Genomic DNA, 57,671 nt, shown 5'->3' on the forward strand with positions numbered 1-57,671 from the left:
GAACGCGACGGGCGGCGAAAACGAGTCATCCCGTCGGATGCTCGTGCCGTCGAACGCTACCAGGACCTCGTCCGCCAGCACTCCCACATCGACTTCCCCGAACTGCTGACCGGCAAGGCACTCGAAGTGCTGTACTACCTTGACCAGTCGCAAACCGTCTCCGAGATCGCCGACCGGAGCGACAACTACCGCAACACGATTAACCGCGTCCTCAAGCGGTTTCGCGACCGTGGGCTCGTCGGGACCGTCGACAGCCACTACGAGTTCAACGCCGATTTCGACCGCCTCCACGAGTTCGCCCGTGAACTCGCACATCATCTACATCGCCAGCGCCTCGAAGCCGTTGCCCCGAAGGGTACGATTCTCTGGGAGGACTACGACGAATTCCTCGCCCAGACCGAGACGGAGATCGACGCAGAGGCGTTCCACGAAACCGGCCTCACTCGGTTCGCAGCCTTCGACCTCCAGTTCCTGCTCACCGGCCACCGCTACTACGTCTCCTCCGAGGAACTTGACGAAGTCTCGCCGACGGAGCTCTGCTGTCACACGCTGCTGATCGACGACGGCAGCCGCCACCGCTCGTACTGTCTCCTCCTGCTCAGCCACGTCGACGTCGACGAGGCGGACCTCCGAGAGCAAGCGGCGAAGTATGGCCTCGAAGACGAAATCGACGCCTTGCTCCACTACCTCGAGACGCACGGCGAGGTCGACGACGACCGGCTCCCGGAGTGGGACGAGTTCCAGGAGCTGGCGGCTGATTACGAGGTGGATCTACCATAATAAGACCAACATTCGGGCGCAAGTACATTGAGAACGAGTTCCAGCGAATCGCGGATGGCCTCTCAGCCCCGCTCACGGTCTACCTGATCGGTGGTGGCGCGATGTCGCTTCGCGACCTCAAGAGGGCGACGAAAGATATCGACCTGGTCGTCCCGAATGGCGACGCGTACGGCCAGCTGTGGGCCGTCCTGATGGATCTCGGGTATGCGGAGGTTCAGTCGTTGGATCCAGATTACCAAGCGCTGGGGCGACGAGCTGCGTCGAGAACGACGATGGGTGTCGGCTCGACATTTTCAATCAGCAGGTCGTGAACAAGCTCGTCCTCACCGATGGGATGCAAGAGCACGGAGAGCCGTTCCTCAACCTGGACCGACTGACGGTCCGGCTGGTCAGCAATGAGGATATCTTTCTGTTCAAACTGATCGCCGGCCGCGACGACGATATCGAGGACATGAATATGCTCGTACAGGCCGGTCTCGATTACGATGTCGCCCGGGATGAACTCGAAGCCCAGATCGAACGCCTGGGGGACGATCAGTTCGCCACGTTCGCGAATGAGGCCTTGGTCGAACTCGAGGAACGGTACGAGGTGACCATGCCGATCGAGGGCCGCGTCCAAGAGCTCACGAATAGGTACTACCGGGGTTCGTACCTGTTGCCGGACGCGGACTGTACCTCGTAGCGGCCACCTTTCGAGAGGAGTGAGACGTCCATCGCTTCGAGTCGCCAGCGAAAATGAATTCAAGATTCAACAGATCAGTAAGAATAGCCAATATGGAAGATAGCAGACATCGCTATCGTCATAGGAAATACGCAGCGAACCCTGCTCGAGTATGTCTTTCGGAAGACTATCTGTGATGATGAACCGGCAGGGTGCTTTGTAGTTGTAGTCTTGTAGCTCCTCGCTACCGGGTTTCGTGTGTTGGCCGACCGCAGGATCGAATTCGATCGCAGTTTGTTCGGCAGCGTCCGTATTGGGATGGTAAGAGAGTACGAACGGCAGAACGTTTCCCTCGCACTGTAGGACGTAATCCACGAGTCCAGAGTTCGTCTCGCAGTATTCGACGTCGTAGGCGCCGACGGTGAACGCGAGACGCTTTGCGTGGTCGAACGCGACCGTTCTGGCCAATTTGTACTCGAATTCGTGATTGAGTGTGCCTTCGTGACTGTACTCCTCGAATCCATAGTGTTCTTGACGCTGTGATAACAGAACAACGTGCCGGGGATTGCGGAGATACAGACGAGTTCGTCGATATCGACGAAGCGAGTAATCGTGGGACTCGGACACTGCAATTCCCTCATCCAATGCCTCGAGATAACTGTCGACAGTCCGACGATCGACACCGATTCGATCACTGATATCCGTGTATCGAAGTTCCTCGCCGGCTTGACTCGCTGCGATCGAACTGAGTTTGTGCAGATTTTCGGGCTTTTGAATGGATTCGTGCTTCGCTAACTCCTTGTACAGATACAGCAAGAAGTATGATTTAGTGAGTTCATTTCGTACTGACGCGTCACTGGCACGGTGTACCGTCCCGCCGATTTGCAAGTACTCACGAGACGCATCGTGGAGGTCATCTCGCTGACTCGGTGAGAGGTGTTCAAAATAGAGCTCATTGAGGGACGCGATCGCGTCATCGATATTAGCACCACCGTCTCTCAAATTGAGCGACCGTCGAACCGCTTTGATCGGTGCTGGTCCGGGTAATCCGTCTGACTGATATGCTTCAAGTTGCTCCCTGAATTCGGAGCCGAGGTCCACTTGGAGGCCACCCTCGGCGGCGCGATGTTGAACCGTATCGACGAATTTCATTGGGAGCACTGGTGTGGGGCCTTTGAATGCGTCTATTTCGTCGGCATCTGATCGAGTCTTGAGATCGACTTGCGAAGCGACGATTCCAGTGAGAAACAGATATGTTCGCTGGTCGACTAGATCGAGAAGCTCATTGTGTTCGTCTTCCTCGAGATTGAGCGCACCGATGTCGTCCAGAAATATGTACTTTTGACCTCGCCGCGGAGCAACGTGTGAGTCGAAGTAGTCTACGACTTGCTTCAACCGCGTAATCGCATCTTCTGGCCGCTCTAAGTGATAGAGCGACGCTTCGAGTGGTACATATAGTATCTGGCGTGGCGATACTGATCCTGCGATTTCGTGATCGCGTCCTCCTCCCGGAAAATCGGTTGTATCCAGCAGTGCCGCGATGAGCTGCTGGAAGAGAGTCGTCTTTCCCATTCCGGTCTGTCCGTAGATCTGGTAGACGAGATTTTCCGTGCCGTTTTGTCGCGCTTCGTTGACCGTTTTGAGAAGTTGGTGAAAGTCGGAACGCGGTGTGAGTGAGGCAGCTTCTAAGACTGTCGCCGGTCGCTCCTCCCTCCACCACTCATTGTGGCGCTTAGCGTCGGCGATAAACTTCTCTTCACTACCTGCGTCGGTCATTGTCTCTCCTTTTTAGCGGTCAGCATAAATATTCGTGCATCTCAATTGCGCTATTTCGATTTTCTCGTAGATAGACTGTACTACTACCGATTACAAGACTTGTCGCACAAGAGCCGCTTGAACGACTTCGTCCTTCGTTTCGTGAGGGCAGTTCTCGTTCTCGGTTGTCGCAACGATGAGTTCGTCCATCTCCTCGAGGGTACTGACCGGTAGCTCGCGATCATCGACATCGAGACCGATCGCATCGCAGAGTGTCTGAACGACGAAGGACTCCGCGTCCGAGGCGTCATCGTTCGCCGCAGTAGTTGCGATGAGCTTCTCGAGTGCCGGATCGGCATCGATCGTGAGTTTTCGTTCTATGATTCCTTCCCATTCGGACCACGGCTGGTTGCCCCGTAGCACTTCCGTGAGGTACGTTTTGACTGCCGACTCGACGAACGCTGCGGTCGATTCGCCCTCGGTACTGGCCCGGCGTTCGGCGAGTGTTCGAATTGCGGGATCGATCCGAACTGTTTCGTCGGTCACCGTCCCTGTTGTCTCTTCAGCTATAGTTTTGCTCATTGTCGAATCCGAATCTTCCGTATTCTTGTCCTCGGTCTCGCTCTCAGTTTGCTCTGTGTACGAGACTGCAGTCGATTCATCAGTAGTTTCCGTCTCGGTAGCCGATTCGCCCTCTCCGAGGCTATCAGCATCTTTTCCGCTGGCTTCCTTCGATTCAGCTTTCGATGTCCGCTCGGCAGTAGTATCATCCGAGGAGGTATTGCTCTCCGTTGACGCCGACTCGCACAGCACGTTGACGACCGTCGGATTTACGATCTCGTCAGGCACCTTCGACGGATTCGGCGTCACATACTTGGTGTCGTTCGATGGCTGATCGACAGTTCGATACAATCCGCCATCGGTCGCATGAGTCGGAGCGACGTGTGCGTTCTGCGTGGTAGTTGTCTCCGTTTCGGGCTCTACGGATTGAGTCGCCACTGCCTCCTCGGGCTGAGATCGACCGATATGGAGTTCTTCGCGGAGCCGAGCGACGTCTACGCCTTCTTGTTCGAGGGTGGCCATCCCTCGGCGCTCGAGTACCGGAACGCTCGCTGCCGCTTGCAGGACCCCGTCTCCGACGTCGATCGTGCTCCGTTGCTCGTCGCAATTACGCACACGTCGCTTCGCGGCATCACCGATCCAGTCCGGTGCACAGAAGTTTCCGTCCTGATACAACTGCTCCGTTCCGGAACTGCCGGTTGCCCACGTATATGCGTCCCACTTGTCTTTATACCGCTTCAGGGATCGGCCACGCTGGTGCGTGATGACGACGTGGGTTGGAGCGATCGTTTCGACGACCTCGTCGAGAACCGCTTCGGTCGGATGGTTCGAAAACGTGAACGACGAAACGGTGCCAGCGAAGTCGCCGGCGTCTTTCGCAGTCGTGGTTCCGCCCTGAACCTGTATCAGCGTCGCATTCCCGTCGTCACGTATCGCCTCGAAGAGCCGTTCGCTGCTTCCCTCGGTCGGAACCTCCGGCCCGGCGATAGTTACGGTCCCTTCCTCGAGGCAGTCGTGAGGAATCGCGAACTCTGGGATGGTCTCCACGTTCGGATAGTCATATTCCAATGCATCGTAGAGTTTCGCGACTTGTCCGACGAGAGTAACTGGAACTGAATAGCCGAGTTCGTGTTCGATCGAACCGAGAAGCGTTGCGAGGTGAACGCCAGTCAGTCCACTTGCCGTACAGAGCGTCTTCGAGCCAGCGTTGGCACGAGCGGCGAGCGTCTCGACGATATCAGTGATCGTCTCGTCGACGCCATCGTTCGTCGCGGCCGTGAGGAATAGTGCATCGACCTCGAGGAACTGTTCCGGATCGAATCCGATGTATCCGCCAGCGTCGCGTCGTGTGAAGTCCCCGGTAGCGAGCGCACGGAAACTCTCCTGTCCGTCGCGGGCTCGAATCAGGAATCCGCACGCCCCTGGCGTATGCCCCGCTGGCACGGGGGCTACACTGATGTCATCACCGACGACATCGGCCCAGTCGTCGATCGCTTCGACTCGTTCGAGTATCGAGTCAGGATCTGACATCGAATGGTGCCGTACACCTTCTGCTAAGACGTCCTCGAGGATCGCCGCTGTTCCGGGGGACGTGAAAATCGGTGCCCCGTCACGATGGGCCTCGTCCAACGATTGGTAGTGATCGAGGTGCGCGTGGGTGAGGAGTATCGCTGCCAAGTATTCGTCGTCACCGAGTAGTGTCGATGTGTCGACGCCGTCCCCCGCATCGACGAGAATGCAGGGAGTCTGCCGTTCGTACTCTCGTTGAACCCGAAGAAGAAACGACTCGTTGCCCGCCCTCGGATTCGCATGTTCGTAAGAAACCTCCATATTATGGATAACAGGACCTAGTCATATAGCTGTTTCTATTAGGGACATTTGAAACACGCTAAATACACAATAACATCTCGAATAGGATACAGAGTCCACTCTGTAAGCTATAATGGCTAGTTTCTCGCCAGCGAAGACGGTGACTTTTACATAAACCTCATTTCGGTCCGAACAGTGGACGATCTGTCCCCATGCGTCGTGTTCGGGTGTTCGTTCGATCGTATCGATATGAAGTAGAATCGAAAGCCCGTATTTTCCCTCCTGATCGGCTGTGAGAAGAGTACTAGCAGTCGAAAGTGTTGAATGCATAATCGATGTCTACATCAGAACACTATGTGGGTTTCTGAATGCAATATATTCTAAATAGCGTTTCCTAAAATACGCTAGTAGAAAATTATTTAGTACTACGGCCATCTCGTTCGAATCGATGCCGACGCAGTCCGATATCGAGGACGGGGAACGAATTGATATACAGGTCAAGGTCCTGTCCGAACTGGACCGACCCTCTGAAAAGATGGCAAAACGGCTTCGCGTTCGCGACACCGACGGAAACGAATTTCCGCTTACCATCTGGAAGAACAACGCCCTGTGCGACTTCGCATGGGAACGCGGTCGGTGGTATGAACTCGAAAACGCACGTGGCAACGAATTCCGTGGCGAAAAGAGTCTGAACGGTTCGTCACGACTGCACGCCGACCCGGTTGACAATCCGATAGACTCTGATCGATCGCAGCAGTCTACGACAGCTGAATCAACTGACAAGCAATTCGATAGCCTAGAAGACGGACTCCCGTATCTCTCACTGTTTCCGATCGACCGTGAATTCGAGACCGTAGACGTCTACGAGTATCGGATTGAGGCCGACGGACCGTTCGACGATGATCCGATGGACGCAACGTATACACTCGCCGCGTATCTTCGATCGTGTAGTGACGCTGCCGTCACGCACGCTGGTATCTTCTCGGTTATCGCGACCAATCGGTTGACGAACGCGCTCCCCGATCCGTTTGAATTAACTGATGAGTCTCGAGTGACGCTTCGGGCGGACGACGAGACGGATAACGAATGCCTCGTTCGACTGCTCCAGCAAGTGTTCAAAACCGCAGTCGACGATGAAACGTACGAGACGGGTCGCGTCGATCGCATCCGGACACAGGACCCGGTCATCACGGGGCAAGATGGGCTCTTCGAGGCGTGTCTCGCGTACACGGCGCGTCTCGAAATTCTCCCGTCTGGCAAGGCGTTCGTCGGGATCGACATCAGTTATCATGCACGGAGCCAGGTTACCGTCGACAAGTACGTTGATCGGATCAATGCTTCCGTCGACGAACTCATCGATACGCCTGTCGAACATGATCCGGAAAGGTACGAAAAATCGGGTAGCGGCCGACTCAAAGGATTTGCAGACGTAACGTTTACCGATCCCGTCGACGACTTCGGAAATCAGTCGCTCGCCGACTGGTACGAGCAAAAGGGCCGCATCTCCGACGATATGCTCGAGCGACTTCGGTCGGAGGACCCACAGCTTGTCGAAATACAGTACAATCCCAATTCCGACGAGACGAACCTTCACGTCCCGCAATTACTCCGGGTCGCTCCGCGCAAGGAGATCGTCAAGAAGCTCGCGCCGACGTTCCACCGCAAATGGGACCGCGCCGCCAAGATGCTTCCCGACGACCGGTTCCGAAAGGCAACGCGATTCGTCGCTCGGCTGGATTCGCTTTCCGAGGTCGACGCGCAGATCGAACCCAATCCCGTCGGACCGAACATCTCGTTCATGTCTACGGAGGTCGACCGTTCAGACAACCTGCGATTCGGCGACGATCAAACGACGACCTTGCCGAACAACGGACTGAAGCGATACGGGATCTATCGCCGTCCATCGTCGCTCCACCTCCACTATCTCGTCCCCGAACGGTACACTGACGAGTTCGCGTCGTTCAGAGAGCAACTCGAACGACAGCTCGCCACCATCGGCTGCTCACCGGACGACATCTCCTACGACGAGTACGGACTGGGGAACGCGATCAACTACAATACGACGGCCGCAGCGGTCGACGATGTCGATATCGTCCTCGCTGTCGTTCCCGCGCCGGACAACGACTTCATCCGGAACGGGACCATCGACGATCCGTATCCCGAGTTCAAGAAATCGCTCGGCAAGCAAACCATCCCGTCACAGATGGTCCGGGAGGACAACCTCGACGACAGGTGGATTCTCCGAAACACTGCGCTCGGAGTGATCGCAGGTGCCGGCGGAGTTCCGTGGCGCGTCGACGAGATGCCGGGCGATGTCGACTGCTTCGTCGGCCTCGATGCGACACGCGACCCGGAGACTGGACAGTTCCTCGGGGCGAGTGCGAACGTCGTCCTCTCCGATGGGACCGTCTTCGTCTCGAAAACGCAATCGCTCCAGTCCGGCGAGACGTTCGACGAGAACGCTATCGTCGACGTTCTCAAAGACGTCCATCGCGAGTTCGTACGTGAAGAGGGCAAATCCCCCAATAACATCGTGATTCATCGCGATGGCCGCCTCTTCGAGGACGTCGATACCATCCTCGAACCGTTCGACGAAACGGACATCGATATCGATATTCTCGACGTTCGAAAGAGCGGTGCTCCGCGAGCTGCCGTCTATCAAGACGACCAGTTCCAGGTCGATCACAAAGGCCGTCTCTTTGTCGCCCAGAGCGGTGACTACGGATTCCTCACGACGACCGGACGTCCGGAGTTCGATGAGGATGACGGACTCGGGACACCACGGTCCCTTCGAATCGTTCGACGAGCAGGCGAGACGCCGATGCGGACGTTACTGGAGCAGGTGTACTGGCTAAGCGAGAGTCACGTCGGGAGCGCACAGCGGAGTACGCGCTTACCGATCACGACGTACTACGCCGATCGCTGTGCCGAACACGCTCGAGAGGGATATCTCGTCAATGGAGAGCTCATTCGCGGTGTCCCATACCTCTGAGACAGCGATGCTGTGAGCCCGAACCAACTCGAATCACCACTTTCAGACGCCCATTCCACGACAGATGCAATTCGACATTCCGATTGACACCGCCGAAACGGACGATAGCTACGTCGAGATTTTCAAAAGCTGGCGCTCGTTCTCCGACCTCTTCGAGGATGCACGACGGATGCGTGTCGTCACGTACTGCGACTCCCCGGAGTTCATTCTCGATCTCTTCGAGGATCTCGATGAACTGGAATCGCTTGAGGTGATCGTCGGTGACGTCGATGACTATCGCGAGCGACTCATCGACAAGCCGGACCTCGCTGACAGACTCGAGCGCCTTCGCCGGGAAGGGAAGCTCGTCATCTACCTCTGCGAGAATAAGGAAGTCCACTCCAAACTCTATCTGATCGAGTATGCAGACACCGCTAATGGGTCTGATGACGATATCGAGAGCGAGGGGAAAAGCGATCAAATGACGTTCGATTACGATGAGCAATCTGGAGAAGAAGACGAAGCCGAAAGATCGCCGGCGAAAGTCATCGTCGGTTCTCCGAACCTCTCACGCAATGCGTGGTCGAATCAGACCAACGTCGGCGTCGTGTACGAGACGACCACTGCCAGTGACCTTTTCGGGGAATTCGAAGATTTGTACCGAGACCACCGCGACTCGTATAATAACAGTGGTCCGTTCCTCGAGGATCTAACGGAACAGATCGAACACTCGGAGGACGATCGAGAGGAAGTGATTAAACTCTTCACCGAGGGTGCGGTCGGAACACAAGACGAACTCGGTGAAGTCCACGGTCGTCTCGCCGATCACATCGATGCCGAGGTCGATACGGTCGATCTCGTTCTCGGAGACGGACATGACGAGGAATCATCGAGCGATGAATCCGAGACAACAGAGAGCGACCCTGTATCGGAAACTGACGACGCTGAGCCGGGACTGGAAGATGCGCCGCAGGATCGTATCACGCTCTCGCTGCGAGGATACGACGAGTCGACTGTCGATACGTTATCGCAGATGTCGGACTTCGATGCGACCGTCTCGAACGATACGTTGACGGCGACGCCTGATGCGTTTCAGCGGTATGCCCAGCAGGTGTTCGACGTCCCGACGATGCATCTCGACCAAGAGGAAGACCAACTCAAATTCCACTACGATGGGACTGTCTATCGCCTTACCCGACCTCCAGGTGAGCCCCAACAGGTTAACGATGCTCTCGCTGAGATAGAGGCGTACTTTGAGACCGTCGACGATTACGGGAATTCCAATAATCCCACAGCGGTGAAAGCACACATGTACGAGGCGCTTCTGTGGTTCTTCTGGGCACCGTTTGCGAATCGACAAGCGGAGTTCTATCAGCGACACGGTATTAATCTCGATAAAGCCCTACCGTACCTCTACGTATTCGGCGAGTCGAACGGTGGCAAGGGGACGTTCTGTCGATTCGCCCTTTCGCTGATTAGCGGAAACCGAGTCGAAGCGCCGGTTGACGCCGACGAGATCGGCAAACGGAAGGTCCGTAATCTACGGTCGGTCCATACGTCGTTCCCGGTTGTAGTCGACGACATCACCAAGCAGAAGGTGAATTCGCTGGACACGCTGCGTAACTACTGGAGCGGCTGGACCGGTGAGACGTCGTATCCAATGTTCGCGTTCATTTCGAACGACAAACGCCCCGGTGAGTGGTTCCGGAACCGGGCCAAGATTCTGCGATTCGACGTCAACTTTATGACCTCACATCAAGGTGAGGCGGAGGTCAATCGGTTGATCGATACGGAGAATCCTCTCTATCAGTGGTTCGGATACGAGTATCTGAATCGAGATCTCGAACTCGGCGAAGATTCCGATGCACTCCGCGAAGTGCGAGAGGCGATGTTGGATCTATACGAATATGCAGATCGTTCGGTCCCCAATTACTTCCCGAAAGACCCGGCTGAGAACGCTTACGATACGGGTCGCGAGCGATGGCGGAACCTCATCGATCGCGAGGATGTGACGATCACCAGAGACGGAGATACGCTCCAAGTCACGTTCCCCGAATCGATGAACTTCGAACTCCACGAGTACAAGCGAGATCCGCCGATGACCGTTCGTATCGAAAAGCGGGGGCTAGATCTCATCATCAAAACGCCGGACGAATTCTTCGAGTGGTTAGGTGAGTCTACTGAAACAGGTCCACGTGGGAGTTTCCTCTCACGGGCCCGGTCAATTCTGAAACGATAATAAAAACCATCTACCATGTGGACCTCGATTTGATCTATATCGAACCATCAGTTATTCGTTAGCCGGTTGAACCAAGTACTTTCAATATAATTGTCCGTATATGACAGGTGGCATCTCTCCCGGGGACAGGTGGCCGTACCATTACCGAGGATACGGACTAAGTGCAAATCAGGACGGAGAGGTGTGGTGGCAAGTTTACAATGGAACTGATCGATTGAAACTTGAACCTACTCCGACTCGTCTCGTCGAGAATTTCCTCGGAATCAAGTATAAAGGCGGCGCCATGAGGGTTACAGAGGGTGGTGCCGTCATTTCGCGACTCGAGACCGATACCGACGGTGATTCGAACGACTACGAAACCATCTATGTCTGTGATATCGAGTTCGATGGAAAACTTGTCCCGCCTGAGAAACCGGAACACGCGGTACCGATCAATCCTCGTGGATTGAGTCCGGGAGATCTCTGGCCCAGTATCTACGACGGCGCCAAATATTCGTTCAGCGGCACTCGGTTCTGGTGGCAGAACGGAGCGACGAAACTCCGGCACTCGTTCGTCAACGCACTTCCTGACAGAATTATTGACGAATTGCGACAGCTGCGGCCCGATGGCGGGTCCTTTCAGATCACTCCGGCGGGTGATGTCCTCACACAAATCCCGACTGAGGAATCACCGCCTGACGTCCAAGAACAGTTCCGTGACCTCCCCCGCCCGGTCAAGCGGATCCTCAAGCTCCGACGCGATCGCGGCAATGTCGATATGTTACCGGTCTATGTCGGACAGCTATCGGAAGACGATCGTCCGATAGAAATCGAAGAAGCGACCCGACTCACGGATCCATTGAGCGAGAAGGAGGAATCATCCCTCGAGGCGTGGGCTGCCATGGGTTCGTACGACGAAAGCGACCTTTCGGTGGAGGACCACCGACTTGATGAGCCGGAGGGGGACCGCTAATGGGTACACAAGTGACTCAAGCGGCCCTCGAACAGCAGCCCACAGATGTTCCCGTAGAGGGAGGTCGACAAGTAACTGTCTTGCCTGGTGACCCATGGCCTTCTGCATATCGCGGCTCGGAATACAGCATCGTCACTTCGAGAAAACACGGCGCTGTCGCGAAATGGAGCCACATGGGTGATATCCAGGCAATAACGGATGTTCCGGACGGACTCCAGGAAGCTCTCCGTGATCTCGGGAAAGAGGCCGGTCTAGGGAGTTTTCGGCTGACAGCTGCAGGCGAAATCCTCACGAAAATACCTGATTCTGATTATCGGAAGAGAGGAAAGGCGCCTGTCTCCCGTGGGTATATTCCAGTCTACGTTGGACAGATCGAAGGAATGTTCGACTTTCAGGCGTTCTCGAACGATCCCGCCCCACCTAAGGCTGTGGGAGACGTAAGTGTCTGGTCCGGCCTATCATTCAAACACGGTGAAACATGGGCAGTGACTTCCGATGATACCCTCTGCTGGAGCTGGCAGGACTACTACTTCGAGTCAGCGTTCGATCACTCAGAGATCGTAGAAATATACAAACGATTCCGCCCTCCTGGTGGGCTGATCTACATTAATGAACATGGTCATATCTGGGGGAATATAAACCGTGAGAACGTTCCGGCGAGCGAACAAGAACGAATTGGTAAAGCCTTCAGTGAGTGGCAGCAAACGGCTTCGAATGCGGAGAGACGGCTCGTCACTCGTCGTTTGAAACGAATGGAAAGTAAGTCTGCGCCTGACGGGCTTCTTCCAATGTATTTCGGTCATCTCAGCCAGTACGACGAGGGTCTTATTCCGAAACCTGTCGTCAACGATGAGCACTACTTTACCGATACAGCGAAGGATCTGGATTAGAACTGATTCACATCGAACCGCGACAACTGGACTGACTAATGGGACGACGCTTTCCGACTCCGATATTCGGTATCGAACGAGGACCTGAATGGATACCGACGCTCGTCAACGTCGCTAGACGCCATGACGGTGAACTTACACGCGATCAATTCGAAGACATCTGTCGCGAAGAGTGCCGGAAGCCTAACGGAAGCCGCTATTCTTCGAGTTACATGCAGCGGGCCCTCTCTACGTTTATTCGGCTCGGGATCGTTCGCGAGGTCGACGGGAAGATAAGTATCTGGAAATTCGCGGACGAATTCGCAAACGGCGAGATCGAGTATGCGGAGTTCCTCTGGCGCGGGATCAAACAGAGCTGGGTTCTCGCTGGGAACTTCCCAGAGGGAATCGAGGGACTCCGTCGAGTACACTACGTCGTGATACATGCGGAGGAACCCCTTTCGAGTACAGAAATCAGAGACCAGCTGACTGCTCAATTCGATTACGAATACAACGATGCAGGTATTCGCGGATATCCGGAACTACTCGTTCAACTCGGTGCGCTCCGTCAAACCGATGACGGATACGTGACTGGCCCCAGATCTAGTACATTCGAAAATCGCTGGCGGCGTGCGGACGTCTTCTTCAGACTCGAGCGCTGGTTCCATCATCGCGGCCCGTCCGTTGACGTCCCACGCGATACGATCAAGAAAGCGCTGGTGAAGTACTACATGTACCGTGAATCTGGTGGCTGGGGCCGCCACCGACAGCTCTACAACCGGTTTCTTGAGGATTACGTCCGCGAGACTTCTCGAAAGAGCGACGTGGCGAATCCACAGATACATCTCTCCGAGAGCTATCAAAAGGACGAGGACATTCGCGGCGAGTTGCGGGAACGTATCAAGGAGAAATTCCCGGGTATCGGGGGACAGGAGCTCGGCGGATTGTACGAAGACACGCTCAGGGACATTCTTGCTGCCGAAACCGAAGCCGAAGCACGCGAAATCCGTGCAGCAGCGAGTCCGGGGATCTCGAGGCGTGATCTTCAGAGTCGCGTCGATACGGTCCGTGATCACTACACCCCGCCACCTGATTTCTCGCTGTTCGACTGGCAACGAGAAGCGATCGACGACTGGTTCAGTGACGGAGATTCCGCGCCCGAACGTGGCATTGCCCAAGTGGTCACGGGTGCCGGAAAGACCGTAATGGCACTCGGTGCTATCAACGAGTGGCTTCAGAAGCACCCGGACGGCGTCGTTACCGTCGTCGTTCCGACAAAGGTACTAATGCACCAGTGGCTTCGGGAGTTTGTCGATAAGTTGAACGCTCCGCTCTCGGATATCGGCTGGGCCGGTGATGGACATAAAGACTCGCATGAGGACTGCCGGATCCTCGTCAGCATCGTTAACTCGGCGGTCAAAGACGACTACCTTGAGACGTCGCTTCGCGACGCGAATACTGATGACCACCTCCTCGTTGCTGATGAGTGTCACCGCTATACGGGTGACGTCCACTCTCGCGTCCTCGAGTATCCGAACTCGGCGACGCTGGGACTCTCCGCAACGCCCCTCTCGACGATTAATCCTGAATCAGACGATCTCACGGAAGACGATGAGCGTCTGCTCGACGCGTTGGGGTCACTATTCTATCGCTTGAGCTATGAAGAGGGTATCGACCGCGGACTCATATCCGAGTTCACTATCAATTACGTTGGCTTCGAGCTGACACCGGCGGAACGACACACCTACGATCAGTTCTCGAAGAAGGTCTCCTCAGCCGTTCAGGACATCGAAGCTCGGCACAGTCACCGTCTGGCAGAACTACAGGGCAGCTATCCGCAAAAACTCCAGACGATTATGGAGTCCTCTAACTCGGCCACGCCTGCCATCTCTGACTTTTTCGAATACACGACGCGTCGTCGTGAGTTGATCGCTGAAGCCGTCTCTCGACAGGCGATTACACACCGGCTCCTCGAATCGGCTATCGAGGCAGATAAGAAGTCGATCGTTTTCCAAGAACGGATCGAGCAACTCGAGCAGATGATCGCCCCATACGATCAACGTGATGAAAAAACCCAGACCGGAAAATATGGCTCGAAGGAGCAAGGGCGCGCGAACCTCTATCACCAGTATGAAACCGAACTTGAGGAAGTGAACCGCGATCTCGAGAACCTCTTTTTCAGCGGGAGCTATGCACCTGTGATGTACCACTCCGGCCATCGAAACGACGAGTGGAACGATTGGGCCATCGAGTGGTTCCGTGATGACGGATTTGCTAACGTTATGTTGAGTGTTCAGGCATTAAAAGAGGGCGTCGACGTCCCGTCAGCTGATGTCGGAATCATCCGCGTCTCATCGGGCAACGTTCGGGAGCGGATCCAGACACTTGGACGCATCTTGCGGACTGGGAACGAGCCCGACGAACCATCGACGCTTTACGTCCTATATGCGCGAGATACCGTCGATGAGCGGATTTTCGAGGAGGTTGATTGGAAAGCCGAAATTGGAGGTACACATCAGTACTACAGATGGGAAACCGGTGAGGAAGTGATCAAAGGGGATCTAGTTGGACCCGATCCGGAGTTCGAACCCGACGTTTCGTCGTACCAACCACCTGAAATACCCGACATTTCCGAACTCGAGCGAGGTGATCCATACGAGGGCCCGCGCCGTGGTCGAACTATCAGTGTCAACGCCGAGGGCCGTCCATTTCAGGATTCTGCTGACGGTCGTAAATTCATCACGACCCCTGAAGTCGAAGCAGTCGCCGAATACGTCTATCGACTTCGAGGAGGCGGTCGAATCATCGTCAACGAAGCTGATCACATGATTACCGTTACTGAAGAGGGACCAGTTTTCCTCGGTGTTCTCGAAGCGGATTCATTCGAATATGAGGAGGATGACGATGATGTTCCAGAAAGCTTCGAGGAATTCATTAGTTAATTCATGGGTCAGTTCAATTCAACGGAGATCAGAATGCGTCTCCGCCCCTCGGCGGGCGCTGAAAAACTTAACCAACGAATTTGAAGATATTCCTCTATCTGTTGGTTAACAAAGCTGCCAGACTCTGTCCTCGAGGACGTCGATGAGTTCTTCTGCCGTTCGACTGATCCGTCCGAGGCGCTCGCGAACAATCTCGGGATCTTCTGACTCCCACACAGCGAGGTAGAACGCCGACCCGCTGGTGTCCAACCCACAGTAGCGCCCGACAACGTACGCGACGGCTTCGGCCTCGACTTCGCGTTTCGACCGCTCGGTGTCGTCGTCGATGTCGAAGTGGAGCAGGGCGTGCGCGTACTCATGGATCAGCGTTCGCGCAAGGTCGGCCTCGTTCTCCCGATCACGCACCTCGACGAGCGGCTGAGCGTCGACGAGGCTCAGCTGCTCGCAGATGCCCTTTGCCTCGCCGTGGGTCCACTCCTCGGCTGGAACGATCCGCACCGTCACACCGAGCTCGTCAGCGGCGACAGTCAACTGTTCGACGAGGTCGCCGGCGTCCCCGGTCGCTTCCGTATCGAGATCAGGAAGCGGTTCGCCTTCGGTCTGAGAGACGTCGAACACCGGCGCGGGCTTGAACCCGACGAGGCCCTCCGACCACTTTTCAGGCGGTGTCTCGTCGTACTCACAGTCACTGTCCTCGTGGTAGCTCGGCGAGTTCTCGCACTCCGGACACTGCTTGGTGATGATCGGCGCCCAGATCCAGATGGCCGACTCGCCCTCCGTGACGTGCCTGTCGAACTCCTCCTGCCACGTCCGGTAGCCCGCAACCCGGCTCGCCTCGGGACATTGCCGCTTGATGAGGAGCGTGTTCCGATACGAGTAGTCGTGGAAGCGACTCTGGACGTCGAGCCACTCTTGGAACTCTTCGCTGGCCTGTGCGTCGTCGACGCCGGCGACGAGGTCGTCGATCCACTGTTCGATGGTACTGTTCATCTCGTCTGATCGCGTGTCGGTCTGGTCGAAGGAGACCGACGAGTCACTAGTCGTAGCCATTGTGTTCACCGAATCAAGTTCACGGCGACTGCGTCTGTTCAGACCGCGCCGCACCCTTCAGGGGCGTTCAAAAACCGCTCTGTCGGTCAGCGGAGCTCGTGGCGTTCGTCCGCAAAGCCAACCGAGACGAGGTACTCGAGGAACTCATCGAACCGCTCGACGTCGCTAGGCGTGTCGGTCGCAAGGTGACGCGCCCACTCGATGGCCCACTGGAAGGCGGGATCCGTGCCGCCCTTGCCGTGAATGTACCACCACCGGGCCGCTTTGAGAACCACTAAGGGGTTCGACGGCGGCTGCTCATCAGCGAGCCCACGGGTGATAGATTCGATTTCGTCGGGGACGTCGGCGGAATCGACCTCTGCTGATTGCGTGTTGTCGATATCGACCGGGATCTCGTCGATCGAGACGTTGTCGGGACGCTGTTGTTGACTCACTGATAGTCACCTCTGAGGTCTCTCGAAGGAGCCCTCACCCTCTCCGGGGTACGAAAAACAGAGCACAGCTTATTAACCAACAATACTGAAGCTCACGCGGGAAATGTTGGTTAAGAACAGAGCTCAATCTTCGTCCTCACGCAGCTCTTCAGCCTTCCACTTGAGCCGGCGCAGAATCTTCGTTCGGTTCTGGTGGGCGTTCTCGTAGGCAACACACTCTTTGAGGGTTTCCATATCCGGGATCGTCGCGATACCGGCCTTGACCAATCGGTAATTCGGTGCTTCAAGACGCTTCTCAGGTGGGAATTCGTCGTCACTCCCGTCGCTAATCGTGGACTGTTCCATCTCGGTAGCCCTCCAGCCCTCTAGGGCGAGAAAGACAGAACAGGCGACTACATCACCGACGCGGCGTCAGGCCATCGCCTCTTGGAACCGCTCACGCAGGGCGTCCTCGCGTTCTTCGAATTGCTCGACTTTCTCCTGCAGGTCGTCACTGACGCGCTCGATGCTCGCCAGCGCTCGTTCGCCGGCCAACGAGGCTTGGGACCCGTCGTCACCGTCCGCCTCTAACTGCTGCTCGTACGCTTGCTCGACGCGCTCGATCGTGCCTTCCGGGTTGAACAGGATGTCGTTGGCGATGCGGACGTACTGATCGAGGGACGCCCCTTCTTTCCCCTGGAAGAAGTGAGTGAGGGCGTACGTCGCGCCGGAGTGGAGCGTCCACATATCGATCTCGAAGGGAGATGCCGCGTTGGCTTCTGCATCGCCGGCGGCACGCTCGGCCAGGTAGTCCGGGAACCCCAGTAGGGTGTAGAACTCCGTGATGGTGAACGGCAGGTCCGAGAGGTCGAGGTCGATGTCCTGGGCGTCCCGGATGAACTCGAAGAGATCGTCGGCGACGAGTTCGACCTGTGCGAGAAGTTCCTCCCACCAGGTGCGGAAGTTCCGGACGTCGCCGACGTGTTTGATGACCTCCTTGTCGGTGAGCGAGCGCATCGTGTTCGAGCAGTAGCCGTCCTGAGCGAACCCCTCCACGTAGACGGCGTGCTCGCCGAAGAAGTCGTAGCCCGACGTGACGCCCATCGTGATCGGGTCCGACCGGTCAGGGAGGCGTACCTCGAGGCCGTCGAACATGATGTCCATGTGGACCTCGCCGCCGCCCCGGTAGCGCCGAATCTCGCCGAACATCACCTCACCCAGCGGCGTCCCGTCGATGGTCTCCTCGCGGAGGACCTCCTCCAGCGGCCCGTAGACGTCGACTGGGTTGATGATCGCGTACGAGTCAGTCGGGATGTGAAATAGCGACTCTGCCTCGGTGTCCCCATCCGCTTCTGCTTGCAATCGCGACGGCTCGACGATGGCGTTGAATCGCTCTGTTTCAACCCACTCATCGCTGTACGGGTTGCGATATGCGACTGCTGTATCGACCGCCTGTGGGAGGTTTCGAATCGCCTCACTGAAGCTGATTGGTTCGGGACCCCCGTGTTGCTCGGCGTACCACTCGGGTAGTTCAGTCTCGGTTCGCCCATCGAGGCCTGCGAAGACCGTAGCTTCCTCTGGGTCTTTCATAGCATCCTCCGAAGGCGGGAAGCGTTCTGATCTCCACCCATCGAGGCACAAAAAACGACGCTACGACTGTCGACACTTGTAAGCTTGGATTCGATCTGGAAGCCCGACTTTCCCACAGAGCGGACACTCGACGAGTGGTGACGGCGGAAGATTCCGATACGTAGCAAGGGCTCCTCGGAGGTGGGTTTTTGTCTCCGCCGACTCGGCGCTTGCGAGGCACTAGTGAGGTGCCACAGGAGCCGTTCTCTGTTCGTGAGACCGTCTGTATTGGGCGTCGGGATAGACTCGTCTGTCTCTCGCATTTGAATCACGAGGGGTTACCCCTCATCCCCTCGTAGGGGGAGAGCAACACCCTCCGGCCTGCCTCGCTCTGGTGGCCGTGTGGCGTCGACAATCGTATCCAATCGCTGCGGGGCGACGTCTTCCCTGATGAGATGATGCTTCGAACAGACCGTCACGAGATTCGAGACTCGATTCGCCTGTTCGTGGTCAAACTGCCCGTCGGGGCCGACGAAGAATTTCCGTGGGAGCAGATGGTGGTCGCGACGATGGACCACGGTTACGTGGCCACCCAACTCATTGGAGGTCGCAAAGGACTCGCCACAGTAGTCACAGATATGGTCGGTCAACACTCCGTCATCTCCCTCCGCGGTTCCCCGTAACGGGTTATAAACTCTCGACCTCATCCTCAACTCCTGCTTCCGGTAGGGGTCACAACGGGGCGATTCGTCTCGCCAGGGGTACTCTACTTCGGTCATGGCTCGGTGACGGGGAGTGAATCTCCCCGCACCCCTCTCGGGGGCAATAAACACTAACGACCCGAAATCGACACCATATACGTATTCTCGTTCGTGTTCGGAAATTAGATGTTAGTTCGGTCTCTGGCCGGTTCGGAAGAGCAGTGGGTGGCAGGTTTTCCATCCAGTATCGATAGTAGGATGGCCGCTAAGTACGGTCCACTAACTCGAACGAGTCACTATCGTGTCGCCCGGCGTCCGAGGACGAAGACCAATAACGCCAGTAAGAGCGCTCCCGTGAATGCCTCGACCATCACGAGGAGTTCACCCCAGCCAATCGCTTCGAACTCGTTGCCACCGAGCGCGAGAAAGTTCTTGATACTGTAACTGAGGAGATCCCGTCCGGTCACGATAGCTTCCAATCCAGATGTGGGAATAGCCACTCCTTGGCCGTCGATCCGCTGTAAACCAACGAACGGTAACAGAATCGCGAATCCGAAAATGAGCACCATCGAGGTCAGGACCACCTGTGCCGCTCCCTCCGCGTAGAGCATCGTCCACCGCTGCAGCGAAAGCTTCGCCCAGCGCGTGAACTGGTTCTCTGTGAGGGCGAGCTTTCGTTGCGCATGACGCTCTCGGATGTAGTATCGTCGACTAAGGCTGGGGAGAGAGTTCTCTCTGAAGAGTCGTTGATACGTTCGGTAAACACGGATCGCATCGTCGAGTTCCGCGGTCTCGTCTTCGAGTTGGTGAGAGGGACGAACTCGATTCGTAAATCGCACCAGTCCTGGATACACATCCCCGAGGAGGTGACGGATCGCACCAGTCTTCGATTGTCCGTCGGTATGCTCGAAAAGCCGCTGGTCGCGAGTTGTGAGGTTCGGTTCCAGTGCTTTGTCCGACTCCCCTTCGTAATAGCACATGCGGCCGAAATCCGATTCTTCGCCAAGTCGAATATCCCGCAACCAAGCGCCGTGGAGACGAGCACGTCGAAAGTCAGTCCGGCGCAAATCACACGCATCGAGAGCAGCGTCCTCCAAATCAGCACCGACAAAACTGGCATCTGTCCCTGTTACGTCGGAGAGAGTGGCTTCGTGGAACGTCGAATCGTCGAACTGGCCAGACGAGATATCGGCTCCAGTGAGATCTGCCTCTGTAAAATCAGCCCCACAAGCGGTTTCTGGGGCTAGTCTCGTTTCTCGCAACAGTGCACCCGTCAACGCCGTATCAGACAATTCGACGTCGGTTAAATCGGCACCTGAAAGGTCTGCATCCTTGAGTGTCGCCTGGTTGAACGTCGCCCCCGAAAGATCGGCGCCTGACAACGTTGCTCCGGAGAGATCTGCCTGATCGAACGTCGCCCCGGAGAGATCTGCATCCGACCAATCAGTCGCGCTCAAATCTGCCTCAGTCACGTCGATTCCCGACGCGTCGACGCCATCGAACGAGGCACTCGTTACCTCGGCTTGCCGCAAATTGGCCTCGGTAAGACGTGCGCCGTCGAACTCTGCTTCCGGCGCGTACATTCGTTCCGCAGTTACATTCCGGAGGTCACACTCCGTGAAATCGGTCTGTCTGCAGAACGTGCTTCGGAGGTCAGAGTGAACGAGTGTCGCTCCCCGAAGGGTCGCCGATTGCAACCGTGCATTCTCTAATGCTGCAGACTGGAGGATCGCTCCCGAGAGATCTGCCTCACGAAAACTGGTGTTGTCCAATTCACACTGCGACAACCGGGCGCCTCGGAGAGTGGATTCCTGAAGATCAGCTCCCGCTAAGGCGACCACGGTTAGATCGGCGTCTGCTAAATCAGCCCCCCACAATCTCGCCTCGCGAAATGAGGCTCCCTCAAGGTGGGCGTTCGTCAGAGTCACTTGGCGGAGGTCACTGTTGGCAAGATCGGCGTTTCGGAGGTTTGCTCCCGTGAGATTGACCATCGGCGCCAGTGCGTTCGACAAATCGGCATCCGTCAGATCCGCCTGCGTTAGAGAAGCCCCGGAGAGGTCACTCGCCGCAAACTGCGCCTCCCTCAGAATCGCCTCAGTGAAGTCAGTGTCAGCTAAGTTTGCCTCACCGAACGTAGTCCCTCGAAGGTCAGTGTTGCTAAAGTCTGTTTGTCGGAGATCAGCGTTGATGAATACACTTGAGGTGATCGCAGCTCCGTTTGGAAACGACACATCCTGAACGAAAGCTCCGCCGAGGTGATTTGTTCCTGGAGAGACGTGGTTTAGAAGTTCGTCTGCCTCTTTTTCTGCCAGAGTAGTATGCCAGATACAGCGATTTCGATCGCCTGTTACTGGTCGCCAACAGCAACTGCCCACAGTTCGACTGTACTCACCGACATCGTCAGCTTCGATAGTATACCCACATCGGTCGGTGAGTCCAGACACACCCTCCCTCTTTCCCCGGTAAATGAAAGATTTTTCGGCTGTCAGGCAGAGGACGGGGACAATGGATCCGTGGCAGAAGCTACCGTTGGAGGAGATGCGTTCGGCAGCCGAATTCGAACTATACGCCCCTCACCATCACCGTCCTGCATACAGTTGGTTCCGGACGTTCGGGAACCGCGGCGGAACACTCCTGCGGTTTCTTCTCTTAGCGACACTCTCAGATGAAGATACGACGGCCAGCGATCTCCTTGAGTATCGCGACGGTGAGTGGCACGGTGATTACGTCGAAGCGTCTCCGCTCACGGAGTCAGACTCGCTCGTCATGGATCCGACGATGGGGGCTGGGCCGACAGTAATCGAAGGGGCACGTCTGGGTGTCGATACCGTCGGATTCGACTACAATCCAGTTCTGTGGTGGGTGGTTCGCCAGACAGTCCACGGACCAGCAGATTTCGACGAGACGTTCAATTCCTTCCTCGAAGCGGCAGCGGACGAGGTAGGTCCGTATTTCGACGCGCCTGCTGAGGAAACTGTTCTTGCCTATCTCATGGCACTCACAGTTGATTGTCCGGACTGTGGCGACACACTAGAGCTCCACACCCAATTTGAATTGTCGAACAACGACCAGGGGGAGTCGGTCTATCTCTGCCCCAATATAGACTGTGACGATCGGATTTTGCGGACGTCGGCAGATCGATCTGAACAGGTAACTTGTGAGTGTTGTCAGAAATCGTTCGTCCCAGAAGACGGAAACTGTCAGCGTGGGACGTTTGAGTGTAACTGTGGAGTTCAAACCGACCTGCGGGAGTATTTCGACAGTCAGGATCGAACACCATCGTATCAACGATACGCTGTGTTCTACGAGGACGGTGATGGAAATCGCCGGTATCGAGAGCTGAACGACACAGATACCACAGCTCTGGCAGAGGCGCAGTCTGAGTATCGCGAATCACTCGGAACGCTCCCACTCCCGACCTCGAAAATCCAGGAAGGGAAGACGACGGGCCGCTTACTGGACTACGGGTACGAACAGTATCAGCAACTTTTCACCGAGCGCCAACGCATCGCCCTCGGACGACTACTCAAACTCGCAGACGAACAAGAGCCTCGAGAAGTGGCAGAAACGATCGTAACGCTCGTCGTGGCGACGCTGCACTACAACAATATTCACGCCAGGTGGGACACGAGAAGGGATTCTGTCCAGACCATATTCCGAACGTTCAGGCACAGCATCCCCGTCGAAACGGTCGAAGCAAACCCACTCGTCGACGAGTGGAAGGGATCCTTGAGGAGGGCGTACGACCGGTATGTGGCCGCCAAAACATACCTCGAGTCTCCCTCCGAAACACTACGGACACCTACGGGCGATAGAGACGAAATCCAACTTCCAGAGGAAGCCCTCCGCACCGAGCGGATCAAGCAGTTGGCTGTGTCGAGTGTTGATCAACTCGATATCGAGACCAAAAGCGTGGATTGTGCAGTCATCGACCCGCCATACTACGACGCGGTGCAACACGGTGAACTCCACGATTTCCACTACGTCTGGCTTCGCGAGGTCCTGAGTGATCGCTATTCCGAGTTTTCGTCGACCCACGTCCCGAAGCTCCGAGAGATTGCGATCAACGAACACCGTGGGAAAGATCAGGCGTACTATCGCCAAGCACTTCGAAATGGCCTCGACGAAATTTATCGCACCCTGAGGGCTGATGGTGATCTCGTTTGTCTGTTCCACATCGGTCAGGAAAGTGCATGGCGAGATATTGCCACAATTCTCGTGCAAACTGGGTTCCAGATCCGAGGCACAATTCCGCTAATGGATGTCGAAAATCCCGGTGATGTGACGAAAATCGACTACGACGTCGCGATATTCGCCCGGAAGATGTCGTCGGCAGAGACGATCTCGTTCCAGACGCTTCGCCAGAACCTATTGTACAGTATTCAGGAGATGGCAGCCGAAGAACGGGAGTATCATCCAGACATCTCTCAACTCGAATTACGAACGATTCTCCGGGCGCGCGGGCTCGCTGAATACTCTGCGCATCATCCAAACGTGACTAACGACGACGGTGCTGCGGATGTCGACGCTGCCATCGATATGGTGAACGAGGTGATTCGGAAGACCCTCTAAATCGCAGTGGTTCCCTCACCGGAAGGATGTCAACCTTAGCGTGAAGGAAGCGCCCGAGCAAGGGTAAGTTGGTGAGCTGAGGATCCTCGACCGCATAGTTGAGAAGGCTCGTCAGCAGGAAGTATTTTCCCGTGAGGACACGCCGACGAAGCGGCGTGTCCTCGCGGCGTTTTTGTACCATGCTGTCCTCTCATACCGGCGAATCGAACCGTTCGTTGATCGCTCGTACGAGGCGATCAGGCAGTGGTTTTATCGGTTGAAGGACCTCTTCGAGCCCGGCTGCCGGGATCGACGAGAAGTCGCCGTCGATGAGACGAAAATCGAGATCGACGGCGACGAGCACTACGTCTGGCCGGCAGTCGATTGTGAGACGCTGAAAGAGCTTGCCGTCGAAGTCTCTCCCGGCCGATCGAGCCTCGATGCGCTTCTGTTTTTGAAGGATGTCCTCGAACGGTGCCGCGGTCGCCCGCTGGTGCGGACCGACCGCGGCCCGTGGTACGACTGGCCGCTCGAACTCTTAGACTGCGAATACGAGCGTGAAACGTGGGGAAATCGGTCGCTCATCGAAGCGTGGTTCGGGATCTTCACATACCGAACCAGACGCTTCTACCACCGATTTCCCTATCAGAGTACCGCCAGCTCAGCCAGATCGTGGCTTACAGCCTTCGCCGCTCTCCACAATGCGACGCTCTAACCTTGACACCCTTATCTTACTTTCGGCAACGTATTTGGCAGTTGCAACGTACTGTCCACATAATTGAGGATGGCTGTACTGGACGATCTCTCGGGGTTCGAGTTCGAGGACGTGATGGAGGACGTGTTCCGCAATCTCGGCTACGAGAACGTCCGCCAGGCCGACCGCACGGCTGACGAGGGTCGCGACGTCATCATGGAGGAGGTCGTCGACGGCACGCGGCGCGCGATTATCGTCGAATGCAAGCACACGGGGACGGTCGGACGGCCGGTCGTCCAGAAGCTCCACTCGGCGATCGCGACGTTCGACTTCGACGGCCCCAAACGCGGGATGGTCGTCACGACCGGCCGGTTCACGAACCCTGCTCAGGAGTACGCCGACCGCCTCCAGCAAAACGACGACCCACACCCAATCGAGCTGCTCGACGGCGAAGACCTCCGGGATATCGCCGACGAGATCGGCCTCGACCTCTACAACGGGCGCATCGAGATTCTCTGTGACGAGACCCTACGCCCGTACGACCCGGCCGCCGACGTCGACATGGCCGTCGCGGAGGCGTTCCGCGACATCGAGAACATCGAGGCTGCCGACCTCCCAGATCCGCACTCATCGGTGACGTTCCGCCCGGTGGTCGCGGTCACCGCGGACACGAACGCCGTCTTTGAGACGTCGGTGGGCGTCATCCACCGGATCAACGACCGGACCCGATTCGTTGCCCACGCCGAACGCGGGCAGCCGCAGGTCGTCGACGAAGACGTCGCGACGCTGGTCACCGAGAACCTTCACGCGACGGTCGACCTCGATGCCGAGCAGTTTGGAGAGGTGTTCGACGCCGTCGAGGAGCGGCGGTTCGGGCAGACCCAAACGGAGTACAAGGAGTGGGCCGTCGAGCGACTCCAGCAGCACCACACAACGACGGTGACCTACACCGGCGACAACAACGTCACGTACAACAAAACCTGCGAGCCGAACCGCTCGGACATCTCCGTCCAATCGATCGAACCAGTGTACCTCCCCGAGGTTCGACAGACGACCGAGCTCCAGGAGTACACCTACCCCTACGAGTACTACGCGGCAGGGCCGTCACGAGTAACCGCCGAGGACGGCATCTATCAGTGCGTCCACTGTGACACGAGCGGCGGCGACGAGACGTACACCTACTGTCCGAACTGCGGGGCAATCGCCTGCTCCAGCCACATCAAAACGGAGCGGCTGGAAGGCGAGCCGGTCTGTACGGGGTGTGCGGTGACGGAACGGTTCGCGCTGAAGACGAAGTACTTCTACGACGAGGAGAATCTCGAGGCGTTCCGCGAGGAGTACGCCGACATGCCGCTTCACGAGAAGGCGATGGAGAACAAGGTCCTCACGACTGGTGGAGTAGTTACTGCAGTTGTACTACTGCTTGGCATCCTCGCACTCGGAGGCGTAATCTGAGGGCCGAGGTGTCGAATTGGTCACCGCTCGGCCCAGGTTCGACGGTAATCAATAAAGTCTCGAGGATGTTGATGATCTCTCGCCCACTCTTTTGCTTCGCCAGGTGAATCACACCGCTCAGCGGTTTCGCAGAGGGTACATTTCGCTGTTACCCGAATCACCATTACAGGATTTTCTGTTTCCGGCGGCTCATCCACGTAATCCATACTGGACCAATCGGACTTATCGATTAAAACGGGTATTGTTCTCTGTTGTCCTGGCAATGGTCTGCTCTGAGCGCAAACACCTCGTTCTGATACGACCCTTTGTTCCCCCTGTCAATTTTATCGAGCAACGACTATTCTAGAGGTATGCCTTCCAATCAGGTCGGAGATGAGTGGACTGTCGAGTGGATGACGCCCAAGCCGAACAGCGATGGATTCCTTGATAACTTGGTGCTGAGCCCGGAACAAGCAGCTGAATACGGGGACGACCTCGTAATGGCTCTACGTGTGGACGGTGAAATACTTCGAGAGCGCGGGTTAGACCCTAAAGAACCGTTTGGGTGGAAAATCGAAAACGGTGAGCTACTGATGAAACAAATTTCTCGCCAAGCGTTTGAATGGGTTGCGGAAAGCGACCGAGAGGATTCACTCTATGCCCAGCAGGTACTGGATTCTCGAGCTCAACGGCGGATTCGTGGCTCTCAGTAACAATCGGTCACTCTTCTGTTTCGACGTAATCTGTATTGAGCTTCGCTAATATTCAGAAATCGAAACTCGGAGATGCCAAAGTTGAGGCTGGTAGTTTCAATGCATACGGTTCTCAAATTGCTTTGTGATCGAGAACGACTTCGCCAACAGAGCGATTGTCGCTCCCGTCGGAGACTAATAGTGCGGTTTCACCGACTCGGTTGATTCGAGTCTGTTATTCCTCGTGAGATGACGGACTAGCGCATCAGTAACCTCTTCACGCTCATGATGTACCCAATGTGATGCGTCAGGAAACATCTCTAACTGACCGTCTTCACAGTAGTCAAGGCTTTTTTCGGCCATCGAGGGACGAAGTGCGATGTCATCTTCTCCCCAACAAATCAGCATCGGCTGGGTAACGGTGTCGCGTGATGAGCGTTCCGACCGACGGAATCCACGATACCAGTTAATCCTCGGCTCAATACCTGAATGCTGCCAAGCCGCCTTGTAGCGGTTAATCGTTTCTTCGTCGAATGTTCCTTTGTTCGAAGTTATTTCAAGCGAGTCAACCATATTGGCCATATCGTTCCGACGCAGCATCCACTCGGGGAGCTTCGGTACCTGATAGAACCAGACGTACCAGCTCCGGACGATTTGTTCGAGGCTAGACCGTAAGGTCTCTCGATACACCGTTGGATGTGGTACGTTTAGAATTGAAAGATGGTCAACGACAGATGGATGGCGGAGTGCCACGTTCCAAGCGATGAACCCGCCGAAATCGTGTCCGACTACGTGGGCCGAGTCGCGTCCCTCGCTGTGAATCAATTCGCGCACGTCAGCGACTAATTTCGATTGTCGATAGGCATCAACCTCATCAGGTGCGTCGCTCAGATTACAGCCTCGCTGATCCGGAACAACCACACGAAAGCCGGCCTCAACGAGCGGATGGATCTGATCACGCCAGCCGTACCAGAAATCGGGATGTCCGTGCAGAAGGACAACTAGAGGTGCGTCGGAATCACCGGCAGTGACGACGTGTAACTGCACGCCGTTGATGTTACGATAGGTCGATTCGACATCGTGCCCACTGAGCAACGATGCATCAGTCTTTTTAACCGTCTCTGTAGTTATGGGTCTGGGTTTCGTCGTAGACATCGTGTTCCCGTGAAGGGAAATACGCGACAAAGCTGAATACGAGGACTGCCGCATCGGTGTGGCTGCTTATATACCTCGAAGCTTCTGTCTACTGTACGGTAGGGATCTCACCGACGCTACGATTAGTGAGAGAAGACCAAAATTAGTGAACGAGTTCGCTGAACACGCGTTCTTCAGCTTTCCGAAGGTGCTCACCGACTGTTCCGGGAGAAATCCCAACAATCTCGCTGATGTCTTCGAGCGACGCTTGGCGGGGTTCACGATAATATCCTAGATCAACGGCTGCCTCAAGCACTTCTTCCTGCCTCGGTGTAATCATCCTATTGAGTGATGATTTGTCAGACTCATAATCACCCATCCCAAGGACTTCAAACGTGAGTTGATCCATCTCCTCGGCGTATTCGTATAATTTACTGAACGTTTCGTCAGTTCCAAGGTAGGTGACTTTAAGATGATTCTCGGACGTGAAATGAATCGGAGTCTCGATCACCAGCAGCGATTCCTGTTGCAGTTTAAGGGATCGGTGAACCGCTTCTGTCGGTTCGAATTGGCTCACAGCCATCCACCGATCTTCGCCCGCAGTAAGATAACTGAGGACATACGATGAATCCTCCATAATCTGTTTGTACCGTTCCTTACTGCCGCTTGCCTCGGCAAACAGGAGGACAGTATCATCATCAAGAAGCTCAAGATGATGGATAGCCCGCCGCCTGATCGACTGGTCATCCGTCAGCTCCTCTCCGAGTGGATGGAATGCCGCCCCTCCATCTGGTTTGACTAACGCGGTGAGGTATCGCATAGCGTCAACCAAAACTGCGCGCAGTAAAATACCTCGGTGATCGAGGTTTAAATCACACCACTAGTGAGGCAGCGTGGCTACGGAACTATACTGAGAACTGACAGCCGAAGGACGATGCAACAGCAACAGTCCTCGACCGCCAACCGACTCGTGGACGAGGCGATCACAGCCCTCCCCGAGGATGTCATCGTCAACCGTGACTCACACCAGAACGCCCCCGCGCTCGTGATTCGAGCCGATCACGTCCAGAAGGCACTCTCGACGCTTCGCTCGGAAGTCGGGTTTGACCACTGCTCGTGTGTAACCGCCCAGGAGTACGACGACCGCTTCGAGACAGTGTATCACCTTACCAGCTACGATGACCGGGCGCGTGAGTTATCGGTCATCGTTCCGACGACGAAGGACAACCCAGTCAGCGAGTCCGCTGCGCCGGTCTACCGGACAGCGGAGTGGCACGAACGGGAGGCCTACGACCTCGTGGGTATCGAGTACGAAGACCATCCTAACCTCCGGCGCATTCTGCTCCCGGAGACGTGGCAGGGGCACCCACTCCAGAACGACTACGATCAGACCCAGCCGCAGATCGTGACGCTGCGCGAGCACGCCAACCCTATTCAAGATGATACTCAGCAGGGAGACACGATGTTCCTCAACATCGGGCCCCACCATCCGTCCACCCACGGCGTGCTTCACCTTGAGGTAGTTCTCGACGGCGAACAGGTGGCCAATGTCGAGCCGGATATCGGGTATATCCATCGGTGTGAGGAACAGATGTGCCAGAAGGGTACCTACCGCCACCAGATTATGCCGTACCCCGACCGATGGGATTGGGGTGGGGCGGGCCTGCTCAACGAGTGGGCCTACGCCCGCGTCATCGAGGACCTAGCCGATATCGAAGTTCCCGAGTACGCGCAGGTCATCCGGACGATGAGCGCCGAGCTGTCACGCATCCTCTCGCACTTGCTATTCACTGCGATGTATGCACTAGACGTCAGTGGCGAGTTCAACGCTACCTTTATGTACGGTTTCCGAGACCGGGAAATCGTTCAGGACCTCTTAGAAGACCTCACCGGCCAACGGATGATGTTCAACTACTTCCGGGTCGGCGGCGTCGTCTGGGACATCCCCGAACCCCGCGAGGAGTTCTTTGATAACGTGCGCTCTTTCATCGACGATCTTCCACAGAAGCTCGACGAGTATCACGACCTGCTGACGAGCAATGAAGTCCTCCAGGTCCGCTGTGTCGACACCGGTAAGTTACTGCCGGAGGTTGCAAAGCAGTACGGTTGCACGGGCCCAGTCGCTCGCGGCTCCGGCATCGACTACGATCTCAGACGAGACGACTCTTACGGCTACTACGACCGGCTGGAGTGGGACGTCGTCACTGAGGACGGGTGTGACAACTTCGCTCGCGTACTCGTTCGACTGCGGGAGATCGAAGAATCGGCATCCATCGTCGAACAGTGCGTCGACCTCCTCGAAGACTGGCCAAGAGAAGAACGCACGTGTCAGGCTAACGTTCCGCGGACACTGAAGCCGTCCGGCGAGTGCTACAGAGCCGTTGAGGGAGCCAAGGGGGAACTCGGTATCTACATCCGCGCCGACGGCACCGAAACTCCCGCACGGTTCAAGATCCGCGGGCCGTCGTTCTCGAACCTGTCGGCGCTTCCAGCGATGGCGAACGGCGAGTTCGTTGCTGACCTCGTTGCAACTTTAGGGAGTCTCGACACCATCATGGGGGAGGTGGACCGGTGACGATGACTGCCTCGATACTGTTGGGGACCGACGCCCTCCAACAGGTGACCTGCATTGCCTGCGGCGAGACAGTCGCCCGCGAGGACGCCCGTGAGTACGACAAATACGGCGACCGCTGGAGCCGCGAAGGAAAGGAGTTCGAGTACCTCTGTAAGCCCTGTCATCAGGATTGCTGTCACCAGAACCGCGACGGGCTGGAGGAAACGCTCATGGCGGCCAACGCCGGCCGAACCGACCGCAAAACGTTCCTCAGACAGTACTGCGAACTGACAGCCGACAACACTAATTCCAGTTGAGAAATCGAAATAGATGACTTCCAATCACCAACCTCATGGAAACGATACCGATCCCGCATCGAACCGACCGATGTCGGTCTCGGAGATAGAGGAATCGTACGCCGAGTACGCTGACCGAATGCATCGGTTTGAATGGCTCGACCGTCTCTTCATCGGCCGCTACCGGCAAGCACAATTCGGCGATGTTGACGGAAAAGTATTAGATGTCGCATGCGGTATCGGTACGAACTTCCGGTATCTGCCCGAGACAGTCGAGCTCGTCGGGATCGACATCAGCCCGGAGATGCTGGCAAACGCTGAGAAGCGCCTCACCAAGTTAGGCATGGAAGGAACCCTTCGAGAGATGAACGCACAGGGTCTGGAATTCCCCGACAACAGTTTCGATACAGTAATCTCCGCGCTGTCTACGTGCACGTTCCCCGACCCGATTGCTGCACTACGGGAAATGAACCGAATCTGCAAGCCGGACGGGACGATCCACCTCGTCGAACACGGCCGGAGTGACGTGGGGCCGATTGCTCGATTTCAAGATTGGCGTGCCGATGCTCACTATGCGCAGAGCGGCTGCCGCTGGACGCAAGAACCACGCGAGGTTGTCGAATCGGCAGGACTCTCAGTCAAGGAAACGACAACGGGATTGTTCGGTGTGATCACTACCTTCGAGATAACTCCTGACCGAGGTGTCGAACAATGATCGAGTTCTCCTCTGGCGCGTTGCCATGGCTCGCCGCCGGAATCCTCCTACTGATCCTCGGCGTCCTGATCAAGTTCCGCGGGTGGCTGTTTCTCCTCGCAGGCTACGACGAATCTTCTTCCGTCCCAGACAACGTGGTACAGGACATAGCGGGGAACACCGTTCTCCGCGTCAGTATCGCCGCTCTCGTGGTCGGCGCCCTCATGTCCGTGATGAACCCCCCGTCGTATCTCGACGTCCTAGTTGAGATCGTGATTGTACTGGACGTACTCCGAATGATCTACCGATTGAACACGTGGTCACCACAGGCAGCCTAACACGATGGTGACGACTTCCCGACGGTCGGATGGATATGCTGTTCGCCCACCGTGGTGTCATCCCCCCGAATTGCTTTCCCGGTCTGACTCCTGCTCATCGAATAATGACTGATCTCCTGATCCACGACGCAATCGTCGTCACGGTAAACTCAGAGAATCAGATTCTCCAAAACGGCTCTATTCGGGTGACCGACGGAGCCATTTCAGCCGTCGAAACAACTGAGCTTGGAGACCGAGACTCGACTGCGGAGCACGTGATCGATGCTAGCGGCAAGGTCGTGATTCCCGGACTGATCGATAGTCACCGCCACACCGATTTCACGCTCGTTCAAGGCTTGTTCAGCGAACTCGACGGCACTGAACTACTCAAAGAAGCTTTCGCGTTGTACCACACCGCTGAACCGACCTTGGGCGACTCGTTCTTCGAGGCCGCGTGGCAACTCGCCTGCCTGCGTCAACTCACGCACGGCATCACGACCGTCAACGCGATGGATTTCACGCCAGAACTCGGAGCAGAAGCCATCGGTGAGAGCGGATTACGTGGTATGATTGGGCCGGAACTCGCAGATTTTCTTGACCCCGCGTCCGCTGATGAGCAGCTCGTAGAGGCCCGGCGATTCATCGAAACGTATCACGATACCTACGACGGGCGAGTCACCGCGAGTATCGCACCGGGTGGTGAAGCGGGTTGTTCGCGGGAACTCTGGGAGGGTGTAGCTGAACTTCGGGCCGACTATCCCGACTTGCGGCTCCATACTCACCTGTACGACTCCGCTGAAGCAGATACGATGGCGGCGGGTAGTGGTGCTGACGACCCGCTGGACTTGCTTGACCGGTTCGATCTCCTCGATGACCGAACGCTGCTAACCCATTTGCTTCACGCGGATCGGGACAATGCACGACGGATCGCTGATGCCGGCGCGCACGTGCTTCACTGTCCAACCGTGTACAGTTACTTCCAAGCTGGGAGACAAACCTGGTTCCCGCTCCCGGCGCTCCAAGAGTTCGACACGAACGTCGTCATCGGCCTGGACGATCCGTTCTGGTTCGACTCCTGGGATCTCATTCAGGAAGCCAAACACGCCCGGTTACTAGCGAACTTCGAGTATGGAGCACAGCAATGGTCCTCGTACGACCTCCTCAAAATGCTCACCATCAAGGCCGCACGCGCACTCGGCCTTGACGACCAGATCGGGAGTCTCGAACCGGGAAAGCGTGCCGACCTCGTCGTCATCGACGTCGATACCCCGCGCCACCAACCGTACAGCAATCTCCCCTCCGTACTGATGAACACCGTTACCGCAGGCGACGTGGAGACAGTCGTCGTCAACGGTGAGATTCTGATGGAGGAACGGTCAGTCGAATCAATGGATGTCGAGAAGGTTCGCGCAGCCGCAACGCGGGAGCGAGAACGCCTCCAGACGCGGACCGGCTGGGAGACTTCCCTCGCCGGCAGTACGCCGCCAGACAACTCGATACTTCGACGCATCTCTGCACGACCCCTGCTGCGAGCGGTAACACAGTACGGCCGCGGCTTTCTCAACCAACACATTCGGTGATCAGAACTGTGACCAACTGCTCACCACGACCAGCTGACTTGGATTCTAAATGAAGAGCATCGGATCAACCGTCAGGGAGTGTTTTGGCGTCTCCCACTATAGCACAGTATCGAGCTATGTGGCTCTGTAGAATCCCCGTTAGTTAGTCAGCATCTGTAGTAGAATAGCCGTTAGATAGACCTGCAAACTAAGTAGTGGTATCTGTCATCGGGCCTGCGAAGAATTATCCAATCCGGGACGCTCTGCTTCTATTGTGTTGGAGGAGATCGTAACATGGGTGACCATAGCGGTCTTGCTCATCGGTGTTGCTATCGGGATAAACACCCTGTTTCCTCCTATTCGTGGTCAGATCGCGATGGGCGTAGCAGCGGGGTTACTGCTGTTCGTGATTTACGGAGTTCAAAGCCTTCGGGATTGAAACCCTTTCCTATGCCTAACACGCAGCGGTTTGTACATTTCCTCTACTCATCGAAGAACTGTACTCATCAGGGCGAGGCAACTAGTGTTGAGTAGTGACGGCGACGCGCGGATCACAGCAGACTGTCTTCCGGTACATCGCACAACACCTCCGCCATAATTGGCCGACGTACGATTCGACACCACTCCACGACCGCAGCTCTCTAAGTGCAGTTGAGGAAGATATTCAGACGGTAGCGAGCGTCTGGTTCAAGCACAATGCACACGACTCGGTCACCGACTTCGTCTGTCGCCTTCCACTCGCGTATTTCGAGTTCGAGCCACACGACCGATACACGGAGTCGACGAGCTACGAAATGGACACCCTCTTTCGAGTGTTCGTACTGAAGGAACTCCATAAATGGGACCATGAGACAGTACTCGTCGAATTCCTTGATTGTCATCCCGGACTTCACGAGCAACTCGGACTTGATAGCATTCCGACTCAGTCGACGCTCTGGCGCAGTTGGCACGAGCGCTTCACAGCTGAATTGCGTGAGACAGTCGAGACAGCCGCCCGGACAATCCTCATAAATGCCCAGAACGCAGGTGTGAGCGTTCCGCGTGCCCCGGACCGGACGCTCCCCCAGCGAGGGGACGACGCCGATGAGTCCAACTTAGACGGTCAGGCTGTACTGGAACAGGCTGAGGAGATCACTGCCCACGTCAAGCACGTCGTTTTCCCGATGTTCTCGTTGGATCGTGGTGAAGGCTGTGAGATTCACGAGAACGCCTACTGGGACTTACAGACCTATCTCGGCCTTCGCGAGAACTTGGCTGCCAACGAGGGAGCTCGGAGCTTCATCTACGAGTCAACACGTGACCGGACACCACTCGGCCACGCCCATCGTGAGCATCTTCGAGAGCTCTCGATCGCAGAGATTCGCGAGATGTACCGCCACGCCGTGAAACGATTACTGGATGAAGCCGCGGAGACGGAGGAATTCTTCCGCGCAGGCATCGTCGCGATCGACATCACTGAGGATGATCCCTTCACGGGCGACCGAACCGGCCACGAGGACGAGATAATCGGGACGAAAGAGAAGAACGACGAATACGCCTACCAATGGGCAACAGTCCAGCCGGTCGGTAACGCAGTCCCACTGGTCCTTGATGCCCGCCCGGTACAGAAAGGCGAGTCACGCAAAGAGATCGTCGAGGACTTGCTCAACTCCGCCGAGGACCTCGTTCACGTCGATAACGTGCTGATGGACCGAGAGTTCGATAGTCAGCACGTCTTGGAGATGATCGGCCAGCGTGGGCTCTTCTATGTTGTCCCGAAACGGATGCAGACTAGCAAGAAATCCCAAGCCAAGCGACTCCTTCAGCGCGACCAAGACCGATACGAAACCGACCGCAAACTCCATCTCGGGAAGAATGAGTGGCATGAGACGACGCTAATCTACCGCCGGAAAGAAGACTCTGAGTATGACGATCATCGGCAGTACTCGGTGTTCATGTCCAACCGGGGTGGCAGTTTTCTCAGTGAGTACGGCTACCGGTGGGAGATTGAGAGCGGCTATCGGTCGATCAAGCGATTCATGGCCGCGACGACATCCACGGATTTCGGGCTGCGGTTCTTCTACTTCGCATTCGCGTGACTCTTGTACTCGATCTGGCGAGCGGTCGATTTACTCGTCCAAGTCGAGTTGACTGGGGAATACGACCGGTCACCGATCGTGACTGCCGATAATACGCTCACCCTGTTGAAGAAGGAGACCGGAATCGGGTAGTACGGTGCTCTACCCGTGATAGAGGGCCGTCTGAGTGGCAACGCTACCGAAAGTTGCAGAAAACCCTCCATATGGTAGAAATTACAACAATAATGGTCGTTTAGAGAGCGTTCTGAAGCAGTCTCCACCCACCGATTCGGTCAAAACCACGCATTAAAGCCCTGCTAAAACCGGTGTAGTCTCAACTTCCCCGGAGATGACCTTCGGCGAACGATCAACTCGTGGATGCGGCGATTGCGAGGTGTGTCGCACGTAACAACCCCCGTCCTTGTCCTGCCTTTCTACGCTAGATGTGACACCCCGTCTGGCTCCTCGACGCCGTCGAACTCGCCGCACTCGACAGGTTCCCAGTCCTCCCCCGGCTCTGGACTCCACCAGTCGACCTTGTAGGCGCCCGGTGCACCGAGGATCTTCACGCGCGCCGACCCATCAGGCAGGTCGCGCCGCAGTTTCTCGTCGACGTGGAGGTTCCAGGTCGTGCTTGAATCGAAGCAGGCGAGTACGGCCTCCTCGTAGCCGCGTGTTTCTCGGGATTCCTGGAGTTCGACCTGGGTGTTGCAGTTCTTGCAGAACACCCCCTCGAAGGGGATGTGAGTGAAGACCTCCTGCCCGCAGACGGGACACCAGAGGAACTCGAACAGTGCCTCGCTGTGTCGGTCAAGTACTTCGAGACTCATTGGTTGACTCACCCGGTCGTACCGGGCCACCTTCTCGTGCCCGGATGAAAAACAGCGCCCAGCGCTCACTCACTCACCGTTCAGCGCCGTAGACGATGCGTGTGGGGGCTTCGTACCCACAGTCGGGGCAGTCGTACCACCGCTGGATTTTCGCCCCGTCTGCTGCCTTCTCGCCGACGCGAACGTCGTCGTTCGGACACTCCGGGCAGCTGAGGTCCGGGACCGGCCGCTCCCGGAGTTCGTCACGGAACGACGTCGCGTCCTTCGTCTCGTACCCACGTGACCACACCGGGTAGCCGTCCACGAGGATTGCCCCGCGCCACTTGTACCGGTAGGAGTCCGGGGCTCGATGCAGGACGGCTCGCCCCCCGGTCTCGGTGTTCCGATACGCAAGCGTCGGCGAGCGGCTCTCGCGTCGCCAGTTGGTGATGCGAGGCATTATTCAGAAGTGGACGTCAGCGGGTACGATCCAGAGCTCTTCACTCTCCTCGAGGAGTCGATCCAGCTGTCCACGGTGGCGAATGCCGGTTCCGTGTTCGGTGTACAGGAAGATCGTCGGGCCGTCGTACGCACCGACCTTGTGAAACGCGTGCCGGGCGAGGTCCTCGTCGCGCATGATCTCCTCGTCGGAGAGCTCGTCGATGGCCTCTTTCACCCGGTCGAGATTACGCTCGAATTCCTCCTTCGTCGCCTCCCAGCCACGTTCGAGCAGGTCTTCGCCGTCATCAGAGTCGACGGGGGCTGCCGTCGGCAACTCCCCCCATCGTGCCTTCCCCGCAACGGACGTGTCCTCCTCGTCGAAGGTCACATAGTAGTCGAAGACGGCGCCGGCGTGTGGGTCCGCGCCGACCAGGCGGTCGAACACCGACTTTCCGGTGGCCAGGGCGTCGTCGTGCGTCGATGCCTCTACCAGAGCGTAAATCACCATGTGCATCTCGAACACCTCGAAACACCGACGCACCGGGTGTCGTTGCTCGCCCCAGCTGCGCCGGCACCCATCGCCGGCGCTCGAAAAACTCTCCTCGTGACGGCGGATTCTCAGGCTTCGTCCGTTCGTTCGACAGTGATGGTCAGGTCGCCCGATTCGTAGTCAGCCTCGAAGTCGACCAGGAACGCGTCCGCCTCGTAGGCGGCGTGGTAGGCGCGGTGCCGTTCGAGCGAGCCAGTCGCCTTGAAGTGGAAGAACGCGGCCGCCGTGTAGGGCTTGCTCTGTGTTTCGACCTGCGACTCGACGGAAGCCGGAAGCGCGATCTGGGGCGTCTCTGTGTCGATACTCGCAGCGAACTCCTTCGCTTCCTCGACGGTTGCTTGCGAATGTGCCGGTGTCTCGCCGGTCAGCACGTTCACAGGGGTTTCCGTCTCGTCGGTGAACAGGACATCTTCGAAGGTGTGTGTCCCGAGGATCGCCTCGGGATCCAACTCGCAGTCGTGGAACGGGTCGTCGTCTGAGGTCATCGAATCACGAGCCTTTGGCGGGGCTCACCCATTCCGGCCCCTGAAAAACAGCAGCTGCCACGAAGCAGATCGAACTAGGAGTGGTTGAGGCTCGCCTTCTCGAAGGGTGATTCTCCGGTCGGAATGAGCAGCTCCTGTCGATCTCCGACTCGCTCGGCCAGCTTCCGTTTCAGGTACTGTCTCGCCGTCGACGGCGTGAAGACGCCCTTGTCGAGCATATCGCCGACGACGTCTTTGAGGGCCGCGAACTGTCCCTGTAGGTGGCCGTCGCCGACCGGCTCGCCGTCGTACCAGCGCACCGTCGCGAGCGCGCCGTTCCCGACCGTCTCTCCCTGTTCGACCGTCTCCGAGTCGTACTGGAGCCCGAACCACAGCGTCCGATAGGCGGACACCTCGAACGTCGTCGACATCACGAAGAACGCCTCGTGGTGGAGGTAGTCGAGATGGTCAGCGACGATCTCGTCGAGGGTGAGCCCGGTGGCGCGGGGCTTCGGCTCGACGACCGTCGACGGCCGATCCTCGCCGGCGAGGTAGCCGTCGACCGCATCTGCCTCGAGGCCATCGGCCAGCTCTGCGAGGAGCTGTTTCGCCCACTTGGAGTCGGTGTCGTCGCCACCGAACGGCGACTCAGCCGAGATTCGGTGCTTGAGCTTCAGGTTCGCTGCGCCCCAATGGCTGTAGTGGAGCGTGTACTGTCCGTCTGTGCGTTCATACGCAACGAGTGCGCGGTGTCCCATCGAGCAATCACCTCACGGGGCGACCGCGACTGGACCGCCCCGCACCCCTCCCGGGGGACGAACAACGCTACTCGTCGATCGGGTCGGGGGAACTGAAGTCCGCGTGGAGGACTTCGCCGTCGTGAACGACGTACCGCTTGGCCAGGACTGGGAAGCGGCACTTGGTGAACCCCGCTGTCTGGATGTCGAATTCCTCGTTGGCTTCGAGGTGGTCGGCGAGTTCTCGCAGGAATTCGTGGGTCACGATCCCGCCTTCGTAGTCCGGCAGGCCGTTCTCCCGCGCCTCGTACACCTCGAAGTCGTCGTACCCCCAGATGGTGAGCTCTCCGTCTTCGGTCACCTCCCAGTCGAGCGTCCCGAAGCAGTAGCTCTCACAGAGCTCGCGGACTGCCTGCGGATCCGATACGATCGCGCCAGTCGACGTCGTCGCAGCTTGCAGTGTGGCCATATCTGGACTTCACGGGGTCGCCCCCGCACCCCTGTCGGGGGCGATAAACCAACGTGAGCGGTGCCTCCCGAGGTGTGGCCGACGACGCCAGTTAGGAATCTGCGTGGGCGTCCGCCCCGGCTCCGTCGCTCGGCCGCGTGAGAAGGCTCACCTCTTCCAGGAGGTCTCTCGCGGTCTCGACTCGCTCTCGATCCGCGTCGTCCAATCGGTCGACGTCGAGTCGGTTGAGATTGCTGAGTATACGATGCATCCGGTAGCCCTGTTTGAACTCTTGCTCCATCGGAAGCGCCTCACCGCTCGCCGGCGCGGAAAGACTCCCTATCGAGACTGGCGTCGGGGTTGCAGGAGCTCGCTGCCTTAACCAACGACCCTCGACGGTACTCGCAGTCTGTTGGTTAATCAACGCCCAGCACTGGCGCTACTCGAGACTGGGTCCGTAGCGAGCCGAGCCACACACCCGACACTCCCAGATCGGTTGCCCCGTCCACGCTTCATCCGGGACCGACTCGTGGGTCTTGAACTGATGGTCGGTCGCCCGTCCACAGGTTTGACAGTCGAGTTCCTGCGTCGTCGGTACCGACGACGCCTGCCGATCAGCCCCAGCTTCGCCGGCGGATTCGGTCAGCGCTATCGCTGGAACCAGCCACACCGCGTCGTCGGCGTCGTCGAGGACCGCGTCGAGACGCGACGCGTCGCGGATGCCGTCCCCACGCTGGTCGTAGAGCCGCGTCGGGGCCTGCTCCTGCCGCTCCGACGCTCCCTGCCCGTGCCACCCAGCCCGGTCACGGGCGGCACTGAGAAGCCGCTCTCCCTCCGCTGACGCCACCTGTACCGCGTCGGGGAGTGAGGGCCACTGCTCGGCCAGCTGGCGCGCCGGCGCCTCGTCGAGGTCGTAGAGGAGTGTGTAGTCGTCGACGGCCGGCTCCGCCTCGTTGGCGGAGAGGAGGTTCGCCGCGGCGCCGCCCTTCGCCACGGCGCCGTAGAACGTGGTCGACTCGACGACCAGGTGGACGATGCCGAGGCACGTCGTCGACGCGGCCTCGTCCGTGCGAGTGACGTCACTCCCGAGATGGTTGCTGAGACAGAACCGGCATTTCGTCTGGCCGTCTGGGACTGACGCCCCACAGGACCGGCACTCGCCATCGGCGGCCGTCGCCACATCAGGGTAGCCACCAGCGCTCGTCGCGACGCGTTGCCGCCGGGGGGCACCCTCACACCCGTCGTCCAGTCTCGTGTCCGGAATGTGGGACGCCTCGCCGGTCGGCCGCAGTTCCTCAAAGTCGGAGTAACGACCGTTCATAGATACCACCCTGTGGAAACCGATCCCCGCAGCTGAGGGAAGGAGTGTGTTCGCTTGCCTACGCTACCGCCGTTGCCGGTGGAGGGGTGCATCCCCCACCTGACTATATTAATACATTTAAGCATAGATCGAGTTGTGAGTTTTATGGAGGTCCGTCGAACTGTCCCGGTCAAACTCGACGTGACCGATGAAGAGGCGGACCTGCTTCACGAGACGATTGATGAGTTCCTGTGGGCCGCCAATTACGTCGTGGACTCCGCGTGGGACGGCGAGTGGGCTGAAACCCGTTCGTCCGTCCTGCATGAGATGACCTACGACGAGGTTCGCGAGCAGACGCGACTCCACAGCAATCACGTCCAATCGGCTCGTAACCGTGCTGTTGACGCGCTCAAGAGCATCGTCGCCGAGTGGAAGAACGGCGAGTACGCTTCGATTCCGACGTTCTCCTCGCTGTTCTGCGAATACAACCAGCGCAACGCCACGTTCCACGACGACCACGCCGTGTTGTCTACTGTCGATGGGCGTGTCACCGCCGAGTACGTCTTGCCCGACAAGACCCGTGACACGCCCCACTCGAAGTACCTGCGTTCTGAACGATGGGAGACGACAGGCGCGACACTCCACTATCGCCGTGGTGACTTCTACCTCCACGTCCGAACAAAGGCGGACGTGGACGATCCCAAACCGGCCGAGAACGGAACGGTTCTCGGTGTGGACCTCGGGATTGAGAACATCGCCGTCACCTCGACTGGCGCGTTCTGGTCTGCCGACGAACTCAACCACTGGCGAACGGAGTACGTCCAGCGCCGCAAGTCGCTGCAGGAGTGTGGTTCGCGGTGGGCCCACGAGAACGTCCAAGCGGTCGGACGCAAGGAGACGGGGCGCTTCGAGCAGTATCTTCACCGTATCGCGAACGACATCCTCGCTGAAGCGAGCGAGAGTGGTTGTACGGTTATCGCCTTCGAGGACCTGACGGATATCCGCGATCGGATGCCCGACGCCCGCCAGTTCCATGAGTGGGCATTCAATCGTCTGTACGACTACGTCTCGTACAAGGCCGAGGGACGCGGGATTCAGGTTAAGCAGGTAAACCCGAAGAACACGTCCCGCCGGTGCTCGTCGTGTGGGTTCACCCACGAGGACAACCGCCCGTCGCAGGACACCTTCCGCTGTCAGTCCTGTGGATACGAGAACCACGCGGACTACAACGCAGCGAAGAACATCGGCTATCGACTCCTTCGCAACCAAACTGGCGGCGAAGGAGGCGCACCCGTAGGCGTGCGCTTGAACACCGGGATGCTGAACGCGAACGGGGTCAAACCCGTACCAGATTCGGTTAGAGCGGGAGTCCATGGTGAAAGTCCGCATCTTTAGGTGGGCTAGCTTACAGAGTAGTCTACAGAGAACTTCGCTCGTCTTCGTGTTTAAATCGTAGCGTGGATAGACCGATGTGCAGTACAGACGGAGAGACCGTGATCTGTCTCAGGCGACCTGTTCCTCCAACGTATCCCGGTGTGCCCGGACGGTCGCCTTCGAGGCGTTCGCCACATCCGCGGCCTCGGATTGCGTCAACCATCGCCCCTCTTCGCGACCGGCCTTGTAGAGACAGGCCGCGGCGAACCCGGCCGGATGGACGCCCGTCGTGACGCCGCGCTCCTCGGCCTGTTCCGCGAGGGCTCGGGCCCGCTGTCGGATCTCGTCCGGACACTCGAGGTCCGAGGCGAGTCGCGGCACGAACATGCTGGGGGAGACGGGCTCAGCGGGGAGGCCCAGCTCTTCGTTCAGCGTTTTGTACGCGTTCGTGACTCGTGACTCCGCGACGCGCGCCATCTCGCTGATGTCGTCCACTAACCGTGAGAGGCCGTTGCACCGGCAGGCTCCGTAGACGCTGGCCGCGGCGATGGCCTCGATGGATCTGCCACGAAGCAGATCCTCATTCTGGGCGCTCCGGAAGAGCTGACACGCCTGGTCGCGAACCGAATCGGAGAGCTCGAGGGCACTCGTCAACCGACGCACTTCGCCCAATCCGTGGGCGAGATTCCGTTCCGCTTTCGACCGCCAGCGACCGCGGGTCTGCTCACGGCGCATCCGCGCGAGTCGCCGTCGCTTCTGCCCCGAGAGTTCGTTCCCCTTCGCGTCGGTGCCGCGACCGATTTCCGTCGACAGGCCGCGATCGTGGCGGGCCGCAGTGAGTGGAGCACCCGTTCGCTCGCGCTTCTCGTCGTCGTACGCCCGCCACTCCGGCCCGTGATCGATGCGCTGTTCGTCGATGACCAGGCCACAGTCCTCGCAGACTGTTTCGACCGCGTTCGTGGTGACTCGACCGTCGCACTCGGGACACTGGTTCGCACTCGATTCCGTTCGGACGTCTTCGTCGAAGCTAGTTTCGTAGATGTCTCTAGTTGCCATCGTTCTCACCGTGTTTCGGGAACCCGCCAGTACAGCGAGCCCCTCACCCATTGAGGGGCAAATAGAATATGGGGAGAGACTGATGCACCTACTGAGGAATTTAGAGTGATTGAATCATAGTGTTATAGCGATTTATGGGTTTTAAGGAGCCAGCGCCCTCGGAAGTAGGACACAACCTACGAACACGAACTCAACTACCAGCATTCAAGCGGAATCCCTCCAACGTAATTAAGTTACTACTCCGAAAATTATATCCTCGATAGAAGGTCGTGTTAACTTAGGCATGATTCCACCAGACGGTGTAGGCTTGTAACTACGTTTCCGCGGTCGATGAATCGACGTGGCTGAACGAAAGACACGTTCGACTTGATTTCTGTAGCTGTGGATCTCGACGCGGTATTCAAGCCTTTCTCGACGGAGCGCGCCCGCGATATCGGCTGCGACATCGACGAGAAACACAGAGCCGGAGACATCGTGTTTCTCACACAACTCGATGAGAAACGCTCAACCGATCGGGATTGTATACGTCGGAAAGAGCCGCGAATGAAGGATTCTGTTCGTCTGCGGATCGACTGCAGCGTACAGCCAGTGTTCCTTGAGTGCTCTTCGTCGTTGACCCAGATCCACTCCGGCTGGCTGTAAATTGGCCTTTCAAACCTAATTGTGAACTGCAGTGCGACCCCGTTTGACACCCAACTCCTCAAGAAGAATACCTGTATTTGGAAGTGATAATCCAGCAAGATGGTGGCGGATACCCGTTTCAATGATCTCGCGGGGTGTCCGCTCTCGCTCCACAAAACCAAAGTTAATCCACTCGGGACACTCGCTGAGGCGGTCGGTTTCGGTCATAGGAATCTGAGACTCTGACCGCCTCTTCCTTAACACGACGGTGAAGAGCGGCGAAAGCTGTGAGCCACAATCTAGTTGATCTGGCGGTGCTACAACCAAACATCCATTAGGATGGAATTACGGGTTGACTGCATGGAGTTACATGGTCGGAGCGTGCGGCAGGACGTCCGCGAACTCGGTGAGACTCTCGGGGATGTCATCGCCGGCCACGCATCGGATATCTCGTTCGAAGCCGTCGAAACAGCCCGTACCGCCGCCATCGACTATCGTAGCGGTGACGCACCGGACCGACGACCACTCGAGCGATCACTCAGACAGAACCCAGAAGACGTCAACACGGACATTGCCCGCGCGTTCACGAACTACTTCGAACTCATCAATCTCGCCGAAGAACGCGAACGCATCCGAGCCCTGCGCCGCGGCGAACACGAGGGGAGCCTTGGGGACAGTCTCCGCGCAGCCGTCGAAACCCTCGCCAACGAGGGCGCACCACCCGAAACCGTCGCCCGCGTCCTGGAGGACGTTCGCGTCAAACCGACCTTCACCGCGCATCCCACCGAGGCACGTCGCAAGACCGTGAAGGCCTCCCTCCAGCGCGTCAGCGACCTCATCAAGGAACTCGACGAACGTCGCCTCACCGACCAAGAACGCAAAGTCAAACTCGAGCGCCTCGACGCCCTCGTCGAGAGCCTGTGGACGACCCGCCAAGTCCGCGAACGACGGCCGGAACCGTTTGATGAATCCCGAAATGTCCACTGGTATCTCGCTAACGTCATCTTCGACGTCGTTCCCCAGGTCTACGAGGAACTCGAAGACGCACTCGAGGCCGAGTACGACGATCCACCCGAGGTTCCCCAGATCCTTGACTTCCGATCCTGGGCTGGCAGCGACCGCGATGGCAACCCCTACGTCACTCCCGAAGTCACCGAGAAGACCCTCGGCCGCCAGCGCCGACTCGTCCTTGAGCGCTATCAGGAGGCCCTCGCCGACATCGCCGGCGTCCTCAGCCAGGACGCCACCCGCGTTGATGTCAACGGCCTCCCCGAATCCCTCCAAACCGACGCCCATGCTGTCCCCGGCGTCGTCGAACGCGCGAACGAACGCTACCCCGACGAACCCTTCCGCCAGAAGGTCGCCGTCATGCTCGAACGCGTCTCCCGCGTCGACGACGTCCGACCCGGAGGCTACGAGGATTCGGCGGCCTTCCACGGCGAACTCGAACGCCTCACCGAGGCACTCCGGAACACCAGCCTCGACGACGTCGCCACGGAGTACGTCGACCCACTCATTCGGCAGGTCGAGACCTTTGGCTTCCACCTCGCCGCCCTCGACCTCCGCGACCACCAGCAGATGCACACCGGCGCCCTCGAACAGGCCCTCTCTCAGAAGAACATCGACTACACCGGGATGAACGAGGGTGAGCGCGTGGAGTTCCTCACGGAGGCCATCCTCCAGGACCAACCCGTCCTCGACCTCACCGATACCGAGGGGCTCGACGACGACGCGAGCCGCGTATTTCGCCGCTTTGACGCCCTCGAGAACTGGCAGCGCGAGTACGGCCCCGAGGCCATTGACATGTACGCCATCAGCATGACCGAGGAACCCAGCCACGTCCTCGAAGTCCTTTTCCTCGCCGACCAGGCTGGCGTCACCTGCCTCCCCGACCACGCCGGTATCGACATCGTCCCCCTCCTTGAGACCGAATCCGCACTCTCCGGCGCCCGCCGCATCATGGGCACACTTTTCGAGAACGACGCCTATACCCAGAGCCTCCAAGCCCGCGACGGCGTCCAAGAGGTCATGCTCGGATACTCGGACTCCAACAAGGAGAACGGCTTCCTCGCCGCGAACTGGGAGTTCGACCGCGCCCAGCGTCGCCTCGCCCAGATCACCGACGACTATGGGGTTGGTCTCCGCTTCTTCCACGGCCGCGGCGGCTCCATCTCCCGTGGTGGCGGCCCCATGAACGAAGCCCTCCTTGCCCTCCCCAAAGAGACCGTCTCCGGCGAGGTCAAGTTCACCCAACAGGGCGAAGCCATCGCCGAAACATATGGGAATCCGCGCATCGCTGAGCGCGAACTCGAACAGATGCTCAACGCCCAGGTCCGCTCCCGGCACGCCGCTGTCACCCAGCCAGATGACCGTCTCCCTGGCCACTGGGAGGACGCCATGGACATCATGGCCGAAGCCGCCCGCGATGCCTACCGCGACCTCCTCGAAACCGAGGGATTCGTCTCCTACTTCGAGCAAGCCACCCCAATCACCGTCATCGAACAGCTCAACCTCGGCTCCCGCCCCGCCTCCCGAAGCGGAGAGCGCAGCGTTGAGGACCTCCGCGCTATCCCCTGGGTGTTTTCCTGGACCCAGTCCCGCTGCATCATTCCCGGCTGGTATGGCCTCGGCACTGGCATCCAGACCTACCTCGACAAAGGCGGCGACCTCCAAGTACTCCGCGAGATGTACGAGGGGTGGCCTGTCTTCCAGACTACCCTCGACAACGCCGCGCTCAGCCTTGCCCGCACCGAGATGGAGATCGCCAGCGAGTACGCTAACCTCGCTGAAGACGACCTCCGCGAGGAATTCTTCCCACGCATCCAGGCCGAGTACGAGAATGCGAGCGGCCACGTCCTCGCCACCACCCAGCGCGACGACCTCGTCGACCGCCCGTGGCTCCGAGAGAGCCTCAACCGCCGCAATCCCTATGTTGACCCACTCAACTACCTCCAGATTGACCTTCTCAACCAAAGCCACCGTACCAATCAGGCAGAACGCACACTCCGCCTGACGGTCAAAGGAATCGCCGCCGGCATGAAGAACACCGGCTGAAAATTTTCACCGGCAACTTCCAGACGACGCCACAATCAAAGAAGTCATTCTGAAAAAGTAGAAAATCGGTGACTAGACAGTTCGTATCATCGTTGACTATGATGTGGACCACCCGAGAAATCTACCGCCGAAGACACCGACGTGAAAGACACCGTCGGGATTAACCTCGGTATCACGAAGTTCATTCACGACGCAGACAGCCAAGCGTTCCGGTAGACGAGCAAGTAGAACGCGCTTGAATCGAGAAATGGAATCAAGCGCTCGAGGGAATACGAATCGAACAACTGGACCAAGGCAAGACCACACTTAGCGCGAGCGTACAACCGTCTTTCGAACAAGCGTCGGCGTATCGAGAAGTACTCACTAACGCCAAAACGCAACAGTTTGACGCGGTGTTCCTCGAAGATACGAGGTGATCCAAACATTCGAACGGTTCGGTGAGAAGAATGGCTGTCACGTTGTCCTGGTTCCTAGGAGTGAACACCAAATCCCCGCGCTCGGTACGCGACCCCATGCCGGACGAGATACCGCTCGAGACCCACTACGACCTCCAGCTGCCGAATGACGTCGCCGTGGCCCCGGATGGCGACCGGGTCGCGTTCGTCGCCGACGAGTTCGACGAAGCCGACGACGAGCGCCACAGCACGCTGTACGTCGCCCCGGCCGACGGCTCTCGCGAGCCGCACCGACTCACGCGCGTTTCGGAGGCGCAGTCACCGAAATGGGGGCCGCAGGGGGACCGCCTCGCGTTCCTCGCGTCGCGCGAGACCGATTACGCCCGTCGCCAGGGACGCGAGGACGACGCTGCGGACGAGGAGGAGGCCAGCTCCGACGACGGAACTGGCGGGGACGATGGGGACGAGGGACTCGAAACGCAGGTGTGGTGCTTCGACCTGTCGCTGGGCGGCGACGCTGAACAGGTCACCGACTTCGACGAGGGCGTGCGGGAGTTCGACTGGGGGCCCGACGGCGACCGCATCGTCGTCTCCGCCCGGGATCCGACCGAGGCGGAACAGGAGTACCTGGAGCAACGGGAGGAGGGCGGCCCGATCGAGACCGAACGCCTCCAGCACAAGTTCGACGGCGTCGGCTTCACCGACACGGTGACGACGTACCTGTTCGTCGTCGACGTCGCGACCGGCGAGCGCAGGCGGCTCGACGACGCCTACGGCGCCGGCTCCTCGGAACCCCTGATGGGGCTCCAGCCCGCGTGGGGCCCGGGTGAGCGTATCGCGTACGTCTCCGTCGACGTGAACTCTCCCGACGTCGACGCCGACGACCCCGACGATACGCTCGTCGTCGACGTGTTCACCATCGCGCCCGACGGCTCCGAGCGACGGACGGTCACCGTCGGCGAGCAACGCTGCTCGGACCCGGTCTGGTCGCCCGACGGCGACCGGCTGGCCTTTGCCGCGGGCAACCCGACGAACTGGTACCAGCCGACCGAAGTGTACGTCGCGCCTGACGACGAGACGGCGATCCCGTATTCGGTCTCCGCGTCGCTGGATCGCACGGTCGCTCGCTTCGGCGCGCCGCGCTGGCAGGACGACGACACGATCGTCTGCCCGTTTGCCGATCAGGGCAGGACCCGTCTCGTCGAGCTCGACCCCGACGAGGACGCCCCGACGCGCGTGTTCGACTCGCAGGGCCGCGACCGTGACCTCGGGCGATTCGACCTGGCCGGCGGCACCGTCACCTGCACGCTCGCGAGTCCCAAGGGCGGATCGGACGTCTACACCGTCGCCACCGACGACCTCGAAACCGGCGAGGAGGAGGACCTCACCCGCGTGTCGCTGCTCAACGAATCGTTCCTCACCGAGTACGAGCACCCGATGACCGAGCGCGTCACCTTCGAGAACGAGGACGGCCGCGAGGTCGAGGCCATCGTCTACCTGCCGCCCGGCTTCGACCGCGAGGACCCCGACGCGGCGCCCGAACACGGCATTTATGATTTCTACTCGACATTTGGTACCGATGATAATCACAATTGGCACGATTGGGAGTTCGGCATGCCGTGGGAAAACGTCGAGACGTACCGCGAAATTTCCTCGCTCACGCGCGCCGGCGACATCGACACCCCGCTCCTCGTCACTGCCGGCGGCGAGGACTGGCGCTGCCCGCCGTCCCAGGCCGAGCAGCTCTACGTCAGCGTGAAAAAACAGGACGTCCCCGCGCGGCTGGTTATTTACGAGGACGAACACCACAACATCGGGGATCCGTCGCGTGCGACCCATCGCGTCGAGGAACTGACTGACTGGTTCCGGCGGCACGACCCAGCCATCGAGACCGAGGACGGGGACTGACACACGGCAGGAGGAGTCGACGTCGGGCTTCGCAGCCTCGGCGGTTACAGGTCGTGATACGATTCGATCGTCCCCCGCCAGTCGGACGGGATCGGCCGCGATTCCTCGTTTTCGGCATCGTACAGCACCTGAACGGTGTCCGCCGTCGCCGCGATCTCCTCCTCCGTTCGGATCTCGTACTCCATCGGGATACTCGAGGTGCCGAGTTCCGGCACGTCGACCGCGACGGTAACCGACCCCTGGTCGAGTTCGACGGGCGCCCGGTAGTCGATCGAGAGCGATGCGAGGACCGACGCGGTAGTATCGAGTGACCGCCCGAGTACCTCGGCGAAGTATTCGACTCTCGCCTGTTCGAGATACGTCGCGTACACCGCATTGTTCACATGCCCCATCGCGTCGATGTCCCGGAACCGAACGTCGATCGTTGTAGTGAACCGGCTCATACCCGCAGTGTCGTGACTACCTATATCAGACCGTCGAACCCGCACAGCTTTGCGGCGGGTGCGAAACGAACTCTCTTCGCACAATTACGGCGGATACCCCCGATAGCGTATGCCCGCTCCCGGAACCCGCCATCCACGGAGTCCCTCCAGGAACGACCCGTTGTGGTCTCTCCGCTCTCGGCTCGTCACTGCGTGTCGAGTAGCCGTACGGGGTGTGCAGGCCGACGCGTGAGCAGTGCGTCGAGTTGTTCGAGACACGAGGTGCCGCTGGCCACGACGGTGCGGTCCGCATTCTCCTCCGTCGTGAACTGGTCGACGAGTTCCTCGCCGACGTCTACGCTGAGCTCGTAGTACTCGGACTTGTAGCCGAAGCTCCCGGCCATCCCGCAACACTCCACGTCCGAGGTCGTGACGTCGAACCCGCAGTCCTCGAGGACCGCAACCGTGTAGGGCTCCAGATCGAGCGTGCGCTGCTGGCAGTGGCTATGATAGGCGATCTGATCGTCGTCGCCGCCGGGAAGTGCGTCGACGTCCGCGCCGTTCTCGAGCAAGCCGTAGACGTACTCCATGATCTCGTAGCTGTTGTTCTTCAGCGCAGCGTGGTCGTCCTCGGGGAGGAGCCGTTCGTACTCCCGATGGAATATCGCGAGGTCCGAGGGCTCTATGACCACGACGTCGTGGCCTGCCGCGACGGCGGGGGCAAGCGCGTCGTAGACGGCTTCGGCGTTGCCCTGGGCGGTCGTCACCATTCCCTGTGAGAGCGGTGCGCGTCCGCTCTCCCCGGCGGCCGGGACGTCGACGTGGACGTCCAGGGCTTCGAGGACGCGGATGGCAGCTTTACCGCGCTCGGTGCGCACGTAGTTCGTGTACGCGTCGGGATAGATCGCGACCTGCCGGCGCGCCTCGTCGGGGTCCACCCGCGACCCACGGTCCTCGAACCACTCGACGAGGGATTCGCGCTCGAACTCCGGGAGCTCGCGGCGGCTATCGATACCGAGGGTTCGCTCCATCAGGGATCGGGCGGTGCCGGTTTGTGCGACCCAGTTCGAAAGTGGCGCGAACGCCGACCCGAGCTTCGCCAGCGTGTCGAAGTTTCCGAACAAGCGCTTCTGCGGGTCGACGCCGCCGGGTTCCTCGTCCGGGGTGAGCCCCTCGACGAGGAAGTCGAGGTCGCCGTCCTTCCCACGGTTGATGCGGTCGCGGACGACGGTGTTTATCCAGGGGATGTCGATCTTCACCGGACACTGATTCACACACCGACTACAACCAGTACAGAGGTCGTTGAATTCCGCGGCGCTGTCCTGTCCGTGGACGCCGGCCTCCCAGCCGGTGGCGATGCCGCCGGAGTACGTCTCGCCGCCGAACGCGTGGCCGCCGACGTGCTGGAAGTTCGCACAGGAGTTCGCGCACGCCGAACACCGAATGCAGTACAGCGTCTCCCGGAGCTGGTCGTCCTCGCGCATCTCCATCCGACCGTTGTCGATGAGCACGAGGTGGAACTCGCGGTCATCGCCGGGACCAAGTTCGTCACCCTCGCCAAAGGTCGGTGAGTCGCCGGGCGGGGTGAAAAGCGAGACGTAGGAGGTAATGTCCTGTCCGGTTCCCGACCGGCCGATGAGTTCGACGAACGGCTGGAGGTCCTCGATGGTCGGGATGATCTTTTCGACGCCCGCGACCGCAACGTGAGTGTCCGTCGCCTGCACGCACTTGCGGGCGTTGCCCTCGCTCGTGACTAACGCGAGCGTGCCGGTGTCCGCCGTGACGAAGTTCGCGCCCGTCATACCGACTTCGGCGTCCAGGATTTTCTCCCCGAGATACTCGCGGGCGAACTGCGTCAGCTCCTCGGCAGTTTCGAGGGGCTCCTCCGGCTCGAACACCTCGTTGAACAGCTCAGCGATCTCCTCGCGGGACTTGTGGATCGCCGGGGCGACGATGTGTGAGGGCGCCTCGTCGGCGACCTGCAGGACGAACTCGGCGAGGTCGGTCTCCCAGACGTCCGCGCCGCTGGCTTCGAGGGACTCGTTTACCTCCATCTCCTCGCTGGTCATCGACTTCGACTTCACGACGTTGCGACCGTCGGCGACCTCCGTAATGTATCGGTTCGCGTCGGCGGCGTCGTCAGCGATGTAGACGGTGCCGCCGTTGGCTTCGACCGCCTCGGTAACCTGATCGATGAGTTCGGGGAGGCGCTCGATGGCGTCCTCCTTGATCGCACGGGCCTCGTCTTTGAGGCCCTCGTAGTCCTCCAGATCCGCGGTGGACTCGTAGCGACCGTCGTTGAAGACCTGCGTGTTCTCGTGGACGCTGTCGCCCTCGGTGTCGAGGAGGTGGCGGATGCGTTCGGCTTTCCGCTGCCGGTCATCGACGCTCATCTATCTGTCCTCCAGGAGAACGACAGTGACCTCCATCGGGCCGTGAGCCCCCTTCACGAGCGCGCCCATGTCCGCGGTGGCGCTCGGTCCGGTCGCGATGACGGCTTGCCCGGCACCGCTACGGACGTCCTCGGCGAGCCGATCGAACGTCGCGTCCATGTCCGGGAGGACATCGCTAGCGGCGACGACGGCGACGTGTTCGTCGGCGTAGAGGCTGACCGGCTCCTCGCCGTCGGGCCCACCCTGGACGATTACGGATCCGTAGTCGGCGATGCCGTATCCGGCAGCGGTGACGCCGGTTTCCGCGGCCTCGAGTTCCTGCACCGTCGGATCGGTCGCCACGGTGTCCGGCAGGGAGACGTTCTCGAACGGAAGCGGAGTGCCGACCGCGGGAGCGTCGAGAAGCGGAGGAAGCGTTGACTCGAACTGATCGGACGTCGTCCGAACGAGTTCGACCCCGACCTCGTCGAGGGACGACTCGAAGGTCGTGATTGGCTCGGCAGACATATAACGGAAGATTATGAAACAGCCTAATAGATGTTTCCCTCTCCGTATCTGATCGACAGTATATATCATATTCTATTATTAATAGACCATGCTATCCTCACCGTGATCTGGGATATTATATCACGAGAAAGAAAGTTACAAATACGTGAGCGTGTCATAGAAAGCGTCACGTACGAAGCAGCAGGGTGCGGAAAGTGTGTCCAGCACAACCGCGACCCTGCAAGACGTTGCTTCGGTCGATGAGTTTTTGAATGCAGCGGCTACGGAAACAGTTCCGCTGTTTGAGTATCTTGAGTTCGAGTTTCTACTGGAGTACGACGTGTTCGCCCCCGCTCGCCGGGGGCGAACACGAGTTCACCAGCCACCTGATCTCTTTCGCGCCTTTCTCCATTGCTACTACAAGAACATCTACGGAACACGCCCAGTCACGCGAGAACTCCAGCACGGCCTTGTCTGGTACTACTGCGGACTCGACAAACCGCCATCGAGAGACACCATTGACCGGTTTCTCACTGATCTCGAACACATTATCAACGATGTCTTCGACAGGCTCGTCGAGCAGGCCGCCGTCCGCGGCCTGCTCGACTCGACGTACTCTATCGATTCGACGCACATCGAGGCGATCCAGTACAACGACGCTGCCTCATGGAACTACGATCCAACAGCCGAAGAGTACTACTACGGCTTCGGCTGTACGATCGTTTCAACCGGTGCAAAGATCCCGATAGCAGCGGAGTTCACACAGGCCAAACAAGCAGACCAAGAGACGGCGATGCGCGTCACGGGTGACGCGCTCGCCGTCGATACACCGATCTGGATGCTTGGAGACAGCGCCTACGACATCCTCGATTGGCACGACTACCTGCTGACCGCAGGAGTCGTGCCAATCGCTCCGTACAACCCGCGAAACACTGACGACCCGAAAGACATCGAGTACAGGGTCGAAGACCGCATTGAGGAACACAGCGAGGACGTTCAGCTGAAACGATCCATCTTGGACGAGACGTTCAACAACCGGACAGGAATCGAACGAACCAACGACGCAGTCAAGGACTGCGGCCTCGGGCACGTCCGCGCCCGAGGCCGCGTCCACGCACGAACAGAAGTGTTCGTTGCGCTATGTCTTCGGATCGTCATTGCAATCACCAACTACGAGCGAGGACACGATCCAGGACGTGAGATGCTCAAGCTATGAGTTGGATTCTATGACACGCTCTACCCACATAACCCCCCATTCCACCGACAACAGTTAGAGCATTACTGAAAGCGCTAGCAGTTGGAAAAGCGAGCGACCAGCGGATCGACATCCACTCCGCGTACACGGAGCGTCCGCTCACTGGTGGCACGGCGACACCACGGCGGCACCTTACGGGTCTGTGCGCTATTCGTTGGGAGCCACCGTGGCTTCCTCGACGGGGAACCACTGGTGGTCGTCCCACTGGAACCGCACGGGCCGTGCCGTCGGCCTGACCGCGGTGTTCGTCGCCTGTTCGACCAGCGTCCGCGACGCGACGAGGTCGGCGTGCCCCTCGAAGCCACACGGACACCGCAGGGTCTCGCGATGTCGGCGCGTCCGCTCGCGTTCGCCACACTCCGGACACGTCTGGGAGGTCCACGCCTCGGAGAGTGAAGCCACCTCGATGCCGTACTCCTCACAGACGTTCGCGAGCTGGTCGAGACACTGCCGATGCGCCCAGAAGGTACGCGCTTTGAGGTTCGCCTCGACGGACCAGTACTCGCCGAGAACGCCGGTGAGATCGCCGTGGTAGATGGTTTCGACGCCGTCATCGTGGAGTCGCTCGACCAGATCACGAAGGAGCGCGTTCACGGCGTGGTCGCGCCGGCGGGACCGCTTCCGATGGAGCCGCTGGATTCGATTGCTGGTCTGCTGTCCATCCGGCAGCTTGGCTTTGGCGTCGGCGATGCGCTGGGTCGTCTCACGGAACTGCCGAAACGGCTCCTGACCGCTGTACCAGTACTGTTCACCGGCCGTCGTCGTACACGCCACGAGGACGTTCGCGCCGATATCGAGTGCGGCGACGTCCGTCCCCGCCGGCGTCGCCGGCTTGCTCTCAGGGACTGTCACTGGTTGATGGGCGCGATACGTCTGGTCGACGTCGTCGTAGGTGAGGTGGAGCCGGCCCTGCTCGCCCTGCCAGTGTGGCTCCCCGCGGACGGCAACCCGGAGCCGTTCGGCCCGCCCGAAGCCGTACTCGTCTTTGAGCTGGCTGCCGATGGGCACTTCGAGCCGGGAGCGCTCGCCCCAGTTGATCGTGTAGGCGTCGTTGCGGATGTAGGTCCGCAGGTCGCGCCCGTCGGCTTGGTTCCCCCAGTAGCCGGGCGGACTGACCTCCTGGTCGGCCTCCTCAACCATTTCGAAGAACGACCGCCAAGCGGCGTCGTTGACGCGGGTGACCTGCTGGGTCGTCGCCGACCCTAACACGTCGACGTATTCGTCGTAGTAGTTCTCACACTCCCAGACGCTCCCGCCGGCGAAGAACTGCTGCCGGCGCACATACGTCAACTGGTTCCAGAGGCTCGCTGATGCTTCGAGGAGGCGTCGAAGGACGGCCCCGTCTTGTTCCGACTGAGGAACGACTTCGAAGGTGTTGGTTCGTCTCATTGCTCTGACTCACCCCACATTCGGGGCACATAGCCGAGATGTTCGATGTCGTCCGCGTAGTCCCGAAGGAGCCCTACGAGGACGATCTCCGGGACGCCGTTCTCGGTCTGTTCGACCAACCACTGTTCCAGTTCGACTTCGGCTGCCTCGATCTCGCTGAGGTCAACCGGCATCGTTCATCGCGCCTCCGTCTGTCGGTATACCTGTCGCTGGTGGTGGTATCGCATCTCGAATCACCTATGCTGTGCAGGCACGACCGAACGCGCCTGCACCCTTCGCAGGCGCTCAAAAACACCACCGCACTACGCAGTCAGAACGAGGTTTCGTAGAACAGCTGTTAGACTTGGCTTGAATCGGTAAGTACAGAGGACACATTTATTACATAGCCAATCTAGTTCGCAATCATGTCTCGGGACGACACCGTTTCTCAAGCCGCATTATACGGTCTTACCGGCCTTACTATTCTCTCAATTGGAAGCCTTATCGTCGTTGCAGTATTCTACGCTTTTTCCGATACAACGTTGCTCGTGGCTGTTCCGCTGGTTCTCGTTTGGCTGATTAGCGCATACTATGGAATGAGGCAGTTCGCCCACGGTCTCTATGAAATCGCCGAAAGTGCATAATTCAGTATTGGTCAGATCAATCGGTTAGCATATCTACTTACCAGCAGATTCGTCGATTTCTGCGACGAAAATAACCACCCCCTGAACAGTTCTTTGGTGCCTCAACCAGAGCTCTCCCAGTCGGGGTGAGCAGCCACGCCGCGCAACCCCTCGCGCTTACCCGCTGGCGTCGAGACCAGATTCATTTTAGCCCGGAACGGGCGCGGGCGGTGCGGAGAGCGCCCGCACGCCCGGAATGGTCGGTCGCGAGCGACGCGGAGGGCGGCAGCGGCGAGCGGGGCGGGCCGGTACGTACACATCTGTCGAGCTGGCCACGTCGCTCGGTGCGTCAGCTACCGACCTGGCGGACTCAGAAAGGGCGAGACCGTCTCGGCCGTCCCCCGACCCCGCAAGCACCGCAGGCACGAGGCGCGCAGCGGCGGTCGCGGGACGTCGAGCGGTCGAGGGCTCTCAGGAATAGGGCTCTCAGGAATGATCCCTATCTCGGACCCGCACGTCGTTATTCGCCGACGGACTGGGACTCGTCCTCGACGATGACGTCCACACCGTCCGGTGATACTTCGAGCGGGATCTCATCGACAGTAAACTGAACGGTGATGTTCTCATCGGCGGAGGCGATCACCTGTTCGAGCGCATCGGGGTCGACGTAATCGTGGAGCTGGTAGGAATCGTCCTCGAGTCCACACGTCTCCAGTGTCTCGATGATCTCCACGAGGAGGTCCCTAGAATCATCCGAACTGTCCGATGGAGAAGAGTGCATCTGAACGCTCGGGGCTAAGAGTTGCAGGCTTGTAAAAGGTTAAGAGTCAACTACAGGAGCGCACCGATTTGCTACTTGACTTAGCGCGTTCGGGAAAGCGTCGGCGCAACCACAAGCGATTATGCGCTTTGACGCCGACTGGATGTCTCGCGCCGATGACCGCATTCTGGAGCATCTCTCTGAAGCCGGTCCCGATACCCCGAAGGAGATGGCGGACAGCGATCGCGTGCGCTTCTCCCGTCAACACATCAATGCCCGCTGCAAGACGCTGGTCAAATACGGCCTCCTCGTCCACCTTGGCAACGGGGTCTACGATATTACGCGAACGGGAGAGCAGTATCTCGCCGGTGACCTCGACGCTCGTGACCTCGTCCCCGAATAGCGTCAGCTGTCACCGGCAATCAGGTCCTCGATGAACCGGAAGCCGTTCACGAACGTCACCGAGTCACCGTACCCCTCACTTGCGAGTACGGTTTCGGCGCCTTCGCCGGCCGCGATGTCGGTCGTGTAGATGTACACATCGGTCGCCGTCCCCGCGCTGAGATGCTGGGCGGCTAGCGCAGCGAGGGCGGCGTCGGCACGCTCGACCTCGTCGGCAGGGCGGTCGTCGGCGTTCGCGATGTACCGCTGGACCCCGTCCATCACCCGCGAGACAACCGGTTCGGAGAACTCGAGCGGCGCCGCAACCGTCGCCCAGCCCTCGTCGATAGCAGCGTCGATAGGTGGCGCCTCGACGTCGGGGTCGTCGACGGTTAGCTCCTCGTACACCCGTTCGGGCAGGACGAAGGTGACGTCGTTCCGGCGAGCGAACCCCCGGACGGCCTGATACCGACTGTTCGACGGTTGCCCCATCGCGACGAACAGGCCGGTGTCAGCGATGTGGAGCCGGCTCACGCGTCGTCAGCACCGTCGCCGTCGATGGCCAACTCCTCGACCCCTGCCCCGGCCTCCTCGATTTCGTAATGTTCGTGGACGACGGGCCGGAGCGCCTGCAAGATCATCTCCGCCGCCAGTGGCGAGATGTCGAGGTCCTCCGCCATCAGCCGGTGGGTCACCTCACCGCGTTCGCGGGCGATAGCGTAGGTGAGCGCGGTCGCGAGGCCGGCGACGCCATGTCGGTCGATGTAGGTGTCGATGTCGGCGTCCGTCTCGCGGCGGCCGACGGCGTCGATCAGCGCCGGCGTGATCGTGTACTCGCGGTCGCCGGCGGCCGTCGTCACGGTCAGGTCGATCTCTCGGGCGGCGTACCGGCGCGGCTGTTCGTCGTCGGTGACGTCGACGACGCCGGCGTCGACGAGCCGGTTGACGTAGCTGTAAGCCGTTCCCTGGGCGAGTTCGAGGTCGTCCATCACGTCCTGGACGGTCGCCTCCCCCTCCCGGGCGAGGTACGCGTACAGCTGGGCAAGCTGTGGCTCCTCGAGGAGGTCTGCGACCGAGAGGAAGTCTTGGACGATGTCGCCGTCGGCGCGATTTGAAGTGCGTGACACGATTCGTTCTTGATTACAGTTTACAGCGAATCAGTAAAGAGTGTTGGGGTCACTCTGCCGGCGTCGCGACGAGATGCTCCTCGAGGTCGCGCGTCCAGTACGTCGCGAGGCCACCCGGACTACAGTGGGCGCACAGTTGCAACGGGCCTTCAACGTGGCCGAGTACTATCCAAAACCGAGGAAGGGCCGTGATTGTGTCGAAGACCCCCGGAATGGTTGGGCCTGAGCGACGCGGGAGGCCCGCGAACAAAAAAGCGGGACATCGGTGAGCTTTGCTCACCAGAAGTCGCAGTGGCGAGCGGGGCGGGCCGTTGAAGATGTGGAAATGACCGGGTAGTGAGCCCAATATGTATACAGACCCTCTATTTAGCAACGAATTCGACAATCGTTATCTCGAACCATGCTCCACTGTTAGAAGGTTTAGTTATAATTGGATTCACAGCTG

Annotated in this window: 49 protein-coding genes and 5 pseudogenes (1 of these 54 running past the window's edge); 23 read left to right on the forward strand and 31 right to left on the reverse strand. The window is 58.7% G+C overall.

Annotation, left to right across the window (positions count from 1 at the left end; genetic code table 11):
- Together NATPE_RS20275 and NATPE_RS20280 are read left to right on the forward strand one after the other, a co-directional pair.
- Positions 1-780 carry the 3' portion of a helix-turn-helix transcriptional regulator gene (locus NATPE_RS20275; RefSeq protein ID WP_006183332.1) on the forward strand. Its footprint begins 144 nt before the window's first position, so the window shows 780 of its 924 coding nt (coding positions 145-924); its start codon lies beyond the left edge, outside the window; it ends in the stop codon at positions 778-780.
- Positions 780-1,450: pseudogene (locus NATPE_RS20280) on the forward strand (DUF6036 family nucleotidyltransferase); the annotation flags it as partial. The gene NATPE_RS20275 and the pseudogene NATPE_RS20280, both read left to right, overlap by 1 nt.
- Before the next feature lie 78 nt (positions 1,451-1,528).
- Here NATPE_RS20280 and NATPE_RS20285 read toward each other — a convergent pair.
- Together NATPE_RS20285 and NATPE_RS20290 are read right to left on the reverse strand one after the other, a co-directional pair.
- Entirely contained in the window at positions 1,529-3,217 is a 1,689-nt protein-coding gene (locus NATPE_RS20285) for a DUF4143 domain-containing protein (protein ID WP_006183333.1), read from the reverse strand.
- A 90-nt stretch (positions 3,218-3,307) separates the two neighbouring features.
- On the reverse strand, positions 3,308-5,587 hold the full coding sequence (locus NATPE_RS20290; protein WP_006183334.1) for an MBL fold metallo-hydrolase: 2,280 nt from the start codon (positions 5,585-5,587) through the stop codon (positions 3,308-3,310).
- A gap of 886 nt (positions 5,588-6,473) precedes the next feature.
- On the opposite strand from NATPE_RS20290, the gene NATPE_RS20295 reads away from it, so the two are divergent.
- The gene (locus NATPE_RS20295; protein ID WP_241432791.1) at positions 6,474-8,558 is read left to right on the forward strand and encodes a Piwi domain-containing protein; all 2,085 of its coding nucleotides are present in this window, start codon (positions 6,474-6,476) and stop codon (positions 8,556-8,558) included.
- Here the strand turns inward: NATPE_RS20295 and NATPE_RS23155 are convergent.
- Positions 8,533-9,042, reverse strand: coding sequence for a hypothetical protein (locus NATPE_RS23155; RefSeq protein WP_244880107.1), 510 nt, complete (start codon positions 9,040-9,042; stop codon positions 8,533-8,535). The two genes, NATPE_RS20295 and NATPE_RS23155, sit on opposite strands and share 26 nt — an antisense overlap.
- Before the next feature lie 204 nt (positions 9,043-9,246).
- Positions 9,247-9,414 (reverse strand): hypothetical protein, encoded by a 168-nt coding sequence (locus tag NATPE_RS23160; RefSeq protein WP_244880108.1) that lies wholly within the window; start codon positions 9,412-9,414, stop codon positions 9,247-9,249.
- A gap of 234 nt (positions 9,415-9,648) precedes the next feature.
- Here NATPE_RS23160 and NATPE_RS23165 point away from each other — a divergent pair, with 234 nt between their 5' ends.
- The 4 genes from NATPE_RS23165 (at position 9,649) to NATPE_RS20315 (ending at position 15,539) form a co-directional block, all read left to right on the forward strand.
- Entirely contained in the window at positions 9,649-10,776 is a 1,128-nt protein-coding gene (locus NATPE_RS23165; protein WP_244880109.1) for a hypothetical protein, read from the forward strand.
- A gap of 214 nt (positions 10,777-10,990) precedes the next feature.
- Entirely contained in the window at positions 10,991-11,728 is a 738-nt protein-coding gene (locus NATPE_RS20305; RefSeq protein ID WP_241432793.1) for a hypothetical protein, read from the forward strand.
- The gene (locus NATPE_RS21865; protein WP_015299322.1) at positions 11,728-12,618 is read left to right on the forward strand and encodes a hypothetical protein; all 891 of its coding nucleotides are present in this window, start codon (positions 11,728-11,730) and stop codon (positions 12,616-12,618) included. Before NATPE_RS20305 ends, NATPE_RS21865 begins: the two co-directional genes overlap by 1 nt.
- Positions 12,619-12,830: 212 nt before the next feature.
- Positions 12,831-15,539, forward strand: a complete 2,709-nt coding sequence (locus tag NATPE_RS20315; RefSeq protein ID WP_006183339.1) for a DEAD/DEAH box helicase — start codon at positions 12,831-12,833, stop codon at positions 15,537-15,539.
- A 105-nt stretch (positions 15,540-15,644) separates the two neighbouring features.
- Here NATPE_RS20315 and NATPE_RS20320 read toward each other — a convergent pair whose 3' ends face one another.
- From NATPE_RS20320 to NATPE_RS23510, 6 genes and pseudogenes are all read right to left on the reverse strand, one after another.
- Positions 15,645-16,589, reverse strand: coding sequence for an ArdC-like ssDNA-binding domain-containing protein (locus NATPE_RS20320; protein WP_006183340.1), 945 nt, complete (start codon positions 16,587-16,589; stop codon positions 15,645-15,647).
- Between the two features lie 86 nt (positions 16,590-16,675).
- Positions 16,676-17,023 (reverse strand): hypothetical protein, encoded by a 348-nt coding sequence (locus NATPE_RS20325; RefSeq protein ID WP_006183341.1) that lies wholly within the window; start codon positions 17,021-17,023, stop codon positions 16,676-16,678.
- 123 nt (positions 17,024-17,146) lie between these two features.
- Positions 17,147-17,368: a hypothetical protein gene (locus NATPE_RS20330; RefSeq protein WP_006183342.1), complete on the reverse strand. Its 222-nt coding sequence runs from the start codon at positions 17,366-17,368 to the stop codon at positions 17,147-17,149.
- Positions 17,369-17,434: 66 nt separating this feature from the next.
- Positions 17,435-18,592 (reverse strand): hypothetical protein, encoded by a 1,158-nt coding sequence (locus tag NATPE_RS20335; protein WP_006183343.1) that lies wholly within the window; start codon positions 18,590-18,592, stop codon positions 17,435-17,437.
- Positions 18,593-19,568: 976 nt separating this feature from the next.
- A complete protein-coding gene (locus tag NATPE_RS23505) occupies positions 19,569-20,855 on the reverse strand; it encodes a pentapeptide repeat-containing protein (protein ID WP_241432795.1) in 1,287 nt (428 codons plus the stop codon).
- 27 nt (positions 20,856-20,882) lie between these two features.
- Positions 20,883-21,716: pseudogene (locus tag NATPE_RS23510) on the reverse strand (pentapeptide repeat-containing protein); the annotation flags it as partial.
- Between the two features lie 61 nt (positions 21,717-21,777).
- On the opposite strand from NATPE_RS23510, the gene NATPE_RS20350 reads away from it, so the two are divergent.
- The 4 genes from NATPE_RS20350 (at position 21,778) to NATPE_RS20365 (ending at position 26,664) form a co-directional block, all read left to right on the forward strand.
- Complete coding sequence (locus tag NATPE_RS20350; protein ID WP_015299323.1) at positions 21,778-23,844, forward strand: adenine-specific DNA methylase containing a Zn-ribbon; 2,067 nt, start codon at positions 21,778-21,780, stop codon at positions 23,842-23,844.
- Positions 23,845-24,100: 256 nt separating this feature from the next.
- Positions 24,101-24,538, forward strand: coding sequence for a DDE-type integrase/transposase/recombinase (locus NATPE_RS20355; RefSeq protein WP_157557370.1), 438 nt, complete (start codon positions 24,101-24,103; stop codon positions 24,536-24,538).
- Positions 24,539-24,607: 69 nt separating this feature from the next.
- Complete coding sequence (locus NATPE_RS20360) at positions 24,608-25,972, forward strand: restriction endonuclease (protein WP_006183349.1); 1,365 nt, start codon at positions 24,608-24,610, stop codon at positions 25,970-25,972.
- A gap of 350 nt (positions 25,973-26,322) precedes the next feature.
- Positions 26,323-26,664, forward strand: a complete 342-nt coding sequence (locus NATPE_RS20365; RefSeq protein WP_006183350.1) for a hypothetical protein — start codon at positions 26,323-26,325, stop codon at positions 26,662-26,664.
- A gap of 174 nt (positions 26,665-26,838) precedes the next feature.
- On the opposite strand, the gene NATPE_RS21875 is transcribed toward NATPE_RS20365, so the two are convergent.
- Both NATPE_RS21875 and NATPE_RS20370 read right to left on the reverse strand, forming a co-directional pair.
- Positions 26,839-27,798: an alpha/beta fold hydrolase gene (locus tag NATPE_RS21875; RefSeq protein ID WP_081597670.1), complete on the reverse strand. Its 960-nt coding sequence runs from the start codon at positions 27,796-27,798 to the stop codon at positions 26,839-26,841.
- Positions 27,799-27,940: 142 nt separating this feature from the next.
- Entirely contained in the window at positions 27,941-28,597 is a 657-nt protein-coding gene (locus NATPE_RS20370; RefSeq protein WP_006183352.1) for a helix-turn-helix domain-containing protein, read from the reverse strand.
- 114 nt (positions 28,598-28,711) lie between these two features.
- On the opposite strand from NATPE_RS20370, the gene NATPE_RS20375 reads away from it, so the two are divergent.
- From NATPE_RS20375 to NATPE_RS20400, 6 genes and pseudogenes are all read left to right on the forward strand, one after another.
- A complete protein-coding gene (locus NATPE_RS20375) occupies positions 28,712-30,352 on the forward strand; it encodes an NADH-quinone oxidoreductase subunit D-related protein (protein WP_006183353.1) in 1,641 nt (546 codons plus the stop codon).
- Positions 30,353-30,354: 2 nt separating this feature from the next.
- Positions 30,355-30,648, forward strand: a complete 294-nt coding sequence (locus NATPE_RS20380) for a DUF7562 family protein (RefSeq protein ID WP_015299325.1) — start codon at positions 30,355-30,357, stop codon at positions 30,646-30,648.
- Positions 30,649-30,661: 13 nt separating this feature from the next.
- The gene (locus NATPE_RS20385) at positions 30,662-31,342 is read left to right on the forward strand and encodes a class I SAM-dependent methyltransferase (RefSeq protein ID WP_241432794.1); all 681 of its coding nucleotides are present in this window, start codon (positions 30,662-30,664) and stop codon (positions 31,340-31,342) included.
- Positions 31,339-31,659, forward strand: a complete 321-nt coding sequence (locus NATPE_RS20390) for a hypothetical protein (RefSeq protein WP_006183356.1) — start codon at positions 31,339-31,341, stop codon at positions 31,657-31,659. Before NATPE_RS20385 ends, NATPE_RS20390 begins: the two co-directional genes overlap by 4 nt.
- Positions 31,660-31,763: 104 nt before the next feature.
- Complete coding sequence (locus tag NATPE_RS20395; protein ID WP_006183357.1) at positions 31,764-33,218, forward strand: amidohydrolase family protein; 1,455 nt, start codon at positions 31,764-31,766, stop codon at positions 33,216-33,218.
- Between the two features lie 512 nt (positions 33,219-33,730).
- Positions 33,731-35,407, forward strand: a pseudogene (locus tag NATPE_RS20400) (transposase).
- Between the two features lie 281 nt (positions 35,408-35,688).
- Here NATPE_RS20400 and NATPE_RS20405 read toward each other — a convergent pair.
- The 8 genes from NATPE_RS20405 to NATPE_RS20440 form a co-directional block, all read right to left on the reverse strand.
- A complete protein-coding gene (locus tag NATPE_RS20405; protein ID WP_006183360.1) occupies positions 35,689-36,084 on the reverse strand; it encodes a DUF7567 family protein in 396 nt (131 codons plus the stop codon).
- Between the two features lie 73 nt (positions 36,085-36,157).
- The gene (locus tag NATPE_RS20410) at positions 36,158-36,523 is read right to left on the reverse strand and encodes a DUF7568 family protein (protein ID WP_006183361.1); all 366 of its coding nucleotides are present in this window, start codon (positions 36,521-36,523) and stop codon (positions 36,158-36,160) included.
- A 3-nt stretch (positions 36,524-36,526) separates the two neighbouring features.
- Positions 36,527-37,018, reverse strand: a complete 492-nt coding sequence (locus tag NATPE_RS20415) for a hypothetical protein (RefSeq protein ID WP_006183362.1) — start codon at positions 37,016-37,018, stop codon at positions 36,527-36,529.
- Between the two features lie 104 nt (positions 37,019-37,122).
- Positions 37,123-37,539 (reverse strand): hypothetical protein, encoded by a 417-nt coding sequence (locus NATPE_RS20420; RefSeq protein ID WP_006183363.1) that lies wholly within the window; start codon positions 37,537-37,539, stop codon positions 37,123-37,125.
- A 74-nt stretch (positions 37,540-37,613) separates the two neighbouring features.
- Complete coding sequence (locus NATPE_RS20425) at positions 37,614-38,276, reverse strand: DUF6735 family protein (protein WP_006183364.1); 663 nt, start codon at positions 38,274-38,276, stop codon at positions 37,614-37,616.
- A 67-nt stretch (positions 38,277-38,343) separates the two neighbouring features.
- Positions 38,344-38,724, reverse strand: a complete 381-nt coding sequence (locus NATPE_RS20430) for a hypothetical protein (RefSeq protein WP_006183365.1) — start codon at positions 38,722-38,724, stop codon at positions 38,344-38,346.
- A gap of 91 nt (positions 38,725-38,815) precedes the next feature.
- The gene (locus NATPE_RS20435) at positions 38,816-39,004 is read right to left on the reverse strand and encodes a hypothetical protein (protein WP_006183366.1); all 189 of its coding nucleotides are present in this window, start codon (positions 39,002-39,004) and stop codon (positions 38,816-38,818) included.
- 138 nt (positions 39,005-39,142) lie between these two features.
- A complete protein-coding gene (locus tag NATPE_RS20440) occupies positions 39,143-40,024 on the reverse strand; it encodes a biosurfactant protein 1 (RefSeq protein ID WP_006183367.1) in 882 nt (293 codons plus the stop codon).
- A gap of 144 nt (positions 40,025-40,168) precedes the next feature.
- Here NATPE_RS20440 and NATPE_RS20445 point away from each other — a divergent pair, with 144 nt between their 5' ends.
- Positions 40,169-41,398, forward strand: coding sequence for an RNA-guided endonuclease InsQ/TnpB family protein (locus tag NATPE_RS20445; RefSeq protein ID WP_006183368.1), 1,230 nt, complete (start codon positions 40,169-40,171; stop codon positions 41,396-41,398).
- Between the two features lie 108 nt (positions 41,399-41,506).
- On the opposite strand, the gene NATPE_RS20450 is transcribed toward NATPE_RS20445, so the two are convergent.
- A complete protein-coding gene (locus tag NATPE_RS20450; RefSeq protein ID WP_006183369.1) occupies positions 41,507-42,433 on the reverse strand; it encodes a transcription initiation factor IIB in 927 nt (308 codons plus the stop codon).
- Between the two features lie 313 nt (positions 42,434-42,746).
- A pseudogene (locus tag NATPE_RS21880) lies at positions 42,747-43,282 on the reverse strand (IS6 family transposase).
- Between the two features lie 132 nt (positions 43,283-43,414).
- Here NATPE_RS21880 and ppc point away from each other — a divergent pair.
- Together ppc and NATPE_RS20470 are read left to right on the forward strand one after the other, a co-directional pair.
- Positions 43,415-46,108: a phosphoenolpyruvate carboxylase gene (gene ppc, locus NATPE_RS20460; protein WP_006183371.1), complete on the forward strand. Its 2,694-nt coding sequence runs from the start codon at positions 43,415-43,417 to the stop codon at positions 46,106-46,108.
- Positions 46,109-46,620: 512 nt separating this feature from the next.
- The gene (locus tag NATPE_RS20470; protein ID WP_006183373.1) at positions 46,621-48,411 is read left to right on the forward strand and encodes a S9 family peptidase; all 1,791 of its coding nucleotides are present in this window, start codon (positions 46,621-46,623) and stop codon (positions 48,409-48,411) included.
- Between the two features lie 44 nt (positions 48,412-48,455).
- Here the strand turns inward: NATPE_RS20470 and NATPE_RS20475 are convergent, their stop codons facing one another.
- The 3 genes from NATPE_RS20475 to NATPE_RS20485 form a co-directional block, all read right to left on the reverse strand.
- Entirely contained in the window at positions 48,456-48,854 is a 399-nt protein-coding gene (locus NATPE_RS20475; RefSeq protein ID WP_006183374.1) for an acyl-CoA thioesterase, read from the reverse strand.
- Between the two features lie 185 nt (positions 48,855-49,039).
- On the reverse strand, positions 49,040-51,226 hold the full coding sequence (locus NATPE_RS20480; protein ID WP_006183375.1) for an LUD domain-containing protein: 2,187 nt from the start codon (positions 51,224-51,226) through the stop codon (positions 49,040-49,042).
- On the reverse strand, positions 51,227-51,733 hold the full coding sequence (locus tag NATPE_RS20485) for a LutC/YkgG family protein (protein ID WP_006183376.1): 507 nt from the start codon (positions 51,731-51,733) through the stop codon (positions 51,227-51,229).
- 196 nt (positions 51,734-51,929) lie between these two features.
- Here NATPE_RS20485 and NATPE_RS20490 point away from each other — a divergent pair, with 196 nt between their 5' ends.
- A complete protein-coding gene (locus tag NATPE_RS20490) occupies positions 51,930-52,928 on the forward strand; it encodes an IS5-like element ISNpe2 family transposase (RefSeq protein WP_015298795.1) in 999 nt (332 codons plus the stop codon).
- 186 nt (positions 52,929-53,114) lie between these two features.
- On the opposite strand, the gene NATPE_RS20495 is transcribed toward NATPE_RS20490, so the two are convergent.
- A complete protein-coding gene (locus NATPE_RS20495; RefSeq protein ID WP_006182403.1) occupies positions 53,115-54,356 on the reverse strand; it encodes an IS200/IS605 family transposon protein TnpB in 1,242 nt (413 codons plus the stop codon).
- Positions 54,353-54,529 carry a hypothetical protein gene (locus NATPE_RS22880; RefSeq protein WP_006182404.1) on the reverse strand — a complete coding sequence of 59 codons (177 nt, stop codon included), beginning with the start codon at positions 54,527-54,529 and terminating at the stop codon, positions 54,353-54,355. Before NATPE_RS22880 ends, NATPE_RS20495 begins: the two co-directional genes overlap by 4 nt.
- A gap of 231 nt (positions 54,530-54,760) precedes the next feature.
- Here NATPE_RS22880 and NATPE_RS21890 point away from each other — a divergent pair, with 231 nt between their 5' ends.
- A complete protein-coding gene (locus tag NATPE_RS21890) occupies positions 54,761-54,979 on the forward strand; it encodes a hypothetical protein (RefSeq protein WP_015299327.1) in 219 nt (72 codons plus the stop codon).
- A gap of 499 nt (positions 54,980-55,478) precedes the next feature.
- Here NATPE_RS21890 and NATPE_RS20500 read toward each other — a convergent pair whose 3' ends face one another.
- Positions 55,479-55,739, reverse strand: coding sequence for a HalOD1 output domain-containing protein (locus NATPE_RS20500; protein WP_015299328.1), 261 nt, complete (start codon positions 55,737-55,739; stop codon positions 55,479-55,481).
- Between the two features lie 121 nt (positions 55,740-55,860).
- Between NATPE_RS20500 and NATPE_RS20505 the strand changes: the two genes are divergently transcribed.
- Positions 55,861-56,121, forward strand: a complete 261-nt coding sequence (locus NATPE_RS20505; protein ID WP_006182406.1) for a MarR family transcriptional regulator — start codon at positions 55,861-55,863, stop codon at positions 56,119-56,121.
- A gap of 2 nt (positions 56,122-56,123) precedes the next feature.
- Here NATPE_RS20505 and NATPE_RS20510 read toward each other — a convergent pair whose 3' ends face one another.
- From NATPE_RS20510 to NATPE_RS23600, 3 genes and pseudogenes are all read right to left on the reverse strand, one after another.
- A complete protein-coding gene (locus NATPE_RS20510) occupies positions 56,124-56,633 on the reverse strand; it encodes a hypothetical protein (protein ID WP_006182407.1) in 510 nt (169 codons plus the stop codon).
- A complete protein-coding gene (locus tag NATPE_RS20515) occupies positions 56,630-57,226 on the reverse strand; it encodes a DUF7437 domain-containing protein (RefSeq protein ID WP_006182408.1) in 597 nt (198 codons plus the stop codon). The genes NATPE_RS20510 and NATPE_RS20515 overlap by 4 nt, the downstream gene beginning before the upstream one ends.
- Positions 57,227-57,275: 49 nt before the next feature.
- A pseudogene (locus NATPE_RS23600) lies at positions 57,276-57,431 on the reverse strand (DUF7558 family protein); the annotation flags it as partial.
- Positions 57,432-57,671 lie beyond the last annotated feature (240 nt).

The organism is Natrinema pellirubrum DSM 15624 (assembly GCF_000230735.2).
In the GTDB taxonomy this organism is placed as follows: domain Archaea; phylum Halobacteriota; class Halobacteria; order Halobacteriales; family Natrialbaceae; genus Natrinema; species Natrinema pellirubrum.

Coding starts and splice junctions, on each gene's coding strand:
- NATPE_RS20285 (WP_006183333.1), bottom strand. CDS start 3,217: ATGACCGACGCAGGTAGTGAAGAGAAGTTTATCGCCGACGCTAAGCGC.
- NATPE_RS20290 (WP_006183334.1), bottom strand. CDS start 5,587: ATGGAGGTTTCTTACGAACATGCGAATCCGAGGGCGGGCAACGAGTCG.
- NATPE_RS20295 (WP_241432791.1), top strand. CDS start 6,474: ATGGACGCAACGTATACACTCGCCGCGTATCTTCGATCGTGTAGTGAC.
- NATPE_RS23160 (WP_244880108.1), bottom strand. CDS start 9,414: ATGTCCGTCTCCGAGAACGAGATCGACCGTATCGACCTCGGCATCGAT.
- NATPE_RS21865 (WP_015299322.1), top strand. CDS start 11,728: ATGGGTACACAAGTGACTCAAGCGGCCCTCGAACAGCAGCCCACAGAT.
- NATPE_RS20315 (WP_006183339.1), top strand. CDS start 12,831: ATGCAGCGGGCCCTCTCTACGTTTATTCGGCTCGGGATCGTTCGCGAG.
- NATPE_RS20320 (WP_006183340.1), bottom strand. CDS start 16,589: ATGGCTACGACTAGTGACTCGTCGGTCTCCTTCGACCAGACCGACACG.
- NATPE_RS20330 (WP_006183342.1), bottom strand. CDS start 17,368: ATGGAACAGTCCACGATTAGCGACGGGAGTGACGACGAATTCCCACCT.
- NATPE_RS20335 (WP_006183343.1), bottom strand. CDS start 18,592: ATGAAAGACCCAGAGGAAGCTACGGTCTTCGCAGGCCTCGATGGGCGA.
- NATPE_RS23505 (WP_241432795.1), bottom strand. CDS start 20,855: ATGTACGCGCCGGAAGCAGAGTTCGACGGCGCACGTCTTACCGAGGCC.
- NATPE_RS20350 (WP_015299323.1), top strand. CDS start 21,778: ATGGATCCGTGGCAGAAGCTACCGTTGGAGGAGATGCGTTCGGCAGCC.
- NATPE_RS20360 (WP_006183349.1), top strand. CDS start 24,608: ATGGCTGTACTGGACGATCTCTCGGGGTTCGAGTTCGAGGACGTGATG.
- NATPE_RS20365 (WP_006183350.1), top strand. CDS start 26,323: ATGCCTTCCAATCAGGTCGGAGATGAGTGGACTGTCGAGTGGATGACG.
- NATPE_RS21875 (WP_081597670.1), bottom strand. CDS start 27,798: ATGTCTACGACGAAACCCAGACCCATAACTACAGAGACGGTTAAAAAG.
- NATPE_RS20370 (WP_006183352.1), bottom strand. CDS start 28,597: ATGCGATACCTCACCGCGTTAGTCAAACCAGATGGAGGGGCGGCATTC.
- NATPE_RS20375 (WP_006183353.1), top strand. CDS start 28,712: ATGCAACAGCAACAGTCCTCGACCGCCAACCGACTCGTGGACGAGGCG.
- NATPE_RS20380 (WP_015299325.1), top strand. CDS start 30,355: ATGACTGCCTCGATACTGTTGGGGACCGACGCCCTCCAACAGGTGACC.
- NATPE_RS20385 (WP_241432794.1), top strand. CDS start 30,662: ATGACTTCCAATCACCAACCTCATGGAAACGATACCGATCCCGCATCG.
- NATPE_RS20390 (WP_006183356.1), top strand. CDS start 31,339: ATGATCGAGTTCTCCTCTGGCGCGTTGCCATGGCTCGCCGCCGGAATC.
- NATPE_RS20395 (WP_006183357.1), top strand. CDS start 31,764: ATGACTGATCTCCTGATCCACGACGCAATCGTCGTCACGGTAAACTCA.
- NATPE_RS20405 (WP_006183360.1), bottom strand. CDS start 36,084: ATGAGTCTCGAAGTACTTGACCGACACAGCGAGGCACTGTTCGAGTTC.
- NATPE_RS20410 (WP_006183361.1), bottom strand. CDS start 36,523: ATGCCTCGCATCACCAACTGGCGACGCGAGAGCCGCTCGCCGACGCTT.
- NATPE_RS20415 (WP_006183362.1), bottom strand. CDS start 37,018: ATGCACATGGTGATTTACGCTCTGGTAGAGGCATCGACGCACGACGAC.
- NATPE_RS20420 (WP_006183363.1), bottom strand. CDS start 37,539: ATGACCTCAGACGACGACCCGTTCCACGACTGCGAGTTGGATCCCGAG.
- NATPE_RS20425 (WP_006183364.1), bottom strand. CDS start 38,276: ATGGGACACCGCGCACTCGTTGCGTATGAACGCACAGACGGACAGTAC.
- NATPE_RS20430 (WP_006183365.1), bottom strand. CDS start 38,724: ATGGCCACACTGCAAGCTGCGACGACGTCGACTGGCGCGATCGTATCG.
- NATPE_RS20435 (WP_006183366.1), bottom strand. CDS start 39,004: ATGGAGCAAGAGTTCAAACAGGGCTACCGGATGCATCGTATACTCAGC.
- NATPE_RS20440 (WP_006183367.1), bottom strand. CDS start 40,024: ATGAACGGTCGTTACTCCGACTTTGAGGAACTGCGGCCGACCGGCGAG.
- NATPE_RS20445 (WP_006183368.1), top strand. CDS start 40,169: ATGGAGGTCCGTCGAACTGTCCCGGTCAAACTCGACGTGACCGATGAA.
- NATPE_RS20450 (WP_006183369.1), bottom strand. CDS start 42,433: ATGGCAACTAGAGACATCTACGAAACTAGCTTCGACGAAGACGTCCGA.
- ppc (WP_006183371.1), top strand. CDS start 43,415: ATGGAGTTACATGGTCGGAGCGTGCGGCAGGACGTCCGCGAACTCGGT.
- NATPE_RS20470 (WP_006183373.1), top strand. CDS start 46,621: ATGCCGGACGAGATACCGCTCGAGACCCACTACGACCTCCAGCTGCCG.
- NATPE_RS20475 (WP_006183374.1), bottom strand. CDS start 48,854: ATGAGCCGGTTCACTACAACGATCGACGTTCGGTTCCGGGACATCGAC.
- NATPE_RS20480 (WP_006183375.1), bottom strand. CDS start 51,226: ATGAGCGTCGATGACCGGCAGCGGAAAGCCGAACGCATCCGCCACCTC.
- NATPE_RS20485 (WP_006183376.1), bottom strand. CDS start 51,733: ATGTCTGCCGAGCCAATCACGACCTTCGAGTCGTCCCTCGACGAGGTC.
- NATPE_RS20495 (WP_006182403.1), bottom strand. CDS start 54,356: ATGAGACGAACCAACACCTTCGAAGTCGTTCCTCAGTCGGAACAAGAC.
- NATPE_RS22880 (WP_006182404.1), bottom strand. CDS start 54,529: ATGCCGGTTGACCTCAGCGAGATCGAGGCAGCCGAAGTCGAACTGGAA.
- NATPE_RS21890 (WP_015299327.1), top strand. CDS start 54,761: ATGTCTCGGGACGACACCGTTTCTCAAGCCGCATTATACGGTCTTACC.
- NATPE_RS20500 (WP_015299328.1), bottom strand. CDS start 55,739: ATGCACTCTTCTCCATCGGACAGTTCGGATGATTCTAGGGACCTCCTC.
- NATPE_RS20505 (WP_006182406.1), top strand. CDS start 55,861: ATGCGCTTTGACGCCGACTGGATGTCTCGCGCCGATGACCGCATTCTG.